Source organism: Streptomyces sp. NPDC018045 (assembly GCF_044327445.1).
Taxonomy (GTDB): domain Bacteria; phylum Actinomycetota; class Actinomycetes; order Streptomycetales; family Streptomycetaceae; genus Streptomyces.
Genome location: NZ_JBIRFL010000007.1, coordinates 1 through 57,141, shown reverse-complemented (window position 1 = coordinate 57,141; position 57,141 = coordinate 1). Strand labels below are relative to the sequence as shown.

Here is a 57,141-nt window from a genome sequence, read left to right as displayed (position 1 = left end):
ACGTACGACAGCGCCATGACCGCGGCCCGCGCCAGCTCGTCCCGGGCGGTCTGCTCGTCGGTGTCCAGCAGCGGCTTCAGGCCCCACACCGGGGCGAGCATGGCCAGCGCCGACTGCACGTCCACCCGGATGTCCCCCGAGTGGACCGGGATCGGGAACGGTTCGGCCGGCGGCAGCCCCGGGTTGAACGACCCGTCGACCAGCAGCCCCCACACGTTCCCGAAGGAGACCTTGCCGACCAGGTCCTCGATGTCGACACCGCGGTAGCGCAGCGCCCCGCCTTCCTTGTCCGGTTCGGCGATCTCCGTCTCGAACGCGACGACTCCTTCGAGTCCGGGTACGAAGTCGGACATCAGGCGGCTCCTCAAGATGGGGACGACATGCGGCTCATGACCAAGATGCCGTGCGTTCGAGATCTGTCAGGTCTGGTCGGGCGGTGCGTCGACGCGTCCGGAGTCCGGCACGGCGGCCGGGCGGCGGACGGCTCCGGTGGACCACCGGGGCCGCGGGCCGCCCGGGGCGTCGGACGGCCGGTCCGGGCCGCCGGTCCGGTTACGCGGCCGCCCCTGCGGCTCGCGGTCCGTACCGGTCACTCCCGTCATGCCCCGCGCGGGCGTTGGTCACCCGACCGGAACCCGTGGCTTCCCGCCCGGAGCACGTCACTTCGATCACGTCAGGGCGGACACGATATCCCGCGCCGACCGTGCGCCACAGTTGCTCGCGGCACGATTCTGGCCGGTCCGGTACGTACCGGGAAGCGTGAGATCCGGCACACCGGACCATTCGCTTACGGGAGGGTTACGGCACGCCGTCCAAGGGCAGACTTCCCTGCCACCCGGCTGCCCCAACAGGCCCTCATGCTGCAAGATGTGGCCGTGCACTCCGCCGACACACCCACCCCGGACCCGCTCGACCCCTCCGCCATGCGGGCGCAGTACCGCGCCGAGGGGCTCGCCGAGGCAGAACTCGCCCCCAGCCCGTACGACCAGTTCGCGCGCTGGTTCAAGGACGCGGCCACGAGCGGACTGCACGAGCCGAACGCGATGGTCGTCTCGACCGCCGACGCCGCGGGCCGCCCCAGCTCAAGGACCGTGCTCCTCAAGCGGTTCGACGAGCACGGCTTCGTCTTCTTCACCAACTACGGCAGCCGCAAAGGCCGCGACCTGGCGCAGAACCCGCACGTCTCGCTGCTCTTCCCCTGGCACCCGCTCGCCCGCCAGGTCATCGTGACCGGCACGGCCGCCCGCATCGGACGTGACGAGACCGCCGCGTACTTCCGCACCCGCCCGCACGGCTCCCAGCTCGGCGCCTGGGCCAGCGACCAGTCCACGCCGGTCGCCTCCCGCGCGGAGCTGGAACGCGCCTACGACGACCTGGCGGCCCGCTACCCCGAGGGCGAGCAGGTCCCGGCGCCGCCGCACTGGGGCGGCGTACGGGTCGTCGCTCAGGCCGTCGAGTTCTGGCAGGGCCGGGAGAACCGCCTGCACGACCGGCTCCGGTACGAGCGGGAGGCAGGGGGCGAGGACTGGGCCGTGGTGCGGCTGGCGCCCTGAGGCGCCGACGCGCCCAGGGGACGCGCCCCGAACGCAAACGACCCGCGGGCTGCTTCCCCCGCGCCTTCAGGCGCGAAGGGGCCGGTCGGACGAACCGGCAGCCCGCGGGTCGGGTGACTGCTTGGGATTGGCCGGCTGCGCAGTTGTCTCCTGCGCTGGTCCGGCGCTGCACACTGAGTGCGACGACGGGCCGCTAGCCCGCAGCCACCTCACGCGTCCGGTGCGAAATCATCTGCCGAACCACCTCCCTTCTCGTGTGCCTCACACCCTAGGAACCGGTCCGGCGGCCGCACAACCGAATTTCCCGCGGCAGCGATTTCCGCGAATGGGGTGTGGCCCGCGTCACGTTCCAGTTGAATGATCCGGCGTGCAGCACGTACGGCCGCGTTCGTAGGGGGTGCCAGTGGCTGCTTCGTCTTCGTCGTCCTCGTCGTCTTCGTCGTCCTCGTCGTCTTCGTCTTCGTCTTCGTCGTCGTCCTCGTCGCACCGCTTCGAGCCCGTACCGCCCGGGGGGCCGGGCCGGGGGGCCGACCGGGGCGGCCCGCCTCCCGACGACGCCCGCACGGACGAGTGCCTCGACCCGGACCCGCAGCCGGACAGCGACGACTCCGGCCTGCTCGCCGCCCTGCTGGACGGGATGGACGCCGCGCTGTGCGCCTTCGGCGCGGACGGCTCGGTCACGCACTGGAACCGCGAGGCGGAACGCATCCTCGGCTGGACGGCGGACGAGGCGGTCGGCCGGCCCGGACTGGCCGGCTGGGCGGTCCGCAAGGAGGACGCCGACGAGGTGGAGGCCCGCCTGCTGGCGGCGTCGCGGTCGCCGGGGCGTCAGGTCCACGAGTTCGCGCTGCTGACGAAGGACGGGCGCCGTGTCCTGGTGCGGACCCAGTCCTCCGCGGTGCTCGGGCCCGACGGCCGGGCCGCGGGCGTGTACTGCGCGTTCAGCGAGGTGCACACACAGATCGACCTGGAACGCTCCATCGCGCTGAGCGAGGCGCTCTTCGTGGACGCCTCCTGGGCCGTGGTGCTGGTCGACGCCGACCTGCGGCCCGCGGTCGTCAACGCGCACGCCGCACGCGCCCTGGGAAAGGGCCGCACGGCCGTGCTCGGGCGCCCGCTGGGCGACCTGCTGACCCAGGGCGTGGAGGAGCTGGAGAGCGCTCTGACGCACGTCCTCGCGGAAGGCACCCCGCCCGCCGCCGCCGAACTGTGGGTGACGCTCCGGTCCGACGAGGCCGAACAGACCCGCCGGTGCTGGCGCAGCGGTTTCGTACGGCTGGCCTCGCCGCTGGCGGAGGAGCCGGTACCGCTCGGCGTCGGCTGGCTCTTCCAGGACGTCACGGACGCCAAGCGCACGGAACAGGAAAGCGCCCTGCTCCGCTTCCGCGCCCAGCAACTGCACCGGGCCGGCCGGGCCGCGGGGGAGTGTGAGGACCCGCTGGAGGCGGCGGCGGTCCACCTGGACTTCGCCCTGGCGGGGTTCGCCGATCACGGGTTGGTGGATGTGGTGGGAGCCGGGGCCGACGGAGGCGGCGCGGAAGACGGCGCCACTGACGGCGGCGGTGCCGGGCCTGCCTCGGGGAGCGCGCCCACCCTCGTCCGGGCCATCGCGTCACCCACCGGCGCTCCCGGCCCCTCCGAGGCGGTGCCCCCGACCGGGATTCCGGTGGCCTACGGGCCGGGCCACCCGGCCGCGCAGGCGCTGGAACGGTGCGGCTCGGTGCGGGCCGGCGCGGGCCCGGCGATCGCGGAGGGCTGGGCCGCGGCCCGCAAGTGGCCGGACGGCACCGTGCACGGCCTGTGCGCGGTGCTGCGCAGCCGGGGCCGGACGCTGGGCGTGGTGACGTTCCTGCGCGGGCCCTCGCGGCGCCCCTTCGACCGGGCGGACGCGGCGTACGCGGAGGACATCGCCTCCCGGATCGCCGCGGCCCTCGACTTGGCGGGGCGCCCTGCGGCGTTCTGAGGGGGTGGGGGCTGAGGGGGCGCGGCGGGGTTCCGGGAGGGGCGGCGGGGCCTTTTGAGGGGGCGGCGGGGCTCCGGGAGGCGTCGGGGCTCCGAAAGGGGACAGTGGGGGCCCAGGGAGCGGCGGGCCCGCTACTGCCGGTAGTAGATCCGGTCCGCGTACTCCCGCATCACCCGGCCGTTCCAGTCGTGCCCGCCGTCCACGTTCCCGGAGCGCAGCAGCGGCGGGTCGATGCCCCGGTCGGCCAGCACCCCCGCGGCCGTCGCGACGACGGACTGCATGATCGCGCTGGTGACGACCGTCGAGGCCGGGGCGAACGGCGCCTCGATGCCCGGCAGCGTCAACTCCGCGTCGCCCACCGGGATCTTGCTGTCCAGGACGATGTCGCAGTGGTCCCGGAGGTACGTGCCGGAGACGTGCCGGGACTTGGTCTCCTGCGCGTACGCCACCGACGTCAGCCCGATGACCTTGAGGCCGAGCGCTCGCGCGTTCATCGCCATCTCCACCGGCAGCGAGTTGCGCCCGGAGAGGGAGATGACGATCAGTACGTCACCCTCCTCCAGGGGGCTGGTGTCCAGGACCGCCCCGGCCAGCCCGTCCACCCGCTCCAGCGCGCTGCCGAGCGTCGCGGGCCGAACGTCGACGCCGACGACACCCGGGACGGCCAGCAGGTTCATGACGGCGAGGCCGCCGGCCCGGTAGACGGTGTCCTGCGCGGGAAGGGAGGAGTGCCCGGCGCCGAAGGTGAAGACCCGGCCGCCGGCCTCGACGGTGTCGGCGATGAGCGTCCCGGCGGCGCCGATCCGCTCGTCCTCCTCGTCGCGCACCCGGCGCAGCAGGTCGATCGCGGCGTCGAAGTACTGCCCGGCCAACCGGTTGCTCTCGCCCATCGCCGCGGGGCCCCTCTCGTCGGTCCTCATCGGTCTTGTACGTTGGTCTTCGTACATTTGTCCAACGTTCTGTGCCCTCCCCGCCGGGGGCGTCCGTGATCCGGACGTGCCGGTCGCGGTCCTGGCGGGACAGCCGTGGCGCGGATCACGTTGCGGTCTGGACCAGTGCCCTGTCAATACGGTGCACCACACCGCGCGCGACCGGACGGACACCTTCCGGCCGCCCGGACGCCGTCCGGCCGCCGCCGCGCCGCAGGGCGGGTGCCGCCGTACCGGGGCATCGGGACGGTCCGGCCGGAGCGGACGCGGACCCGTTGTCAGTGGGATGCGTCAGAATTGAGGTCAGGGCCACCGCACGACACATCAAGGGGCACGCATGTCCGGACTGATCGACACCACGGAGATGTATCTCCGCACCATCCTTGAGCTGGAAGAGGAAGGTGTGGTCCCGATGCGCGCCCGGATCGCCGAGCGGCTCGAACAGAGCGGCCCGACGGTCAGCCAGACCGTGGCGCGCATGGAGCGGGACGGCCTGCTCACGGTCGCGGGCGACCGCCACCTGGAGCTGACCGAGGAGGGCCGCCGGCTGGCGACCCGCGTCATGCGCAAGCACCGGCTCGCCGAGTGTCTGCTCGTCGACGTCATCGGGCTGGAGTGGGAGCAGGTGCACGCCGAGGCGTGCCGCTGGGAGCACGTGATGAGCGAGGCGGTCGAGCGCCGCGTCGTGGAGCTGCTGCGGCATCCGACGGAGTCGCCGTACGGCAATCCGATCCCGGGCCTGGAGGAGCTGGGCGAGAAGGCCGAGGCCGACCCGTTCCTGGACGCCGGCATGGTGAGCCTGATGGACCTGGAGGCCGGCGCGGACGGCAAGACGGTCGTGGTGCGCCGGATCGGCGAGCCCATCCAGGCGGACGCCCAGCTCATGTACACCCTGCGGCGGGCCGGGGTGCAGCCGGGCGCGGTGGTCAGCGTGACCGAGTCGTCCTCGGGTGTCCTCATCGGCAGCAGCGGTGAGGCGGCGGAGCTGGAATCCGAGATCGCCGCCCACGTTTTCGTGGCCAAGCGCTGACCCGCCCGCGCCGCTCGCCGCCCGGCTGACCTGGCCCGACGGCCATCCCGGCGCAGTGCTCAACTGCTGTACCACCGGACGGAGTTGGCGGAACGCGAGCAAAGCGGCCGGTGGCGTGTCACGCTGGCGCTGAATGCGTGCGTGAAGGCTCGGTGCGCCCGTGAAGGCTTGCCGGGGGCCGTGCGGCGATGCCGTGCGTCCTCGGCGGGCCTGCGTCTACGCGACGCCGGCGGGCTCATGACGTGTGGCGCCTAGGACCTGGGGTGAGGCGGCCGGCGACGGGCAGGGCGTGAGCGCCTGCCGCCGTGGCCCCGGGTCGGGGAGGGGGCTCGGGTGAGGAGCGGTCCGTCGCGACCCCCGGCCCGGCCTGGGGTGACGTACTCGGCCCCCGAAGGTGCGCCGGGGCCGCCATGCGCAACGACGCGGGTACGCGCGACGAGGCGGGTCTGTGTGACGGGGCGGGTGCGCGCAACGACGCGGGCCTGTGTGGCGCCGCGGGTACGCGCAACGACGCGGGCGAGTGTGACAAGGCGGACGCGCACGACGGCTTCGACTTCGGGAAGTCGCGGGCGTGAACGCGGGAGGCGAATGCCGGGGCGGGCGCCGTGTCCGGCCGTAACGGGCTTCCGTGGCCGCTGCCGTGAGGTCCGCGCCAGGCGCACTCGCCGGCGCGGCGACCGTGGCCCCGTGAACGTCCAGGGCCCCGGCGCTGCGAGCAGCCGGGGCCCCGCCTCCCCACGTCCCCCCGCCAAGACCCGGAGCCCCGAGCTCTCAGGGTCTTTCCCCGTGGGCCCCCTTCCCGGTGGGGCCCGCCTCCCGCTACGTGTCTCCCCTCGGCGAGGACCGGCAATCCTTGGGTGTGGTCACCCGAACGAGGGTTATTGGGCGCGGAAACAGCTTATTCGAATAGGGGTTCGATAGTGTGGGGCTGTTCAAGGACCGAATGGGGGTGCCAAGGCCCGTGGTGCGGCGTATCGACGTGACGGGGGCCGGCGGCGTCCGGCTCGCCGCCTGGGAGTTCACCGACCCGCCGAAGGCCGGCCGGGGCGGGGAGCAAGGAGAGCGCGGCCCCGGCGTGCTGCTCCTGCACGGCCTCATGGGGCGCGCGTCGCACTGGGCCGAGACCGCCCGCTGGCTCGGCTCCCGCTGCCGTGCCGTCGGCCTGGACCAGCGCGGCCACGGCCGCAGCGAGAAGCCCCAGGACGGTCCGTACGACCGCGAGGCGTATGTCGCCGACGCCATCGCCGCCATCGAACAGCTCGGCCTGGCGCCCGCCGTCCTGATCGGCCACTCCATGGGCGCCCTGACGGCCTGGCAGGTGGCCGCCCGCCGGCCCGACCTCGTCAGCGCGCTGGTCGTCTGCGACATGCGGGCCTCCGCCCTGGGCGCGGCCTCGCAGCAGGAGTGGGCGGCCTGGTTCGCCTCCTGGCCGGTCCCGTTCGCCACCCTCGCGGACGTCCGCAAGTGGTTCGGCGAGGACGACCCGACCCTGGAACGGTCCAAACCGGCCCGCGGCGAGTTCTTCGCCGAGATCATGGCCGAGCGGGCCGACGGCTGGCGCCCGGTCTTCTCCCGCCACCAGATGCTCACCGCCCGCGAGACCTGGGTCCACGACGCGCACTGGGAGGACCTCGCCCTGGTCCAGTGCCCCACGCTCGTGGTGCGCGGCCTGGACGGCGAACTGGGCCGCGCGGAGGCCCAGGAGATGGTCCGCGTCCTGCCGCACGGCGTCTATGCCGAAATACCGGACGCCGGGCACTGGCTCCCCTGGGAAGCCCCCGAGGAGTGGCGGGCGGTACTGGGCCCCTTCCTCGAATCCGTCCTCCCCGCCTGACCACCGCTGCCGCTCCCGCCGCCACCGCCACTCCCGTCGCGCATGCCTGCCGAGGCCGCCGGGGCGTCGATAGTGTCGGTGACCATGCGCCTTCTTGTTCTTGGTGGTACGTCCTTCGTGGGCCGCGCGATCGTCGAGGATGCCCTGCGTACGGGGGCGGAGGTGACCCTGTTCGGCCGGGGCCGCACCAACCCGGATCTCTTCCCGCACCTGACCCGGCTCATCGGCGACCGCGCCACCGGCGACTACTCCGCGCTGCGGGCGGGCAGTTGGGACGCGGTCGCCGACGTCAGCGGCTACGTCCCGCGGCACGTCCGGCAGGCGATGGACGCCCTGGGCGACCGTGTCGGCCGGTATCTGTTCATCTCCAGCCACGCGGTCTACGAAAGCGCCGGCCTGGCCCCGGGCAGCGACGAGGACACCCCGCGCCGCGCCCCCGTACGCGACACCGAGGAGCTGAGCGAAGCCACGTACGGCCCGCTCAAAGTGGCTTGCGAGGACGACGTGCTCGCCCGGTACGGCACCCGGGCGACACTCGTACGGCCGGGCAAGGTGGCCGGACCGCACGACTCGATGGACACGTTCACGTACTGGGTGCGCCGTGCCGCGCGCGGCGGCCGGGTGGCGCTGCCGGCCGACCCCGCCCAACCGGTGCAGGTCGTCGACTCGCGCGACCTGGCCCGCCTGGTGGTGCGGCTGCTCACCGACGGCCGCCCCGGAGCCTTCCAGGCGGTGGGCCCGGCCGAGCCGACGACCCTCGGTGAACTGATCGAAACCTGCGCCCGAGCGGCGGGCACCGAGATCGAGATCGTGCCGGTCCCTCCCGAGGGCGCGCCGCGTAGGTTCCCGCTCGTACGGCCGGACCGGCCCACCCAGCAGCGGAGTGCGGCACGCGCCCGAGCGGCGGGCATGCCCGCGACGCCGCTGGCGGTGACGGCGGCCGACGTGCTGGCCTGGGACCGCGCCCGGGGAGAGCCCCCGCTCCCGTTCGGCTACACCCCCGAGGAAGAACTGGCCGCCCTGGCCGCCCGGATGACCGCGCCGGCACCGCCCACCCCCTGAGCGGAGGGGCGAGGCCACTCGTGTCGCCGCTGCTGTTTCCGCCGCCGCTCTTTTCCCTCCGCTTCTCCGCCTCGGCCCGGTTCCCGCGCGTCCGGTCGCTTCTTTACACCGGCACCGCTCCGAGGAAGGATGATCCGTTATGCCTACCAAAACTCTGCAGATTCCCACCGCCGATGGCCAGGCCGACGCATTCGCCGCCTTCCCCGACCGCGGCGGGCGGCACCCGGGAGTCCTGCTCTACCCGGACGCCTTCGGCGTGCGGCCCGAATTGGAGGGGAAGGCCCGCGAACTGGCCGAGCACGGGTACTACGTACTCGTCCCCAACATCTACTACCGGCACCGCCCGGCACCGGTGCTCGAACTTCCCGAGTACATCGGGGAAGAGGCCAGGCCCGCGGTCTTCGCCCAGGCGTTGCCCTTGGTCGAGGCGCACACCACCGAACGGGTCCTGCGCGACGCCGACGCCTACCTCACCTTCCTCACCGCCCAGCCCGAGGTCGGTGCCGGGCCGGTCGGCGTATTCGGCTACTGCCTGGGCGCCGTCCTGGCGATGCGCACCGCAGCGGCCCACCCCGACCAGGTGGCCGCCGTCGCCGGATTCCACCCCGGCCCCTTGGTCACCGACGAGCCCGACAGCGCGCACCGCTCCATACCCAAGATCACTGCCCAGGTCCATATCGGCCTCGCCGAAGGGGACATGACGCCCGAGGCCCTCGGCGAACTCAACCAGGCCCTGGACGCCGCCGGTGTCGGCTACACCACCGAGATCTACCCGGACACCGTCCACGGCTTCACCATGTCGGACACCGAAGCCTTCAGCCCCACAGCCCTCCAGCACCACTGGGACCGCCTGCTCCCCCTCCTCGACCGCACCCTGACCAAGGGCTGAGGCCCCGGCTCCCGCTCCGCCGGGCGGCATCGTTCCGGTTCACCCCGAGCGGTCCAGCTCGCGTTGGACGCGGGCGGCCAGGGAGGTGTCGGTCAGCAGGGAGCCGTAGCCGGTGGCTGACCACAGGCTGTGCTCGGGCGGCACGTCGAAGTACGGGACGGGCCGGCCCGCGGCCCGGTCGGTGAGCGTGTCCGGGGTCCGGCCGACCCGGAGGGCCCGTATGCAGGCCGCGCAGGCGCCCACCGGGAAGCGATCGCCGCGCTCGGGCCCGCGCCAAGGTATGCGCCGGAGCGCGGGCCCGTGCAGTGGGTGGAAGAAACACAGGGGGAGCGGGGCCGCTTCCCGGCCGAGGGCGGCATGGCCCTCGTGGAGGAGGGCGAACACGCCTGCCAGGTCGGGGACTCCGCGTGCGCTCTTCAGGAGGGCGTCGGCCGTGGCGCAGGCCGCGCGGGCCCGGGCAGCGGCGGCCGTCGCGGACCGCGCGAGCCCGGCCAGGCGTATGACTTCCTCGGCGGCACGCTGCCGCATCCCGGCCTCGTCGGCGCGGCGTACGGCGGCGAAGACCGCCCGGGGCATCGACAACGGCTGGCCGAGGTCCCGCAGTCGGGAGCGGCGCCGGAGCAGGAGGCCGACGGCCGCCATGAGCAGGAGCGGCCCGGCGACGAGGAGGAGAAAGCGGAGAAGGGAGGGAGACGAGGAGGTGGTGGCGGCAGCAGGGGCGGAGGGGAACGGCGAGGCCAGGGCCAGTGGCGCTGCGGTCAGCAGTGCGTGGGTGCCCGGCCGCGCGCTCTCGGTCAGCCACATGCTTCCCCATCCCCGTTCGCCGGCCTCGCCGACGGCCTTGTCGGACGGCGCCGTTGACGTCCGTGTCGTCCTGGCGATCAGTTCGTCGCCGTGTCACGACGGTACCGGCCGTGTCCCTGTCGCGGGGAAGCCTGTGGATAACCTTCGCCGGTGGTGAATGACCGTCTCAGGGGCAGCGCCGGGGCAAGCTCAAGAGCCGTCGGCACTGGATCCCGGCGCTCCGTGCGGCGTCGGCCATCGCCCCTCCGGCTGATGGCCGTTGGTGCCGGTACCGACTGATCTCCGGGCCGGGTCGGCGGACTTGTGACCCCGGCCGCTCGGACCCGTAAGGGCCGGATTTCCGTTCGTGGCATGATCGGCGCCATGGAGCACTTCATACGTCCCAACGGTTCACCGCCCGTCAACGGCTACAGCCACGCGGTCTCCTTCACCGGCGCGATGGTCGCCGTCTCGGGCCAGATCCCAGCGGATGGCGACGGCAACCTGATCGGTAAGGGTGACGCTGAGGCCCAGGTCCGGCAGGTCTACACGAATCTGGCCACCGCGTTGGAAGCGGCCGGCTCCGGCCTGGAACACATCGTCAAACTGACGGTTTACCTGACCGATCTGGCCGACCTGGACGCGTTCCGCAAGGTACGAGACGAATACCAGAACGCGGAACGCCCGCCCGCCTGCTCCTTGGTGAAGGTCGCCGGTCTGGTTCACCCGGACTTCCGGGTCGAGGTCGACGCCTTGGCCGTGGTACCGAGCGCCGGGTAACGGCTCGGTTCACGGTCTGGCCCGAGCTGCCCCGGCCCGCGAGCGCCGGTGCCGAGCCGGCCGGGCAGCCCTTGGACGCGCAGCTCGACTCCCGCGCCGAGGCATCGGGCCGGGGGCCCCGACGTGCCGCAGCCCGCGGAGCCCCCGGCCCTTCCCTCACCCCTTGCTGACCGCCCCCAGGATCTCCGGCAGTCGCCGCGCCACCCACGGCGCCGCCACCCGCATGCCCAGGAGCGCGATGCCGACCCCGTACGCCGCTCCCGCCGGCAGCAGCAGCCACAGCAGGCCGTGCAGGCCCGCCACGTGCAGCCACACCAGCAGCCCGATCACCGGTGCGGCCAGTACGCCGCTGACCAGCATGCCGCCGAACAGGCTGAACCAGGCGATGGCGCCCTGTCCGGGAGCGATGTTCTTGTTGCTCTCCGCGGGGATGGAGTACGGGAACAGGGCCGAGGCCATCGCGCCGGTCGCCACCAGGGAGCCGAGCAGGGCCAGGGACAGCCCGTAGACGTCGAAGAACGCGGACCACGGGCCGAGGAAGGCGGCCGCGCCGATCACGACCAGCGTCACGAAGGGCACACCGACCAGGGCCAGGCCCAGCCCTCGGGCGCGCAGTTCCAGGTAGGCGTCCCGGGGCGTGGAGATCGTCGAGGCGACCATCCAGAACGCCGAGGTGTCCTGCCCGAACTGGTTGTACATCTGCATGCCCAGCAGGGCCGGTGCCGAGAACGCCGTGTAGATGCTGCCGCCGCCCTGGAGGGCGGAGATGACCGGGACGAGCAGGCCCACGCCGAACGCCATGGCCCACGACATCTTGGACTTCGGGTCGCGCCACGCGTAGCGCATCATCCGCAGGATGACGGTGCCCGTACGGCTCTCCGGCAGCAGCCGCTGCAGACCGCCCTTCGAGGAGCGCTGCTTGCGCGCGCTGTCCTGTTCGACGGCCTGGAGGGTGGAGGAGTCGGGCGAGGTCATCACCGTGGTCAGGGTGCGTTGCCACCACCACAGCAGCAGGCCGAGCGCCACCGCGGCCAGTGCCAGGCCCAGTACGGCACGCCCGTACGAGCCCTCGCTCGCCGCGCGGACCGCGTCCACGGCCGAGGCGGGGGGCACCCAGCGCAGGATGTCGGAGGTGGACTCCAGGGCGGACAGCCCGGCGCCCGAGCCGAACAGTTTCTGGGCGCCGACGTTCACGCCCTGTGCGCCGATCGCGACGAACAGGCCGCTCAGGACGGCGAGGTCGCGGCCCCGGCGGCTGGTCAGCAGCCGTACGTTGGCGGTGGCCACGGCCCGCGCCAGCGCCACGCACACCAGGACGACCAGGACGACGGCGAGGACGCCGACGACCGCGGCGCCCGCGCTGTGCGCCATCATGATCGCCGAGCCGACGGCCAGCGCCAGGGTGAAGACCGGGCCGATGCCGACCAGCGACGTGGCCAGCAGCGCGCCGATGAGCGGCCGGGGCCGCAGCGGCAGCATGACCAGCCGGGTGGGGTCGAGGGTCTCGTCACCGGACGGGAAGAACAGCGGCATCGCCGCCCAGCCCAGCGCCAGCACCGCGGCGAGCAGGACGCCCAGCGCGCCCGCGTGGTCGACGTCGCGCAGGGCGATCAGGGCGAGCAGTACGCCCGCCGCGCACAGCAGGGACACCACCAGCGACGCCACGTAGGCGAAGGTCCGGCCGGACGACTGGCGCAGGCCGTTGCGCAGCAGGGACAGCTTGAGGCGGATGAGGACCGGGGTCAGCGACGCGCCCGAGGCCGCGCGCGGAGCGCCGGACGGCGCGCCGGCCGGCGCCGTGGAGGTGGCGGGGGTGGTCATCGGGCGCCCCCGCCGCCCAGCCAGTCCAGGTCCTGCCCGGCCGCGCGGCCGTTGGCGCCGACCAGTTCGAGGAAGGCGTCCTGTAGGGACGGCGCGTCGCCGCGTACCTCCGCGAGCGGGCCGTCCGCCCTGATGCGCCCGCCGGCCATCACCGCCACCCAGTCGCACAGCGACTCCACCAGCTCCATCACATGGCTGGAGAAGACGACGGTGGCTCCGGAGGAGGTGTAGCGCTCCAGTACGCCGCGGATGGTCTGCGCGGACACCGGGTCGACGCCCTCGAACGGCTCGTCCAGGAAGAGGACCTCGGGGTTGTGCAGCAGCGCCGCCGCCAGCCCGATCTTCTTGCGCATACCGGTCGAGTAGTCGACGACGAGCTTGTTCTGCGCGCCGGACAGGTCCAGCACCTCCAGCAACTGGTCGGCGCGCTTGTCGACCTCCGCGCCGGGCAGCCCCCGCAGCCGCCCGATGTAGGCCAGGAGTTCGCGTCCCGACAGCCGCTCGAACAGGCGCAGTCCCTCGGGCAGTACGCCGATACGGGACTTCACCGCGACCGGGTCGTGCCACACGTCGTGGCCGCCGATCGTCACCTGCCCGGCGTCCGGGCGCAGCAGACCGGTCACCATCGAGAGAGTGGTGGTCTTGCCCGCGCCGTTGGGGCCGACCAGGCCGATGAACCGGCCCGCCGGCAGCGTCAGGTCGATTCCCGCCACGGCGACCTGCTCGCCGTACTTCTTCCACAGCCCCTGGACGTGCACGGCGGGCGGTACCGTGCCGTCCGTCCGGACGGGCGGACCGTCCGGTGGGGCGACCGTTTTGGTCGGTCGGTCGATGTGTTCCGGTTCGTTGGCCACCGGGCCTGCCTTCCACGTCCCCGCGGGGGCCGGTCGTGCCCCCGTCCGTTCATCCCACGATACGGGCGGGTGTGCGACGGGGCCGGTGCGGCCGAACGGCCGGGCGCATGGTGCGGGGAGGGGGCGTGCGCGAGGCGGTGAGCGCCCGGCGCACACGCGTGGGGCACGGGGGCAGGGCGACGGCGCGGCGGGGCGCCCCGCACGGCTCCGCCGCCCCGCCCTCACCGTCCGCGTGCTGCCGCGGCCTCCCGCCCGCAGGCGTACGCCAGGGGGCTGATCAGTTCCTCCGCGTCCGGCAGCCACCGGTTGGCTGCGGTGGGCTCGCGCACCCACTGCACCGCCCCGTAGGCCCCCACGCGGGTCGGCGGCGCGGCGACGTAGTCGCCCTCGCCCCGCGCGACCAGGTCCAGCGACGCGGGCGGCCAGCCCAGGTGCCGTACCAGGTCGGGCACCTTGACCGAGGCGCCGGGCAGGACGAAGAAGAGCATCCGGCGGCCCGGGGTGCGGGTCACCGGCCCGAGCGGCAGGTCCATCCGCTCCATCCGGGCCAGGGCCAGGCAGCCCGCCGTCTCGGGCACGTCGAGCGCCTCGAACGTACGGCCCGTCGGCAGCAGGATCGAGGCGCGCGGATTCCTGCTCCACAGGCGGCGGGCGGCGGTCGCACTGCCCGTGGCGTGCCCGGCCCAGCCGGGGACCGTGGGGTGCGCGCCGGGCGCGGCGCAGTCGGCCGCGCCGCACGAGCAGCGCGGCACTTCGCCGTCGTCCTCCAGCCATGCGCCGGGCAAGACGTCCCAATGCCGCTCTTCCGCGTAACGCACCGCAGTTTCGATCAACAGCTCGCCACGCTGCTCGGGGACCTGAGAGGCTCCTGTGACTCCGATGGTGTCTTCCACGTGGTGGACAACTTTCCCTGTCACCAAGGGTTACGGCCGACACGTGCCCCGCCCCGGCGCATCGTTCCCGCACGTGGGGCGCATGGATGCATGTCCGGGGGCGCGTGCGGGGCGGCGCCGGGAGAACGGGTAGCCACCTGCGTGACGGGCGGAGAGGCCGCCCGGCGGCAGGCCGCGGCACAGCCGAGACGGACCCCGGAGCGAACGCCGGGCCCGTACGGCGCGGCGGCGCCGCGAGCAGGGCGCGGGTACCGCACGGCGTACCCCGGTTCGGCCGATTCCCCGGAACATGTCCCACCGAAGACCGGAACACCGTCCCACCGAAGACCGGAGCAGCAGGAGCCGAGCCCATGAGACAGCACTCAGGGGCCGGAGCGGCAGGGCGTGCCGGACACCGCAATCCGGCGGAGCGATCCGCCGGCCGGCCGGGCCGATCGCTGCGACCCGGGAATGTCAAGGCTTCGGCGGACATGACGCACATCCGAGATATCCCGGATATCCGGCATATGCACGGGGAATTGGTCCACGGGTACGGCGTTCGCTGGTGAACGCGCAGCAGTAATCAGGGGGTGCAGCATGGCCGCCAGGCCACTCGTCGCGCGGCAGCCGAACGAACGGCTGCAGGCGCTCATCCAGGAAGCCGCCTGTTCCAACGCCGGACTCGCCCGCCGCGTCAACATGTGCGGCGCCGAACACGGCCTCGACCTGCGCTACGACAAGACCTCCGTCGCCCGCTGGCTGCGCGGCCAGCAGCCGCGCGGCCGGGCCCCCGCCGTCATCGCGGAGGCCCTGGGCCGCAAACTCGGGCGTACGGTCACCATCGACGAGATCGGGATGGCCGACGGCAAGAACCTCGCGTCCGGTGTGGGCCTGCAGTTCTCGCCCACCGTCCTCGGCGCCATCGAACAGGTCTGTGAGCTGTGGCGCAGCGACGTCGGCCGGCGCGACTTCCTCAGCGGCTCCACCGTGGCCGCCTCCGCGCTGGTCGAACCGAGCCGGGACTGGCTCATCACCAGCGCCGACCCGCAGGTGGCGCGCAACGCCGGTGCGCGGGTGGGCATCTCGGACGTCGAAGCCGTACGGGCCATGACCACGGCCCTGGGCGAACTGGACCACCGCTACGGCAGCGGCCACGTCCGGCCGGTCGTCGTCCACTACCTCAACAGCGTCGTCTCCGGGTTGCTGGCCGGCTCGTACCGGGAATCGGTCGGCCGCGAACTGTTCGCGGCGGTCGCCCGGCTGACGGAGCTGGGCGGCTACATGGCCGTCGACACCGGCCAGCCCGGGCTGGCGCAGCGCTACTACATCCAGGCGCTGCGGCTGGCGCAGGCGGCCGGCGACCGCGGTTACGGGGGGTACGTGCTGGCCGCCAGCATGAGCCACCTCGCCGCCTCGCTCGGCAACCCCCGGGAGATCGCGCAGCTCGCGAAGGCCGCGCAGGAAGGCGCCCGCGGGCATGTCACGCCGCGCGCGGAGGCGATGTTCTTCGCGGCGGAGGCGCGTGGGCACGCCCTGATGGGCGACGCGCGGGCCTTCCAGGTCGTGGCGGGCCGGGCCGTGGGCGCCATGGAACGCGCCGCCGGCTCCTCCGGCACCGGCGACGACCCGGTGTGGATCTCGCACTTCGACGAGGCCTACCTGGCCGACGAACTCGCGCACTGCCACCGTGACCTGGGGCAGGCCGGGGCGGCGCGCCAGCGCGCGCAGGAAGCGGTGGACGGACACCCCGAAGGGCGGGCACGGCGCCGCGCCATCGGGCTGGTACTGCTGGCCAGCGCACAGGTCCAGCAGCGCGAGATCGAGCAGGCGTGCCACACGGGCACGCAGGCCGTCGAGTTGCTGAGCGGGCTGCGGTCGAACCGTGGCGCGGAGTACCTGGAGGACTTCCAGCTACGGCTGGAGCCGTACCGGGACGAGCCGGTGGTGCGGGAGTTCGGTGCCCGGCTGGAATTGCGGGCAGCCGCGTAGCGGATTCGCGGCCCGCGGCAGCCGGGGGAGGGCTGGTCGGCGCCCGGGCCGCCTCGTCCTTCTCCGCCGGGCGGGCCGCGCAGGGCCCGCCCGGCGGCCCCGCGCGGCGCCGGAAGGGCCCCAGGAGGGCCTGGAAGGCCCCTTGTGGGGCGTCTTGGGTGGGTGGTGACCAGGGGACATGGTCGAACGCGACTGCGACCCGGTAGCGTGAGCCGACGCTTCCGTAAGTCAGCAGATCGTAGGAGTCCCGGTGACGCAGAGCGGACAGGGCAACGACCCGCACAATCCTGTGGGCGAGCCCGCGCGAGAGGGCGTCGTGCTGCCCGCTCACGGTGATCCGTGGGCCCCCGGCCACCAGGCCGCCCCGCCCGCGGGCCGGCCCTGGGGGCAGCCCTGGGGCCCTGAGCAGCAGCAGGGACCGGGCGGGCAACCGGCCCAGGGACAGCCGACGTCGGGGCAGCAGATTCCGGGGCAGCAGGTTCCGGGCCAGCAGGTTCCGGGGCAACCGGGACAGAGCCAGCAGATTCCGGGGCAGCCGATTCCGGAGCCGGGCCATCCGGTCCAGGGACAGCCGGTCCAGGGCCAGGCGTTCCCGGGGCAGTCGTACGGTGGGCAGCCTTACGGTCAGCAGCCGCCGCAGGGCCATCAGCAAGCCGCCGGGCAGCACGCCCCGGGCCACCAGCAGCCGTTCGGGCAGGACCAGCAGCCGTACGGACAGCAGCAACCGCCCTATGGCGCTCAGCCACCGTCTCACGGTGCTCAGCAACCCCCCTACGGCGCTCAGCAGCAGCCGTACGGCCAGGAGCCCTTCGCCCAGCAGCCGCCCGCCCAGCCGTTGCCCGCGGCGCCTCCGGCTCCTCTCGTACCTCCGACGGCGCCTCCCGCCCAGCAGCCGCAGCCGCCGCTCCAGCAGCACCAGCCCCCTGCGGCCACGCCCCTGCCTCCGCAGACGCAGCCTTCGCAGACGCAGCCTTCGCAAGCACAGCCTCCGCAGCCTCCGCAGGGCCCGTCCCCGGACATGGAAGCGACCGCGCTGATCTCCCCGTTCGACCCGCAGTCCGCCGGATTCGAGCCGCAGCCGGGCGGGTTCGCCCCGCGGTCCGGCGGCCCGGCCGCACCGCCGCCCGCCGGTGGCCGGCCGGAAGGTGGGCAGCCGGGAAGCCTCCCCGGAGCGCAGCAGGCGCCGCACGGCCAGCTCGTGCCCGCGACGCCGCAGGCCGGTGCGCCGATGCCGCCCGCCGCGGGCGACCCGGAGTCGACGGCCCTGCTGCGCCCCGTCGGCGGACGGCGGGGCCGGACGGGTGGCGGCACTCAGGGCGGGCAGCCCGGTCCGATGCCCGGTGCCGCGCCGCTGCCGCCGGAGGCCGGCGGCCCCGCGGGCGCACGCCCCGAATCGCCCGGCGAGTCCACCCGTACGCTGCGCGCGGTCAAGCCGAACGGTCCCCGGCCCGGCGCGGGCGGCCCCGGCCAGTCCGCACAGCCGGGTGCCGACTCCGAGGCCACCCAGCTCATCCCGCCGATAGGCGCCGGCACCCCCGCGCCGCCCGGCGCGCCCTTCGGCGTACGGCCCGGCGCGCCCGGTGACGCGGCCGGTGACCGTGCGACACCGGCCGAGTTCGAGGGCCTGTTCCGTTCCGGCCCCGGTGGTGTCGCTCCGTCCGGCGCACCGGACGGCGTCCCGGACGCCACCGCGCAGTTGCCCCGCTTCGACGAGCCGGGACAGCCGCCCCAGGGCCCGTACGGTCAGCAGCCTCCCGGCGGGCAGCAATACGGGCAGTACGACCGGTACGCGTCACAGGGGGATCACGAACAGGACGGCGGCGGCCGGCGGCGGCGCTTCGCGCCCGCCGTGATCATCGGTGTTGCCGTGGTCGCCCTGGCGGGCGCCGGGCTCGGTGTCGGCTATGCGCTGAGCGGAGGCGGTGACGACGGTTCCGCCAAGAAGGAGCAGGAGTCCGGCGGCGCCTCCGGAGCGGCGAAGGACGACAAGGGCGCCGGGGGCGCCAAGGGGGCCGGGCAGCGGCCGCCGTCCGCCGATCCGGTGGCCGCGCAGGCCAAGGACCTCGACGCGCTCCTGGCGGACAGCAACAACAGCCGGTCCGCCGTGATCGGCGCGGTCAAGAGCATCAAGTCGTGCGCCAACCTCGACGCCGCGGCCAAGGACCTCCGGGATGCCGCGAAGCAGCGCAACGACCTGGTGAGCCGGTTGGCCAAGCTCCCTGTCGACAAGCTGCCCGGCAGTGGTGAGCTGACCGCTGCGCTCAACGAGGCGTGGAAGTCCTCCGCCTCGGCCGACAACCACTACGCGGCCTGGGCCGGCCAGGTCAAGGGCAAGAACGGCTGCCACAAGGGCAAGGCCAAGGGCGGCAAGGAGCCCGCGCAGGGCAACGCGGACAGCGGGCGGGCCACCAAGGCCAAGCAGCGGGCGGCGAAGCTGTGGAACCCGATCGCCCAGAAGTACGGCCTGACCGAGCACCGCCCGGAACAGCTCTGACGCCCGGGGCGGGCACCTGGGAGCGGGTCCCGGCCCGGAGACGGTCCCGAGAGCGCACCGGTCCGACGCGAGGGTTCCGGGAGCGGATCAGACCCGACGCGCGAAGCCCCGGGAAGCGGTCGGCACCCGGCCGGGCGCCGACCGTGGCGTCACAGCTTCCCCGACTTCCGCTCCAGGAACAGCAGCCACGCCAGATACACGCCGCCGCCCACGCCCGTGATCACGCCCACCGGCAGGATGCCCGTACCGGACACCCGCTGGGCCGACCAGTCGGCGACGGTGACCAGGACGGCACCCATCCAGGCGGCGGGCAGGACGTTGGGGCCCGGGGAGCGGGTGAGGCGGCGGGCCAGTTGGGGCGCGGCGAGCGCGACGAAGGGGATCGGGCCGGCGGCCGCGACGGCGAGCGCCGTCAGGCCGGTGCCGGTGGCGAGGAGGGCGAGGCGGCTGCGTTCGGGCGCCACGCCGAGGGCCGCCGCCGTGTCGTCGCCCATCTCCAGCAGGGTCAGCCGGCGAGCCAGCGCCAGGACGGCGGGTGCCAGGGCGGCGACACCGAGCGCGGCCACGCTCACATCGGACCAGCCGCGGCCGTTCAGACTGCCGATCATCCAGGTGGCCGCTTCGGCGGCCTTGCCGATGTCGGCCCGTACGTACAGGTAACTGGTGAGCGAGCCCAGGACCGCCGACCCGCCGATGCCGACGAGCACCAGCCGGTAACCGTGCACACCGCGCCGCCAGGCCAGCAGGTAGACGGCGGCGGCGGTGGCCAGTCCGCCGAGCACCGCGCCGACGGCGATCTGCGCGGTGCCCGCTTCCAGGAGGACGACGGATACCAGCGCACCGGCCGACGCCCCGCTGCCGAAGCCGATGACGTCGGGGCTGCCCAGGGGGTTGCGGGCCAGCGACTGGAAGACCGCGCCGCTCATGCCCATCGCGAATCCGGCGAGCAGCCCGTCCAGCACCCTGGGCAGCCGCAGGCCGGTCACGACGAAGTCGGCGCCGGGCGGGCCGTCCCCCGAGAGGGTGGCGACGACTTCGGCGGGGCTGAGGCGGTAACTGCCCGTGCCCAGGGACAGGACGGCCACCAGGGCGCCGGTCAGCGCCAGTGCCGCGCAGACCAGCAGGGCACGTCGGCCCAGGCGCAGGGACAGTCCGCCGCGGCTGCGCAGCACGGTGGGGCGGGGCGCAGCGCGGCGCGCGGTGGGGGTGCGCACGGCGCTCACAACTGGGCCACCTTCCGCCGGCGGACGAGGTGGATGAACAGCAGGCCGCCGCAGAACGCGGTGACCACCCCGACCTCGATCTCGGCCGGCGGGACCAGCACCCGGCCGACGATGTCGGACCCCAGCAGCAGGACCGGCGCGAAGACGGCGCAGTAGGGGAACAGCCACCGGTTGTCGGGGCCGCAGAAGGCCCGTACCGCGTGCGGAATCATCAGGCCGATGAAACCGATCGGCCCGCACACGGCGGTCGCGGCGCCGGACAGCAGGGTGATGGCGGCGATGGACAGGACCCGGGTGCGGCCCAGCCGGGCGCCCAGGGAGCGGGCGGTGTCCTCGCCCAGTGCCACCGCGTTCAGCGGGCGGGCCAGCGTCAGCGCGAGGACCGCGCCCGCCAGCAGGAACGGCAGCGCGGCCGGCAGCAGGTCGCCGCGGCGGCCCGCGAGGGTGCCGACCGACCAGTGCCGCATGGTCTCCAGCGCTCCCAGGTCCGACAGTTGCAGCCCGTTGACGTAGCCGAAGAGGGCGGCGTTGACGGCGGTGCCCGCCAGGGCCAGGCGTACCGGGGTGGCCGCTCGGCTGCCGCCGAGCGCGTTGACCAGGACGGCCGCCACGCCGGCGCCGGCCAGCGCGAACCACAGGTAGCCGGTGAAGGAGGTGACGCCCAGCACGCTGATCGCGGTGACGACGGCGGCCGAGGCGCCCGCGTTGACGCCGAGGAGGCCGGGGTCGGCCAGCGGGTTGCGGGTGAGGGCCTGCATCACGGCGCCGGCCAGCCCGAGGGCGGCGCCCGCCGCGACGCCCAGCACGGTACGCGGCAGGCGCAGTTCCCGCACGATCCGGTCGTCGGCGGTGCCGGTCCACCCGAACAGGGCGTGCCACACCTGGTCGAGGGGGATGGCCTTGGCGCCCACGGCGATGCTCGCCAGCACCACGGCGGCCAGCAGCACCGCGCCCAGCAGCAGCCCGCCGGCCCGCAGCACGCGGCGCCCGGCGGGCGGAGCGGCCGGTGCTTCCGGACCGGATGGGGCGGGTGGGCCGGTGCGCGCCGCGGTCGCGGTCGCCGTCACGCGGCGCTGCCTTCCCGGACGGCTGCCCGATGGCGTACGCACTCCTCGTACGAGGGAAGCAGGCCCTGCCGCTCCGCCTCCTCCAGGGTGGGCGCCGCGGCGTCCTTCGCGGACAGCAGCGGGGTGACACCGGCGGGCCAGCCGATGCCCAGGGCCGGGTCCAGCGGGTGGACGCCGTGCTCACGGCGGGGCTGGTAGCCGGTGGAGCACAGGTAGACCACGGTGGCGTCGTCGGTCAGGGCCATGAAGGCGTGGCCGAGCCCCTCGGAGAGGTACACCGCGCTCAGCCCGTCCTCGTCCAGCGGTACGGCTTCCCACGCGCGGTAGGTGGGGGAGCCGGTCCGCAGGTCCACCACCACGTCCAGCACGGCGCCGCGTACGCAGGTGACGTATTTGGCCTGGCCGGGCGGCACGTCGCTGAAGTGCACGCCGCGCAGTACGCCGCGTCGGGAGACGGAGCAGTTGGCCTGCGCCAGGGCCGGGGTGCGACCGGTGGCGCCGGTGAACTCCGGCTGGGTGAACCACTCGTGGAAGGAGCCTCGGTCGTCCCGGTGGACGAGCGGTTCGCGGACCCAGGCTCCTTCGATGCTCAGCGGGCGCATGAGACCGCTCCTTCCAGGGTCGCGGTGACCGCGGCGAACTCGGCGGTGAGCGCCTCGCGCCAGTGCCGGGGCGCGGGCAGGCCGGCGGCGGCCCAGCGGTCGTGGCCCAGCACGCTCCAGGCGGGGCGGCGGGCGGGCCGGTTCAGGGTGGTGCTGTCGGTGGGCCGGACGCGGTCCGGGTCGGCGCCCGCCAGCCGGAAGACGTCGCGGGCCAGGCCGTACCAGGTGGTCCGTCCGCCGGTGGTGGCGTGGAAGACGCCGGGGCGGGCGGGGCCGCGACCCAGGGCGAGCAGCCGTCCGGCCACGTCGCGGGCGGGGGTGGGCTGGCCCGTCTGGTCGTCGACGACGTGCACGGTGGTGCCGCGCGCGGCGTGTTCGGCCATGGTCCGCACGAAGTTGCGGCCGTGGGCGCCGTACAGCCAGGCGGTGCGGACGACGGTGCCGGTGTGCGGCAGTTCGGCCAGCACGGCCTGTTCGCCGGCCAGTTTGCTGCGCCCGTAGGCGGTCCGCGGCCCGGTCGGCGCGTCTTCCGGGTACGCGGTGGCGGCGTCGCCCGCGAAGACGTAGTCGGTGGACACGTGCAGCAGCCGGGCGCCGCCGCGGGCGCAGGCGCGGGCCAGGCCGCGTACGGCGTCGGCGTTGACGCGGTGTGCCTGTTCCTCGTGGGCCTCGGCGGCGTCCACGTCCGTGTAGGCGGCGCAGTTGACCACGACGGCCGGCCGGACGCGGCGCAGCGCGGACTCCACGGCGCGGGCGTCGGTGAGGTCCAGGGACCGGCGGTCCATGGGGAGCGCGCACTCGCCCTCGGCGGCCAGCAGGCGGCACACCTCGCGGCCGAGCATCCCGCTCGCGCCGGTGATCAGCCAGCGGTTCACCGGGCCGCACCGCCCAGGGCCGGCGCGGCGGTGGCGCCGCCGGCCGGGGGCGCAGACCGGTCGGGGTGGTCGCGGTACCAGGCGACGGTCTCGGCGAGCCCGTCCTCGAAGGAGCGCCGGGGAACGTAGCCGAGTTCGGTACGGATCTTCGTCCAGTCCACGGAGTAGCGCCGGTCGTGGCCCTTGCGGTCGGTGACGTGGTCGACCCGGTCCCAGCCGGCGCCGCAGGCGGCGAGGAGGCGTCCGGTGAGGTCCCGGTTGCTGAGTTCGGTACCGCCGCCGATGTTGTAGATCTCGCCGGGCCGGCCGCCCTCCAGGACCAGGCGCAGGGCGTGGCAGTGGTCGTCGACGTGCAGCCAGTCGCGTACGTGGAGTCCGTCGCCGTACAGCGGGACGCGCCCGCCGGCCAGCAGCCGGCCGACGAACAGCGGGATGACCTTCTCGGGGTGCTGGTAGGGGCCGTAGTTGTTGGAGCAGCGGGTCACCGACACGTCGAGGCCGTGGGTGCGGTGGTGGGCCAGGGCGAGGAGGTCGGAGCCGGCCTTGGTGGCGGAGTAGGGCGAGTTGGGGGCCGGCGGCTGGTCCTCGGTCCAGGAGCCGTCCGCGATCGAGCCGTACACCTCGTCGGTGGAGACGTGGACGAAGCGGGCGACGCGGTGGCGTACCGCGGACTCCAGCAGGACCTGGGTGCCCAGGACGTTGGTGGACGCGAAGTCGGCGCCGTCCGCGATGGAGCGGTCGACGTGCGACTCGGCGGCGAAGTGCACCACCGCGTCGTGCTCCGCCAGCAGGTCGTCCACCAGCGGCCGGTCGCGGATGTCGCCGTGTACGAAGGTGAACCGGGGATCACCGGCCACGGGCCGGAGGTTGGCGCGGTGCCCGGCGTAGGTCAGGGCGTCCAGGACGGTGATGACGTGCGGCCCGCCGCCGGGGCCCTCGGGGGCGAGCAGGGTGCGGACGAAGTGGGAGCCGATGAAGCCGGCCCCGCCGGTGACGAGGATTCTCAAGGCGTCAGTCCAAGGAGAATAGGGCGGAAACAGGGGGTGCGGGCGTGCGGTGGGGCGCCCCGCGCACGGCCTCCGGAGGTCAGGGCGCGATCTGCACCTGACTGTGGTCCCCGAGCACCAGGCGGTGCGCGCGGGGCGCGCGGGCGGCGCCGCTCATGCGGACCATGCGGCCGATGAGCGAGCCCTCGATCCGCCCGGCGTTCTCGATGCGGGAGTCGCCCAGCACGATGGAGAACTCCACCTCGCTGCCGCTGATCACGCAGCCGTCGGCGACGGACGTGGAGGGGCCGATGTAGGAGTCCCGGACGACACTGCCCGCGCCGATGACCGCGGGCCCCACGATCCGGGACCGGACGACACGGGCCCCGGCCTCGATGCGGACCCGGCCGACGAGTTCGCTGGCGCCGTCCACGTCGCCGAGGACGGCGGGCGGCATTCCCTCCAGCACGGTGCGGTTGACCTCCAGCATGTCGGTGGCGTTGCCGGTGTCCTTCCAGTAGCCGGAGATGACGGTGGACTGCACGGTACGCCCGGCGTCGACCAGCCACTGGAGGGCGTCGGTGATCTCCAGCTCGCCGCGCGCCGAGGGCGTGATGGCCCGTACGGCGTCGTGCACGCCGGGGGTGAAGAGGTAGACGCCGACCAGCGCCAGGTCGCTGCGCGGGGCGCTCGGCTTCTCCTCCAGGCGCAGGACGCGCCCCTCGGGGCTGAGTTCGGCGACGCCGAAGGCGGTGGGGTCGGGGACCTTGGTGAGCAGGATGCGGGCGTCGGGGCGGGACTGCCGGAACTCGTCGACGAGTTCGGTGATCCCGCCGACCACGAAGTTGTCGCCGAGGTACATCACGAAGTCGTCGTCGCCGAGCCAGTCGCGGGCGATCAGGACGGCGTGCGCCAGGCCCAGGGGCTGCTCCTGCGGGAGGTAGGTGACGCGCGCCCCGAAGCGGGAGCCGTCGCCCACGGCCGCCCGGATCTCCGCCGCGGTGTCCCCGACGATGATGCCGATGTCGGTGACGCCCGCGGCGACCAGGGACTCGATGCCGTAGAAGAGCACCGGCTTGTTGGCGACGGGGACGAGCTGCTTGGCGGCGGTGTGGGTGATGGGCCGCAGTCTGCTGCCGGTGCCTCCGGAGAGGACAAGTGCCTTCATGAGCGGGTCATCCTTGGGTGAGGGGGGCGGGCTCGGCAGCGGCGGCCGAGTGGTGGTGCCACAGCCGGGCGTACGGGCCGTCGGCGGCGAGGAGCTGCTGGTGGGTGCCTGCTTCGGCGATCCGCCCGGCGTCCAGGACGACGATCCGGTCGGCCCGCGCGGCGGTGGCCGGCCGGTGCGCGACCAGGACGGTGGTGCGGCCGGTGGCCAGGCGGTCCCCGGCGTCGAGCACCGTGCGCTCGGTGACCGGGTCGAGGGCGGCGGTGGCCTCGTCGAGCAGCAGCAGGCCGGGGTCGACGAGGTGGGCGCGGGCCAGCGCGACGAGCTGGCGCTGGCCGGCGGACAGGCGCTGTCCGCGTTCGCCGACGGGCTGGCGGAAGCCGTACGGCTGGGCGGTCACCGCGGGCAGCGCGCCCACCGCCCGCACGGCCGCCTCGACCTCCTGGTCGGTGGCCCCGGGCCGGCCGTAGCGGACGTTGTCGGCGATGTCGCCGGTGAACAGGTGGGCTTCCTGGGGGACGACGCCGAGCAGCCGTCGGTAGGCGGGCGGGTCGTAGGTACGGATGTCCACGCCGTCCACCAGCACCTGTCCCTCGGTGGCGTCGTGGAAGCGGGCGAGCAGCTTGACCACGGTGGACTTGCCGGCCCCGGTCGCGCCGACGAGCGCGACCGTCTCGCCGGGTTCGATGCGCAGGCTGACCCGGTCCAGGGACGGCCGCTCGGCGCCCGGGTAGCGGAGGGTGACGTCACGCAGCTCGATCGGCCCGGACAGCCGGTCCGGTACGGGCGCGGGGCCGGCGGGAGCCCGTACGGAGGGTGTGACGCGCAGCAGCTCCATGGTGCGGCGCAGGCCGACGGACGCCTGCTGGTAGCTGTCGAAGGCGAGCGAGAGCTGCTGGACGGGCGCGAAGAACATGCCGAGGAACAGGGTGAAGGCGACCAGCACACCGGCGCTGAGGCTGCCGTCCGCGACCCGGTACGCACCGGACAGCAGGACGGTGGCCTTGGCGAGTTCGGCGGTGAGGTTGACGCACGGGAAGTACACGGCGGCATAGCGCTGGGCGCGCAGCCGGGCGGCGCGGTAGCTCTCGGACAGTTGGCCGAACGCCTCGGCCGTCGTGCCCTCGCGGCCCTGGGACTGGGCGACGCGCAGCCCCGAGACGTTCTCCTGGAGGCTGGAATTGACCTCGCCGACGCGTTTGCGTGCGTCCGTGTACGCCGCGGAGGACAGCCGCCAGAAGACGGCGGTGGCCACGGCGATCAGCGGGACGAGGGCGAGTGCCGTCAGGGCCAGCGGCAGGTCGACGGCGAGCATCGCCACCACGGCGCCGCACAGGGTGGCCAGGGCGGCGACGGAGGCCAGCAGGTGGGTCTGGAGGAAGGCGGACAGCGCGTCGATGTCGTTGACCATGGCGGTCATGATCTGGCCGCCGCGTTCGCGCTCGTAGAAGTCCAGCCCCAGCCGCTGGAGGTGGGCGAACGTCTTCACCCGCAGCCCGTACAGCACCCGTTCCCCGGCCCGCCGGGTGATGCGCGCCTGAAGGGTGAGCACGCCCCAGCCGGCGGCGACGACGAGCAGCGCGGTCAGGGCGGTGGCGGCGAGCGCGCCGCCGTCGCCCGCGCCGACCCCCGCGTCCAGGCCGTGCCGGACGAGGAGGGGCAGCGCGAGGGAGGCGAGCGAGTCGGCGGCGACGAGCAGCAGGCCGAGCAGCAGCGCGGCGCGTACGGGGGCGAGCAGCCGCCGGAAGCGGGCGTCGGGGTCGGGGGCGCGCAGCCGGGCTTCGTCCAGGCGGGGGTTCTCGGTGGTGTCCTCCGCCGGGTCCGGGTCGGCGGGGGGCTCCGGCCAGAGGCCCGGGGTGACGCCCCGGCCGGTGGTGTGCGGATCGGCGGTGACACGGACGTCGAGGGAGTCGCCGGGCCCGGCCAGGAGTTCGCGGAACAGCGGGCAGCGTGCCGCCAGTTCCGCGTGGGTGCCGGTGTCCACCACGCGGCCCTGGTCCAGGACGGCGATGCGGTCGGCGAGCCGGAGGGTGGAGCGGCGGTGCGCGATCAGCAGGGTCGTCCGGTCGCCGGTGACGGCGCGCAGCGTGCGGTGGATGGCGGCCTCGGTGCCGGCGTCCACGGCGGATGTCGCGTCGTCCAGGACGAGGACGCGCGGGTCGGCCAGCAGGGCGCGGGCCAGCACCAGGCGCTGCCGCTGCCCGCCGGAGAGCGTCAGTCCGCGCTCGCCGACCTCGGTGGCGTACCCGTCGGGCAGCGCGGTGATGAACGCGTGCGCCTCGGCGGCCTCGGCGGCCGCCCTGACCTGCTCGTCGGTGGCGTCCGGACGGCCGTAGGCGATGTTGTCGCGGACGGAGCAGGAGAACAGGAAGGGTTCTTCGAAGACCACGCCGATGGTGGCGCGGAGGTCGCGCAGGGACAGTTCGCGGACGTCGGGGGCGGCGCCGGGCGGACCGACGTGCACGGAGCCGGCCTGCGGGTCGTAGAAGCGGGGGAGCAGCAGGGAGACGGTGGACTTGCCGGAGCCCGACGGGCCGACGAGGGCCAGGGTCTCACCGGGCCGTACGGTCAGCGAGGCGCCGTCGAGGACCGGGGCGCTGGGCGCGTATCCGAAGCGTACGCCGCGCAGTTCCAGTCCGACGGGGCCGGCGGGCAGGGCGGCCGGGTCGGCCGGTTCGGTGATGTCGGGGCGGGCGTCGATGAGTTCGCCGACCCGTTCGGCGGCGGCGCGGGCCTGCTGGGCGGTGACCAGGAAGCTCGCGAACAGCCGGGCGGGCCCGGCCAGCAGGGCCAGGTAGGCGGCGAAGGCGAGGAAGGTGCCGGGGCCGATGGTGCCGCGCAGCGCCAGCCAGCCGCCGAGGGCGAGCACCCCGACCTGGCCGAGCGCGGGCAGCGCCGCGAGGGTGGCGGTGGCGCCGGCCTGGATGCGGGCCACCCGCATCCGCCGCCCGAACAGGCCGCGGGCGGTACGGGCCAGCCGGTCGACCTCGCGGTCCTCCTGGCCGAAGCCCTTGACCACCCGTACGCCGGTGACGGCCTCCTCGACCTGTTCGGCGACGCGGGCGGCGCCGGCCTGCGCCGCGCGGGTGGCGGGGACGAGCCGGGCGCGACTGCGGGCGGCGGCCCACGCGGTGGCGGGCACCACGGTCAGCGCGACCAGGGCGAGCGGGGCGCACAGCCAGAGCATCGCGCCGACGGCGACGAGGAAGAGGGCCGAGGTGCCGAGCGGGATGGGCAGCATCCCGAGCATGATCTGCACCTGCGTCAGGTCGCTGTTGGCGCGGGAGACGACCTGGCCGGTGCGCAGGGCGTCCTGTTTGACGCCGTCCAGGCGCTGGAGGGAGTCGAACACCTGGGTGCGCAGGCGGTGCTGGACGCCGAGGGCGAGCTTTCCGGCGGCGTAGCGGCGGGTGAATTCGGCGCCGAACTGGAGCAGCGCCAGGCCCGCCATCGTGGCGGCGAGCCAGCCGATGCGGTCGGTGTGCCCGGCCACGGCGTCGTCGACGCCGAGCCGGGCGAGCAGCGGGCCGACCGCCTCAAGTCCCGTGCCGAACACGGAACTCACGGCGACCGCGAGGAGGAGTCGGGGGTGGTGCCGGCACGCGGCGCCGAGCCTGCGTATCCAGCCGGGGGACGTTGTTGACCTGCTGAGCACGTGGTTAGCTTAGGCTTACCTAAGTGATGGTTCGCCACTCTTGGTGTGTGACCTGGCGCACATGCGCCTCCGGGTCGCCCGTTCCCCGCCGCCCGCAACACCACCCGTGCCCCGGCGCCGATCTGACGTTCCGTCGGGCGCCCGCCGGGCAAGAAAGCAGGTAGTCGATGCGTGTCCTGTTCGCCGGGCCCCCCTTCTTCGGGCTGCTCTACCCGATGGTTCCGCTGGCCCAGGCGTTCCGCGCCGCGGGCCACGACGTCCTCGTCGCCACCTGCGGACGCGCCGTCGGCCACACCGTCGCGGCCGGGCTGCCGGCCGTCGACTGCGCGCCCGGCATCGACCCCGACGCCCTGTACACCGCCATGGAGAAGGGCCGCCGGGGCAAACCGCCGGCCCCCGGCGAGCGGCGAACCGCCCCCAAGGGCAAGGGATTCTCCTTCTTCAGCGAGGAGATGGCGGACACCATGGCCGACGTCGCCCGCCACTGGCGGCCCGACCTCGTCGTGCACACCCCCAACGGCGTCGTCGGCCAGCTCGTCGCCGCCGCGCTCGGCATCCCCTCCGTCCTGCACGCGGTCGGTTTCGGCCACACCGGCCGGCACGTCGCGATGATGAACGACGCGCTCGCCGACGGATACGCCCGCCACGGCCTCGACGGGCCGGCGCCGGTCGCCGCCTGGCTCGACGTCACCCCGCCCACCATGAGCGTCACCGCCGAACCGCACCGCCGCCACCTGCGCTACGTCCCGTACAACGGCGGCGGCGCGCTGCCCCGCTGGCTCTTCGAGGAGCGCAAGCGGCCCCGGATCGCGGTCACCCTCGGCACCGTCCGCCCGGTCGTGGACGGCGTCTCACCCGTCGCATGGGTCGTCGACGCCGCCCGCGTGACCGACGCCGAGTTCGTGCTCGCGCTCGGCGGTGCCGACCTGTCGGCGCTCGGCCCGCTCCCCGACAACGTCCGCCCCGTGGCGTGGACGCCCCTGGGCGCGCTGCTCGCGGGCAGCGACGCCACCATCCACCACGGCGGCGCCGGCACCACCCTGACCGCCCTGGACGCCGGCCTGCCGCAGCTCGTCCTCGGCGAGGGCGCCGACCGGCCGGCCAACGCGGCGGCGGTCCGGGCGCGCGGTTGCGGCCTGGTGCCGGAAAGCCCGGCCGCCCTCGCGGGCCCCGGCCGCCCCGGGCGCGAACTGGTCCGGCGCCTCCTGGAGGACGAAGCGCTGGCCACGGCCGCCCGGGAGACGGCCGAGGAGATGGCCGTGCTGCCCAGCCCCGCCGACGCCGTACCCCGGCTCGTCGAACTGGCCCTCTCCCAGGGAGCGAACAGATGACCCGCCCGGCCGCCCCCGCCGCCCGGACGGCCCCCGCCGGGCCGCCCCGCATCCCCCGGCCCCACCCGGCCGAGACCACGCACAGCCCACGGATGGCGCACCTGGCCGCCGAACTGGCCGCGGCCGGGCCGGCCGCCGCGCGCGCCGCGGTGCTGGCCCGGTTCTGGACCGAGGCGGCGGCCCGCGGCACCCCGCTCGTCGAACCGCTCGACGGTGACCCCGGGCACCGCGCCGTCACCTTCCTGTGGCGCGGCGGCCCCGCCACCCGGCAGGTACTGCTGATGGTCAACCGGCTGATGGACCGCGCCGACCTGCCCGCGAGCCTGATGCGCCACCTGCCCGGTACGGACGTGTGGCACCTGACCTACCGCCTGCGCGGCGACCACCGCGGCTCGTACCGCATCGCCCCCGACACCGGGGGCCGGCCGCCCGGCGACCTCGCCGGGCTGGCCGCCACCGGCGTCCGCGACCCCCTCAACCCCCGTACCATCGCCACCCGCTGGCACGGCCCGCCCGGCTCCGTCTTCGAACTGCCCCACGCCCCGCCCCGCCCCTGGCCCCACCCCGCGCGCCCCGGCACCCCGCGCGGCACGGTACGGCGTCACCAGGTGACCGGCGCCGCGCTCGGCGCGGAACGCGAGGTCTGGGTGTACGAGCCGCCGGCACCCGCCGGCTCCGGACCGGGCCGCACCGGGCCCACCGACACCCTCGTCCTGCTCGACGGCGACATGTGGTTCGGCCAGCTCCACCTGGAGGACGTGCTGGACGGGCTCGTCACGGACGGCGCGATCCCGCCGCTGACCGTGCTCGCCCCGCACGCCGTCGACAACGCCACCCGTGCCCGCGAGTTCGGTGGCCACCCCGCGTACGTCTCCTTCCTCGCCGGGGAACTCCTGCCCTGGGCCGCCGGGAGGCTGCCGCTCACCACGGACCCGGCGCGCACGGTCGTCGCGGGGCAGAGCCTGGGCGGCCTCACCGCCCTGTACGCCGGGTACGCCGCCCCGGACCGGTTCGGCAACGTCCTGGCCCAGTCCCCCTCCTTGTGGTGGCAGCCCCCGGGCGAGCCCGCCGGGGAGACCGCCTGGATCACCCGCCGCTACGCCGAGGGCGCGCCGCGCGGGCTGCGGCTGCACCTGGACGTCGGGCTGCACGAGTGGGGCATGCTCGAACAGACCCGTGACCTGCGCCGGACGCTCCGCGCCGGCGGCCACACCGTCACCGGCTCCGACTTCAACGGCGGTCACGACTACGCCTGCTGGACCGTCGCCCTGGCACAGGGACTCATCGCCCTCCTCGGCCCCGGCCCACCCCTCGCTCACCGGGGCGCCGGCGTTCCCCCGGCCACCGGCACCCCCTGACCCCGCACCCCTCCTGCTCTTCCGCCGCACCACACACACAAGGAGCCATTCCCATGCGTATCCGCCGACCCGCCGCCCTGCTCGGCCTCGCCCTGGCGGGCGCCCTGACCCTCGCCGGCTGCGGGGACGGTGACTCCGGCGGCCCGGACGGCGCCGGTGGCAAGGCCGGCGGTTCCGGCACCCGTACCGTCACCGACGCCAACGGCAAGAAGGTGGCGGTGCCCGCCGCGCCCAAGAAGGTGGTCACGCTCAGCGAGCCCACCCTCGACGCCGCGCTGGCCCTCGGCGTCCACCCGATCGGCGCCACCAGCGGGCGCGGTCAGTCCGGCGTGGCCGGCTACCTCGCGCCGAAGGCCGGGTCCGCCGAGATCGTCGCCAATGTCGCCGAGCCCGACCTGGACAAGCTCGCCGCCCTGCGGCCGGACCTGATCCTGCTCGACGAGACGGTGGGCGCCAAGCGTGTCCAGGACAAGCTCGGCCGGATCGCTCCCACCGTGCTCACCGCCAAGCTCAACGCCCCCTGGCGGGACGCCTTCACCGCGACCGCCGACGCGCTCGGCAAGAAGGCCGACGGGCAGAAGTGGCTCGCCTCCTTCGACGCCCGCCGCACGGCCGTGAAGAACGGGCTCGGGTCCGACGCCGGGGCCGTCACCAGCGTCATCCGCTGGCAGAACGGCGCGCCTTCGGTGGTCGGCAAGGGCAAGGGGCACGTCGGCGACACCCTCGCCGCGCTCGGCCTGAAGCGGCCGCGGGGCCAGCAGGGCGAGAGCGCCGGCCACAGCGAACCGGTGAGCCTGGAGCGGCTGGAAACGATCGACGGCGACTGGCTGTTCCTCGGCGCGCTCGGCGACAAGGCGGCGGGGGAGAAGAGCCTGAAGGAGGCCACCGCCGTACCGAACTTCGGCAAGCTCAAGGCCGTCGAGAAGCACCACGTCGTGGTGGTCGACGGGTCCGCGTGGAACAGCTCGGGCGGCCCGCTCGCCGCGGAAGCCGTGCTCACGGACGTCGAGCGGGCCCTGACGAAGAAGGGCTGAGCACGGCCGGCACGGGGGCGGGCCGTACGGGCGGCCGGCACGGGGCGCGACGCGGCACGACGGCACCCCGGTGGTCCGCCCGCTCCCGACCCTCCCGCTCTGGGACCGCGCGCTCTTGGCCCGCCCGCTCCTGGCGCGTCCGCTCCTGGCCCGTCCGCTCCGGGGCCTCCCGCCCCTCGGTCGTCCGCTGCCGCACCGCCCGTCCCTGAACCGCCCGCCCTCAGGATTCCGCCCGCGGCTTCTCCAGCGTCCCGGCGACGTTCACGAAGCCCTCCTTCGCCGCCACCAACTGCCCCTCCCGTACCACCTGATAGGTCACCAGCCCGTTGACCGTGCGCGGGAAGCCCTGCACCGCGAGCATGTCGTCGGCGCGCCAGCGCAGTTCCGGCGTCAGCCCGCCGGTGTCCACGGCCCGTGCGCCGTGGTCCAGCGCCTGCCGCACGGTGTGGGCCGTGATGTCCTCGGCACCGTCCTCGCCGAGCTGCTCGACGACCGCGCGCAGCACCGTGTAGGCGATCCACGTCGTCTGCACGCCCGGATCGGCCGGGTCGATGCGGTTGTCGCCGAAGGCGTGGTCGTTGATGACCTTGCGCATCGGGTTCCAGCGCGGATCGCTCGCGACCGGGTACCAGCCCGTCAGGTACGCCCCCTCCAGCGGCCCGGACCGGCCGCCCGTACGGTCCACCAGCGCCTGCCCGGCGCTGCCCAGCACCGAAGCGATCCGTACCTTCGAGCCCTCGGGCTGGAGGCGGCGGAAGGAGTCGAAGAACGTGTCGGTGCGCTCGCCGAGGGCGGCCGTCACACAGCCGCCCGCCCCCTTCGTGCCGCCCGCCGCGCCCGGTCCGGCGCCGACGCCGTCCAGGGCGCGCCGGGCCGCGTCCGCGTAGTCGGTGCCGTCCTCGGGCGCGCGGACGTCCCGCGCGGCGCCGCGGCTGCCGTCGGCCAGGCCCGCGCCGAGCAGGGCGGGCATCTGGTCGCCCTGGATGGTGTCCGGGCGCACCAGTGAGACCCGCTCGCAGACGCTCGCGAGCTGGCGCCCGTTGCCCGCCAGGAGGGCGGCCTGCCCGCCGTTGACCGGGTACGACAGCGGGCTGGCGAACTCCTCGTCGGAGACGCCGTAACCGCCGAGGTAGGGAATGCCGTTCCGCTCCAGCGGCGAGATGAACGAGCGGCCGAACTGGCTGTACGAGCCGACGACCGCGACCGCCCCGGCGTCCACCGCCCGCTGCGCGCAGTGCGCGGCGGCCACCGAGTCGTTGTGCTCGTTGCAGGTGACGACCTTCAGCGGATGGCCGTCGATGCCGCCCCGGGAGTTGACCCAGCGGGCGTACGCCTGCGCCATGGCGGGCATCCCCGGCATGTTGGTCGCCTTGGTGCCCACCGGCGCCCACGTCATCACCGTGAGCGGCTCCTTCTCCCCGGAGCCTCCCGGGACGCCGGGGAGGGAGCCGCAGGCCGAGAGCAGTGACGCCAGGACCGCCGTGCAGGCCGTGGCAGCCGTGACGGCTGCGCCGGCGCGGGGGAAGGGGCGGGGGGAGGAGGGGCGTCGCCGTCCGGTCATGTGCACGGAGCATTCCGCTTCGGCCGGAACGGGTGAGTGACGTCGGGGCAACGCGTGGTGGCAGTGGGGTGAATTCCGGGGGGCCGCCGGTGATCATCGGCCGAGAACGTACGATCGAATACTGTGCAAGGTTCGGAGAAGTCTTCCCGTCGCGGCCGTCGCTCGACCACCATGGGCGCCATGCCGCTGACCGACATGCCGTGGTGGCGCTGGCGCAGCAATGTGCGCTCCGCGCTGCACATGCTTTCCGACCCCGTCTTCCAGCGGGAGACCTGGCTGGCCGGCCTCCCGGGGTACGGGGACGTCACCGACGCCGTCTACCGGCTCGTCGAGGACACCTGGCTGGACAACTGGTCCGCCGAGAAGTACGTCGGCACGATCTTCCGCGATTCCCAGGAGGCGTCCCTGGTCGACGTGGCCGTCCTGCGGGTGCTGCGCATCATGCACCAGGTCGGCCCGGACGCCCCGGTGACCGCCTACCTGGAGCACCACGGCTGGCCGGAGGCGGTGCGGGCCGCGCGCGACGCGCACGTACGGATGGCGACGGCGGACGGTGAGGACCCGGACGCGGCGCCGCACTCCCTCGAAGTTCTGGCGATCATGACGCGGAGCACCGGCGCCCCGGCCTGAGGAAGCGGCCCGGCCGCCGCGGGACGGAGCACGGCCGGGAATGTGCGACCCTATGAGGTCATGAGCGACTCGCAGCCCCGTACCCCCGACCAGTACGTCCTCACCCTCTCCTGCCCGGACAAGCAGGGCATCGTGCACGCGGTGTCCAGCTACCTGTTCATGACCGGTTGCAACATCGAGGACAGCCAGCAGTTCGGGGACCACGACACCGGGCTCTTCTTCATGCGGGTCCACTTCAGCGCGGACGCCACGGTCAGCGTGGAGAAGCTGCGCGCCAGCTTCGCCGCGGTCGGCGACTCCTTCCAGATGGACTGGCAGATCCACCGCGCCGACGAGAAGATGCGCGTCGTCCTGATGGTGTCCAAGTTCGGGCACTGCCTCAACGACCTGCTCTTCCGCTCCCGGATCGGCGCGCTGCCGGTCGAGATCGCGGCCGTCGTCTCCAACCACACCGACTTCGCCGAGCTGGTCGGCTCCTACGGCGTCCCCTTCCACCACATCCCGGTGACCAAGGACACCAAGGCCGCCGCCGAGGCGCGGCTGCTGGAGCTGGTGCGGGAGGAGAACGTCGAGCTGGTCGTGCTCGCCCGCTACATGCAGGTGCTCTCCGACGACCTGTGCAAGGCACTGTCCGGGCGCATCATCAACATCCACCACTCCTTCCTGCCGAGCTTCAAGGGCGCCAAGCCCTATCACCAGGCGCACGCCCGCGGCGTCAAGCTCATCGGGGCCACCGCGCACTACGTGACGGCGGACCTCGACGAGGGCCCGATCATCGAGCAGGAGGTCGAGCGCGTCGGCCACGACGTCACGCCGGACCAGCTCGTGGCCGTCGGCCGGGACGTGGAGTGCCAGGCCCTGGCGCGCGCCGTGAAGTGGCACAGCGAGCGCCGCGTCCTGCTCAACGGCTCGCGCACGGTCGTCTTCGCGTAACGGCGCGAACGCCCCCGGACGGCCCGCCGAGGGCCGTCCGGTGGTCCGTCGACGGGGCTGTCCCGGCGCCTGGCGTCCGGCGGGCCCAGAGCCTCACAGCCGCGAGAGCGAGGCGGTGGCGAACAGCACGTCGCGGATCGCCTCCGGCTCGCCGTGCTGCCCGGCGGCCGTCTCCTCCGGCGGTACGTGCCCGGCCGCGAGCTGGCAGAACTCCAGGCTGTCCAGCGCGATGTGCGCGACCGTGCGGTCCGGTGTGCCGACGGCGCCCGGCGAGTCCAGGGATATGTACCAGTGGCCGCCGCCGCGCCCCTCGACCTCCAGATGCAGCGTACGGCCGGGCGCGCCCGCCTCGACCAGCCGCTGCGGCGGCGGCGCCAGCCCGGCCCGGCGCCGGGCGGCCAGCGCGCGGGGCAGCAGCCGGGCCGCCAGGTCGACCATGAGGTGCAGGTGCCCGGAGGCCGGGGCCTCGTACGGATAGTCCACCGCCTCGGCGATGTCGCCCGCGTGCACCCAGCACTCGAAGGCCCGGTCCAGGAAGGCGTCGCGCAGCGGCAGCCGGTCGCCCCCGTACGGCACGGTCAGTTCGGCGACGCCGTGGCCGGCGAAGGACACCGTCCGGATCAGGGTGTGGCTCTGGTCGCGCCACGGCGCGCGGGTGACGTGCGGGGCACGGCCGTCCGCCATCGCCTGCCAGCAGGCTTCCGTACGGTCACCGGGCCCGGCCGGTCCGTGCGGGGCGGCGGCGCCCAGCGGGTCGCCGAGACCGAGCGCGGCGGCGACCAGGCCGTCCACGGCCATCAGATGCCCGATGACCCCGGCGACGGTCGTGCGCCGCTCGGTGAGCCGCTCGCCCTCGAACCAGCGCAGCCGCACCGGCGCCCGCCACTCCGCCTCGCCCATGTCGCTGAGCAGCGCGTCCAGCTTGGCCGTCTCGGCGTCGTACGGGGCCGCCCACTCCGGAACGGGGATACGGGCCGGACGCCGGCCCAGGCAGCCCTCCAGCACGCGCGAGCGCAGCAGCGGGTCGAGGTCCAGCGGATCGGCGGGGTGCAGCAGGCCGACCGCGTCGCGCAGGCGCAGCGCCTCGTCCGCGCACGGTGCGCAGTCCGTGAGGTGCTCCTCGACGGCGGCCGTCTCCTCGGCGGAGCAGGCGGCCAGGGCCCACGCGCCCAGCAGGGACTTCAGCACCCGGTGCGGGGGCGGCGCGGGCGCGGGCGCGGCCGACGTGCGGGCATCGGCGGTCCCGCCCGTGGCGTCCGCGGGCGCCGTCTCCGGTCCGGGGCCCGGGTGCTTCGGTACGGGAGCGTCGGGTGTCGAGGGTGCCGGTACGGGAGCGTCCGCTGCCGGGGGCTCCGATGCGGGTGTGCCCGGCGCCGGTTCTGACGCGGGCGGGCCCGATGCCGGTGGTTCCGCCGGTGGCGGGGGCGCGTCGGGCAGCGGCCCGTTGTCCTCCGCCGCGGTGCGCGGGGACGGTATGCGGGGCCGGCCGCCGGAGCGGGGCGCGCCGCCCGGACCCGGGTCCTGCGGGCCGCCCGGGTCGTGCGGCTCGCGCCCGTCGCGCGGGCCGGCCCGGTCGTGCGCGTCACCCGGGTCGTACGGGTCGTGGTCGTGCGGGTCGTGCGGGTCCCACTCCTCCGGGCCGTTCACAGGTGCCGTCCGTATCCGGGGCCGCTCGGTCGGGGCGCCGTCCGGTCCGGCGGCAGGGCCTGGTGGTTGTGCGCGGTGGAGAGCAACTGCAGGCCCAGGCGCAGCCGCCGCCGGGCCTCGTCCTCGGTGACGCCGAGGTCGGCGGCGGTCTGGCGGTAGTCGCGGCGCTGGAAGTAGGCCAGCTCCAGGGCGGCGCGGAGCGGGGCGGGCATGGACGTGACGATGTAGTCGGCGCGGGCGGCGGTGGACGCCTCGCGGATCTGGCGCTCCAGCTCGGCGGGCTCGGGGGCGTCCTGGCCGCGGTCCAGGGCCGAGGCGGCCTCGGCCTGGCGCAGCCGGTGCACGGACTGGCGGTGGGCGAGCTGGGCCACCCAGGAGCGCAGCGAACCCTGCTTGGGGTCGTAGGAGTCGGGGTTCTCCCAGATGTAGCCGAACACTTCACGGGTGATGCGGTCGGCGGCCGTCTCACTGCCGAGGACCCGGCGGGCAAGGCTGTGCACCAGCGAAGCGAACCGGTCGTACAGCTCGCCGAGCGCGGCCGCCTCGCCGCGCGCCAGCCGCTGCTGCATCCGCCTGTCCCAGCGCGGCGGTGCGTCATGTCCCATCCGGCCCCCATCCCTCGCCGCCGCCGTGCCCCGGCCGCCCCCGCGCTCCACCGTGCCATCGAATGTAGTGGTCCGGTCCGACATCGATGCCCCTTTGCGGCAAATCCGCTGTGCCGGTGGCCTACGGATGGTATGGACACGGTCACTTTTGGCGGTAATGCCCGTTCATGGCGGATCGAAGCGCAACTGTTCGCTTCCGTATCTGCCGATGTGTTATCCGTGTGTGACCGGTTCCCGGGGAAAGTTCCCCGCTCACTGGGCATAGCCTTGGTAGGGAACGGCCCGTTGCGCAAAGAATTCTGAAGAGTTTCAGGGGAGAACGGCCGGGCAGTCGAGGCGGGAAGGGCGCATTCCGGTTGGTGCCGGGGGTGGCCCGTCCGCAAGCGAGCGAAAGGCTTCGAGCGCGTGTCGTTGAAGGTGACAGAAGGCGAGCAGGGTCGCTGGGCCGTATTGCAGGTCTCCGGCGAGATGGACCTGGTCACGTCGCCGGCGGTGCGCCAGCACGTGCACGACGCGGTGGCGGAGGGCCGCCGCAGCGTGGTGCTGGACCTCTCCGAGGTCCGGTTCTGCGACTCCAGCGGCGTCGGCGTGCTGATCGCCGCCCGCCGGCTGATGCGGTCCTGCCAGGGGCGGCTGCGGCTGATCCTGCCCGCCCAGGGCGCGGTGGACGGCTCGCACGTCAACCGGGTGCTCGCGGCGCTCGGTGTGCGCCGGCTCTTCGAGGTCTACCCCGACCTGAGCACGGCCGTCGACGAGGCGGCCGCCCCGCTCTCCGCGTAGCCCCGCGGAAATCCGCACGGACCCGCCGGGTGGGCGGACAGCCGTACGGGGACACCCTGCACACCCTCGAAATCGCTTTACGTGATCAGTAAATTACGCAGCGTTTCGGATCGTCGATCGAAGCCCGCACCTTTCGCCTCGAAACATTTCAGCCCCCAAACGCGATGTGACCGCCCCTCACCCGCACCTCCCTCTGACCTCTCACCCCGCGTCGCGCGGGAATTCCGCCCGGACGAGAAATCCGCCGTCCGCCGTGTGCCCGGCCTCCAGCAGTCCGCCCAGGCTCTGGGCGCGCTCGCGCAGGCCGACCAGCCCATGGCCGCCGCCCGGGAGCGCCGGGGTGGGCGCCGCGGCGTCCGGCGGCCCGTTGCGCACCTCGACCCGCAGGGCCCGCGGAGGTTTCGGCCCGGCGCCCCCGCCCCCGCCGCTGTCGCCGCCTCCGCCGCTGTCGCCGTCTCCGCCGCAGCCTCCAGCACCGTCTCCGCCTTCGGCCCCCGCGTCCCCCACCGCCGCGACCCGCACCCGTACCCGAGCGCCCGGCGCGTGCTTGCGTACGTTGGTCAGCGCCTCCTGGACGGTCCGGAAGACGGCCCGTTCCACGGCCTTCGCCCCGGCCGCCCCGGCCGGCACCTCGTGCTCGTAGTCGACGTCCAGGGCGCTCATCTCGATCAGCCGCGGCAGTTCGGCCAGGTCCGGCTGGAGCGCCAGGTCCCGCGCGCCCGCGCTGCCGCCGCCGGCCGCCCGCAGGATGCCGACCATGTGCCGCAGCTCCTCCAGGGTCCGCACGGACAGTTCGCGGATCGTCCGGGCCGACTCCCGCGCGGCCTCCTCCTCGGTGCTCACCTGCACCGCACCGGCCTGGAGGCTGATCAGGCTGACCTGGTGCGCGACCACGTCGTGCATCTCGCGGGCCAGCCGCGCCCGCTCGGTGGCCAGCACCCGGTCCGCGATCAGCCGGTTCTCGCGGCGCAGGCTGCGGGTCAGGTCGTCGACCCGGGCGGCGAGTTCGCGGCGGGTGCGCACCAGCAGGCCCAGCGCGATGGGCGCGGCCGAGGTCACCGTCGCGTCGATCAGCACCTGGATGTTCTCGCGGTACGCGCCCGGGTCCAGGTCGGAGAGCGGGTACGGGAAGAAGTGCGCGGCGATCAGCAGCCCGGCGCAGACGCCGGGCCGGGCGCGGCCGGGCCGGAGCGCGGCGAGGGTGTAGAGGGCGATCATCGGCGCGAACCAGATGTAGCCGATGTACAGGCCGGGGAGGGTGACCAGGAAGACGGCGAGCGGCAGCCGGCGCCGCAGCAGCAGCGCGGCGGCGGCGACCAGCGAGACGCCCGACTCCAGGCCCAGGTCCAGCCCGTTGACGAGGAAGGCGTCCACCATGGACAGGAGCACCGGCACGGCGAGGGACACGGCCCGGCGTATGCCACCGGGGAGGCCGCCGAACGCGCTCACCGAGGGCCGCCCGAGACGAGGCCCGCGCGGTCCGCGAGAATCGCCGCCTGGACGCGGTTGAGGCCGCCCAGCTTGCCCAGCAGCGTCCGTACATGGTCCTTGACGGTGCTCGGCGCCAGCCCCATCCGCGCCGCGATCTGCGCGTTGCCCAGACCCTCGCCCAGCAGGGCCAGCACCTCCGACTCCCGTGGCGTCAGCGCCCGTACGGCACGGGCCGCAGCGGCCTGGTCCTCGGCGGTGAGGAAGCCGCCGATCACGGCCCGGGTGACGCCCGGGTCCAGCACACTGCCGCCCTCGGCCAGGGTCCGCACGGCGCGGACGAGCTGCTCGGGGTCGGAGTCCTTGAGCAGGAAACCGGCCGCGCCCTCGCGCAGCGCCGCGGACAGGTACTCCTGCGCGTCGAACGTCGTCAGCATGGCCACGGCGGGCGGTTCGGGGGCGGCGCGCAGCCGGCGCAGCACGGTCAGCCCGTCCACGTCCGGCATCCGGATGTCGAGCAGTACGACGTCCGCCGCGCCGGCCAGCACGGTGTCCACGGCCTCGGCGCCGCCGCAGTCCGCGACCATCTCGATGTCCGGGGCGGTGCCCAGGATCATCCGCAGCCCGGATCTGACCAGCCGCTCGTCGTCCACCACCGCGACACGGATCACCGGCCGCCCCTCTCTGCATCGCGTCCTCGGGCCTGCCCGCCGCGTGGCGTGGCCGACCCCCGCCGGACGGCGGGGGTCGGTGCACGACCTGCGGAGGATGCCGTGAGGTGGCGCCCGCGGGCAGAGTGCCTTTCATGCTGCACCACGGAGGCGGCCACAAGCCGTCCAGGCGGTGCAGCTCACAGTGAGAGTGTGTCCGGCCCCCGGCCGGGCGACCGGACACAGCCTCCGACGGCCGCCGCGACCCCCACACGCGGCGGCCGTCGCCGGTGGACCCGCCGACCCGCTTCCGGGCCCGTCACCGGCAGGCCCGCCGACCCGCTTCCGGGCCCGTCACCGGCAGGCCCGCCGACCCGCTTCCGGGCCCGTCACCGGCAGGTCCTTCGGCCCGCCTCCGTGCCCGCCACCGGCCGGGGCCACCCATCTCCGTACCTGCCGACCGGCCGGGGCCGCACGACTCCACACCTGCTGACCAGCCAGAACCACCCGGCTCCGGGCCCGCCGCCCGGCCGGGCCCGCCCGCCTCCACCCCCGCCGCCCGGTCGAGTCCCACCCGTCTCCGGACAACTTCTGCCCCGCCCGTTGCCTCCGGTCACTGCCGCCTCTAGGTTGTCCGCGATCCGCGCCACGCCTGCCCGTTGGGCGTTCCGCGGGCCACCACCCCCTCGGAGCACGGCCTCCCCGGGGCACGGCTCGGCATCGCTTCGGAGGCTTCTTCGTGCACAGACCCCGGCGTACCCCCACACCGCCCGGCACGTCCATACCCGCCCGGGCGACTCGTCGCAGCCGTACGGGAATCCGCGTGGCCGCCGCCGCGGCCGGCCTCGCGCTCGTCGGCGGCGCAGCGGTCGCCGCCCCCACCGCCGCGGCCTCTGCCGCCACTTCGGCTTCCCCCGCCCACTCCGCGGCCCCGGCCTCGGCGCCGCCGCCCGGGGCCGCCCGTACTCAGCAGGTCGAGTACTTCACCGGTCCGCAGGGGCACCCCCGGCACACCACCGTCCCGGTCGCCACCCCCGAGCGCCTGGCCCGCGCCCACCGCGCCCGCTCCGCCGCAGAGCTGGCCGCCGACGGCACCGTGACCTCGGTCATCCGCAACGGCCCCACCGCGAAGAAGGTCGACGTCGTCATCGTCGGCGACGGCTACACCCTCGCCCAGCAGAAGGACTTCCACGCCGACGCGAAGGCGAAGTGGGCGCAGATCGCCGCCGTCGAGCCGTACGCCGCGAACCGCTCGCTGTTCAACGTCTGGACCGTGGACGCCGTCTCCAATCAGTCCGGCGTCTCCGGCGACCCGTCCAAGGGCGTGGTCAAGGACACCGCCCTGGACGCCCGCTTCTGGTGTGACGACATCGAACGCCTGCTGTGCGTGGACACCGGCAAGGTCGAGTCGTACGCCTCCAAGGCCCCGGATGCCGACCTCGTGCTCGTCCTCGGCAATTCCGCCAAGTACGGCGGCGCGGGCTACAACGACGTCACCTCGCCCGTCGGGTACGACGGCATCGCCACCGCCTCCTCCGACCACCGCGACTCCGCGCAGGTGGCGGTCCACGAGACGGGCCACTCCCTCGGGAAGCTGGCCGACGAGTACGTGTACGACACCAACGGCACGTACAGCGGCCCGGAGCCGGCCGCGCCCAACATCACCAGGATGAGCGCCGCGCAGATGAAGGCGCAGAAGGCGAAGTGGTACCGCTACCTCGGCCAGAACTCGCCGGACGGCGGCAAGGTCGGCGCCTACGAGGGCGGCGGCTACTACCCGCGCGGCCTCAACCGGCCCACCGAGAACTCGATCATGCGCACGCTGGGCCGCGAGTTCAACCTGCCCGGCCGTCAGGCCATGATCGATGGCTTCCACCGCCATACGGGCCGCTCCGCTGCCCCTGGTAGGAGCCGTACGCACTGAACGAGCGGCCGGTCGCCAGGACCACCACCGAGGTCGTGGCGGCCAGTTCGTACGCCGTCATCGCCAGCGACAACGCGCTCTCGCCCGTGACGAACGGGCCGCCGAAGAACCCGGTGACGGTCAGCAGCACCACCGTCCGCACGGTCAGGTACAGCTCGACCGCGGCGAACACCAGGAGCGCGCCGCGCACATCGCGGTTGCTGCGGACGGCGAGCACGCCGAGCACCAGCAGGGCGGTCACCGAGGAGAGCGTGGTGAACTCGCCGGACTGGGAGAGCCGGACGGCTCCGTTCACGGAGCCGTCCACCGCCCGGCGCAGATAGGACCCGAGGTCGACATGTTCCTCGGCCATGCCCCACGCCGTCCAGGCGAGCCGGGTCCCGCCCATGACCAGGAACAGCACCCCGCAGATACGGGAGAGCCGGCGCCGCCACCAGGAGTCCGTGTCGGCGCACGACCGTTGCGCCGGCCCGGGCCGCTCCCCGCCCTCCGCGGACTGCCCGGCCGCCCCCGCCCGTTCCGTGGCCCGGAGCAGCGACACGACCACCACCAGGGCGGCCAGCAGCCCCAGGGCCCGCGTCGCCAGCACCCAGCCGCCGAGCGGCTCCAGGGCGTACGACCGGCGGTATCCGGCGTGGCACAGGCCGACGGCCTCGCGCGCGGACTGGGCCAGGATCACCCAGCCCAGCAGCAGCGCGCCCGTACGCGCCACCCGCCGCAGGGCCAGCGCGCCGGCCGCGACCGCCAGCAGCGCGACGACCAGGGCCCATTCGCCCGGCCCGAGCGTCCACATGAAGAAGGAGGCGCGCGGGTCGAAGAGCCCTTCGAAGAAGTCCCAGACGCTGCCGTCGCCCTGGACGATCCCGTACACCGTCCAGGCGGTCAGCGCGCCGCCGTAGAGCCCGAGGGCGGCGCCCGCCGTGCGGTACGCGCGCTCGTGCCCGGCCGCCGCCCGGCCGGGGTCGGGGCCGGGCCGGACGTCCACCGCACCGCCGTCCTGTATCACCATGTCCGACCCCCGATCCGCCACGCCGTGCTCACCCGCGCCGGCCCGTGCGCTGCCGACTGCCCACTTGTCGCCGCCCTGTTCCCACTGCCGTGTGCTGCTGCCGCCTCACTGTGTCAAGGACGGCGGCGGAGGCGGCGGAGGTTCCCTCGCGTGTGTCGTGGGGCACTGCCGTACGCGGGGTCACCGTGCCCCACCGCGCACCGTCCGGCCGGGCTTCCCACTCTCTGCCCCCGGGCGCGCGCCGCAATCGTGTGCAACCGACCCGTGCGCCTCTCGTGCATCCCGCGTCTCCCCGACATCGGCCGCCGGCGCCGGGCCGTTGGGGCAAGATGACCCCATGGGGAGCTTGCGGGGTGAGGGCCGGCTCATCGCCGGCCGCTACCGCCTGGGCGAACGGCTGGGCCGCGGCGGCATGGGTACGGTCTGGCGCGCCACCGACGAGTTGCTGCGCCGCCAGGTGGCGGTCAAGGAACTGCACCTGGACGACGGCCCGGCCGGCGCGGACCCCGGGGCGCAGCGGGCGCGCGCGATGCGCGAGGCCCGGACCGTCGCGCAGATCAAGCACCCGAACGTGATCGTCCTGCACGACGTCGTCGAGCAGGACGCCCGCCCCTGGATCGTCATGGAGCTGATCGTCGGCCCCTCCCTCGCCGACCGGCTGGCCGGCGGCGGGCCGCTCGCGCCCCGCGAGGTGGCGCGCATCGGACTGGCCCTGCTCGGCGCGCTGCGCGTGGCCCACGCGCGCGGTGTCCTGCACCGCGACATCAAGCCCGCCAACGTCCTGCTGGAGGAGGGCTCCGGCCGGATCGTCCTCACCGACTTCGGAGTGGCCCAGGTCCCCGGCAGCCCGACGCTGACCGAGGCGGGCGGCTTCGTCGGCTCACCGGAGTACACCGCGCCCGAGCGGATGGCCGGCCGGCACGCCGGGCCGGCGGCGGACCTGTGGTCGGTCGGTGTGCTGCTGTGCGCGGCGCTCAGCGGGCGGACGCCGTTCCACCGCGACTCGCTGGGCGGCGTGCTGAACGCGGTCGTGCACGACGAGATCGAACTGCCGGAGCCGGCCCGGCCGCTGCTGGCCGTGGTCCGCGGCCTGCTGGAGCGGGACCCGGACCGGCGGCTGGACATCGCGGGCACGGAACGGCTGTTGCGCGGCTACCTCCAGTCGGGCCGGGCCCCCGGGACGCCGCCGCCCGCGCCCGCCGCCCCCGAACGTCCGGTGCCCGCGCCGGAGCCGGGCCGGCCGCCCGGTGTCCCGATACCGGACGCCCTGGCGGACCGGGCGCTGGCCGCGGCGGCCCGCCCGCACACCGGCCGCGCGCGCACCGCGCTCCTCACGGGCCTGGCCGTGTGCCTGCTCGCGGGGGCGGGCGTGGGCCTCGCGGCGCTGGTCCTCAGGGACGGGGACGGGCCCGCGGACGGGAAGGACGGCGGGCCCCGGACCACGCAGTCGCGGCCGTCGCAGGAACGTTCGGGCACGCCGGGTACGGCCACCACCGCCCCCGGCCCCGACAGCACCGCCCCACCGGGCTACTTCATGGCGCGCGACCCCCTCGGCTTCGCTCTCGCCGTCCCCGACGGCTTCGCCCGCTCCTACGAGGCGCCGCGCGTCTTCTACCACTCCGCGGGCCGGCGCCACCGGATCGGCATACACCTCCGCAAGCAGACCTCCGCCGGGCCGCTGGACGCGATGCGCCGCGCCGACGCGGAAGGCCCCGACCGCTACCCCGGCTACCGCGACGGCACGGTCTCGCGCGCCACGCACCGCGGCCGGCCCGCCGCCCTGTGGGAGTTCACCTGGGACGGCGGTCCGCAGGACGGCGGCCCCCGGCACACCTTCGACCTGAGCTGGGAGGAGGGCGGCAGGACGTACGACGTGTGGGTCTCGGCGCCGCTCGCCGAACGCGAGTGGGCGAAACGGCACTTCACGACCGCCCTGCGCACCTTTCACCCGGTGGAGCCCGGCCCGGGCGGCTGATCCCGTGCCGTGCGCAGGGGGTGCCGGGAAGAGTGTCCTGAGGCGGTGCCGCCTGCCGGGTCGGGGAAGGAGCCGTTCCCGGCCCGGGCGCCGACGGTGACCGTGCCTGCCGAGGGCGCGGCCCGCGAGGACGGCGACGCGCTGTCCGCGTACGGGCGGAGCGTTCGAAGAGCCAGGAAATCCTCGGGGGCGGGGCCGTCGCGGCCCTGGCCGCCATGGTGCCCCGCGCCCGTAAGCCCCAGCACAGCGGCCTTGTGGCCAGTGAATACTGGCGCGATTGTGCCCACCGCGTGAAAACTCATTACCGGTGGGTACCCAAAGCGTCCGGCGCGGCATACGCTCGCCCGCATGACGGACTCGCAGGACACCGGAACCCGCCCCTCCGTACCCGTCGGCGCCGCGCCCGCCGCCGACCGGAACGCCCCCGCCGGCGGCAACCCCGTCGCCCGCGCCGTCGCCGGCACCCGTACCGCCGCCGACGTGGTCACCCCGCACCTGGTCACCCGCCTCACCCGCGGCGTGACCGGCAGCGGCCGGACCGCCAACCACACGCCGTTCACCGGCGAGAAGCTGGCGGACCTGCCCGAGTCCACCCCCGAGGACGTCGCCACCGCCTTCGAACGCGCCCGCACCGCCCAGCGTGCCTGGGCCGACGTGCCCGTACGGCAGCGCGCCGCCGTCCTGCTGCGCTTCCACGACCTGGTGCTCCGCCGCCAGGCCGAGGTGCTGGACCTGATCCAGTTGGAGACCGGCAAGGCCCGGCTGCACGCCCACGAGGAGATCCAGGCCGTCGCCGTCGCCGCCCGCCACTACGGCCGCAAGGCCCCCGCGTACCTGCGGCCCCGGGGCCACACCGGCGTCGTACCGACCCTCACCAAGGTCACCGAACTGCGCCAGCCGCGCGGCGTCGTGGGGCAGATCGCGCCGTGGAACTACCCCTTCGAGCTGTCCGTCGGCGACGCGCTGCCCGCCTTCGCCGCGGGCAACGCCGTCGTCATGAAGCCCGACACCGAGACCGCGCTGACCGCCCTGTGGGCCCGTGAGCAGCTCATCGAGGCCGGGCTGCCCCCGGAGGTCTGGCAGGTCGTCCTCGGTGCCGGCCCGGTCGTCGGCCCGGAGGTCGTCAGGCGCGCCGACTACGTCTCCTTCACCGGCTCCACCCGCACCGGCCGCGAGGTCGCCCGGGGCGCCGCCGACCGCCTGGTCGGCGTCTCCCTCGAACTCGGCGGCAAGAACGCCATGCTGGTGCTGCGCGACGCCGACGTGGACCGGGCCGCGGCGGGCGCCGTACGCGGCTGCTTCTCCTCGGCGGGTCAGCTCTGCATCTCCATAGAGCGGCTGTACGTCCACGAGTCCATAGCCGACGCCTTCGTGGAGCGCTTCGCCGCCCGCACCAAGGCGATGCGCCTGGGCAACGCCCTCGCCTACGGCGCCGACATGGGGTCGCTGGTCGGCGAGCGACAGTTGGAGACCGTCACCCGGCACGTGGACGAGGCCGTCGCCAAGGGCGCCAAGCTCGTCGCCGGCGGCCGCCCCCGCCCCGACATCGGCCCGCTGTTCTACGAGCCCACCATCCTCGACGGCGTCGAGCCCCCGATGGCCGTGTGCGAGGAGGAGACCTTCGGACCCGTCGTGTCCCTCTACCGCTTCCGCGACGAGGACGAGGCGGTGGCCCGCGCCAACGCCACCCCGTACGGCCTGAACTCCAGCGTCTGGACCAGGGACGGCCGCCGCGGCCGCGCCGTCGCCGCCCGGCTGCGCACCGGCACCGTCAACGTCAACGAGGCGTATGCCGCCGGATACGGCAGCGTCCAGTCCCCGATGGGCGGCATGGGCGACTCCGGACTCGGCCGCCGCCACGGCTCCGAGGGCATCCTCAAGTACACCGAGGCGCAGACCGTCGCCCACCAGCGCCTCATGCCGCTCGCCCCGTCGTTCGGCATGGACGACGAGAAGTACGCGGCGTTCATGACCCGCAGCCTGCGCGCGATGAAGGCGTTCCGCCTCCGCTGAGGCGCCCGGACCCCGCCGAGACGCCCCGCCCCGCCGAGACACGGGCCCCGCGCCCGCCCGAGACCGAGGGAGTGCCAGTGCCCCAGGACCACCCTGCCCAGAAACAGCGCGACACGTCCGTGGCCGGGTACGACTACGACGTGCTCGTCATCGGCTCGGGCTTCGGCGGCTCCGTCTCCGCGCTCCGCCTGACCGAGAAGGGCTACCGCGTCGGCGTCCTGGAGGCCGGGCGCCGCTTCACCCGCGCCACGCTGCCCAAGAACTCCTGGGACCTGAGGAACTACCTGTGGGCGCCCGCCCTCGGCTGCTACGGCATCCAGCGCGTGCACCTGCTCGGCAACGTCATGGTCCTGGCGGGCGCCGGCGTCGGCGGCGGCTCCCTCAACTACGCCAACACCCTCTACGTACCGCCCCGGCAGTTCTTCGACGACCGGCAGTGGGGCCACATCACCGACTGGCGGGACGAGCTGAAGCCGTACTACGACCAGGCCCGGCGGATGCTCGGCGTACGGCTCAACCCGACCATGACCCCCTCGGACGTCCACCTCAAGGCCACCGCCGAGAAGATGGGCGTCGGTGACACCTTCCACATGGCGCCGGTGGGAGTCTTCTTCGGCGACGGCGAGGACACCGACGGCACGGCGCGGGCCGCCCCCGGCACCGAGGTCCCGGACCCGTACTTCGGCGGCGCGGGCCCCGCCCGCACGGCGTGCACCGAATGCGGCGAGTGCATGACCGGCTGCCGGCACGGCGCCAAGAACACCCTCACCGAGAACTACCTCCACCTCGCGGAGCGGGCCGGTGCCGTCATCCACCCGATGACCTCCGTCGTCACCCTCACCGAGGACTCCCGCGGCGGCCACGCCGTCGGCACCCTGCCCACCGACGACAAGCGCAAGGGCCAGGGCCGCACCTTCACCGCCCGCCGGGTGGTCGTCGCCGCCGGCACGTACGGCACCCAGACGCTCCTGCACCGGATGAAGGACAGCGGCCTGCTGCCCCGGATCTCCGGCAGGCTCGGCGAACTGACCCGCACCAACTCCGAGGCGCTGGTCGGCGCGCAGACCGACGACCGCCGCTACCGCACGGCGCACGGCGAGCCGAAGGCCGACTTCACGCGCGGCGTCGCGATCACCTCGTCCATCCACCCCGACGCGGACACCCACATCGAGCCGGTGCGTTACGGCAAGGGGTCCAACGCGATGGGCAGCCTGTCCGTCCTCCAGGTCCCGGTCGCCACCCACGCGCCCCGCGCCCTGGCCTGGGCGGCGAACTGCGCCCGCCACCCGCTCCTGCTGCTGCGCTCGCTGTCGAACCGCCGCTGGTCGGAGCGGACCATCATCGGCCTGGTCATGCAGTCCCTGGACAACTCGCTGACCACGTACCGCAAGCCGGGCGGCCTCGGCAAGGGACTGCTCACCGCGCGCCAGGGCCACGGCGCGCCCAACCCCCAGCAGATCCCCGCGGCCACCGAGGCGGCCACGCTGCTCGCGCAGGAGATCAACGGCTTCGCGGGCAGCAACGTCGGCGAGCTGATGGGCACCCCGCTGACCGCGCACTTCCTGGGCGGCTGCCCGATCGGCGAGGACGCGGACCACGGCGTGATCGACCCGTACCACCGCCTGTACGGGCACCCCGGCATCTCGGTGGTCGACGGCTCGGCAATCTCCGCCAACCTCGGCGTCAACCCGTCGCTGACCATCACCGCCCAGGCCGAACGCGCCATGTCCTTCTGGCCGAACAACGGTGAGGAGGACACCCGCCCCGCGCCGGGCCGCCCCTACCGGCGGCTGTCCGCGGTGGCGCCGCGGCGCCCGGCCGTGCCGGAGGAAGCGTTCGCCGCCCTGCGCCTGCCGCTGCTGCCCGTCCCGGCCGTCCCGCCGAAGGCGCGGACCACGGCGCGGCCGGAGAGCTGAGAGCCGTACGGACGCACCTTCCCGGTACGGATCGCGCCCCCGGTACGGCCCGTACGCCCCGGGTACGGCCCGTACCCGGTGCGCCCGCCCTCCGGCTCGGGCCGCGTCGGCACCCCTGCGGCGGCGTACGGCGGACACCGCGCCCGCGCCGCGGACGACCGCCGCCGCTCCCGAGTGCGCGATGACCGGCAGCCCGGAGGACGTGCCGGTCTCGGCCCGCTTCCCGGTGACCGGCAGGTGCGCCTGCTGCTCGGTCCCGCCGCGCGGCGCCGGGCGGTTGGGGCGCGTGCCGGGCCGTCACCGGGCGTCCGGTACGTGGCCGGGCTTGCTGCGGCCCGCGGGCAGGAGGGTGAACGGATGGTCCACGGCGTCCGAGTAGCCGCAGGTGAGGTCCGCGTTCAGGTACCAGCCCACGCTCACCGCGCCGCCGTGGCCGGCGGGCGTCCTGGCGTCGGCCTTCAGCCGTAGCTCGGCCTCCGCGTACTCCCCGGGGCCCAGGCCGTCCGCACCGGCGACCGAGGCGAAGTAGCCGTCGCCCTCCTCGGGACCCGCGACCGGCCTCCACCGGCCCGCCGCCGCGTCGAACCATTCGAGGGTCAGGTGCCCGGAGATGTCCTCGGTGGTCTCGTTCTCCAGGGCATAGATCTGCGCAGCCGCCTGTACGGACAGGAGGTGCCCGGCGGTGACGTTGGTGGCGCGGTAGGTGAAGCCCACCCACCCGGACCCGGCGACGATCGTGCCGGGCAGTCCGCGGAGTTCGGCTTTGACCGCCCGTTCGCTGGACCAGTCCTGGCATTCCGGGCCGGGCGTCGACGTCGGCGTCGCCGACGGGGTGGCGGTGGCGGACGCGGTGGCCGTCGGAGCCGGTTCGGGTGTCCCGGTGGCGTACGCGGCGGGTGCCGCCGACAGGGCGGCGGGGAGCATGGCGGCCGTCGCGGTGACGGCGGCCAGGGCACGGCGGAGCTTCATCGTGAAGACCTCTCGGGGACGAAGTGCCGTGCTGACGGCACCAGTTCGGTACGGGCCGTCGCGGTGGGGCGCGGGATGGCCGGGCGATTGCAGTCACTGACCGTGCAGTTACTGACCGGCCCTGACCGGAAAAGGTTGCACGGCTGCGGGCACGGCGCGGGAAACCGGCCGTGGCGCAGGGTCGGCCGGCCTCGGCGGAGCATCGCCCGGCCATAGCGAAGGGCCCCGGGTCGCCGCCCGCGAGGGGGGTGCGGGCGGCCGCGGGGCCCTTGGCTTTCGGCGCCGGCGTCAGGGCAGCGTCGGCGCCGAGGGGGCGGCGCCTGGGGGGGGAATGGGCGCCGCTGGCTCTCAAGTTGTCCGGGGGCGGGCACCCCCGCGGGTGCGGCGTCCGCTGCTCCGACGCCGGTGGCTCCGGCGCTCGTACGCCGTGCGGCGGTCCGGACCGCCGACGGTGCCGCCACCCACTCGGGGCACGGCGTGCCGCGTTCACTGCCCCGCATCGGGCACGGTGTGCCGCTCTTGTGCATCGTGCTGGACGCGCCACATTCGGCGCAACCGTTTCGACCGGATGCGGTCGGCCCCAGGCGTCCCCGGAACCGACCGCCCCATCGGATGTGACCGGGCTGCTGTCCCCTGCTGACCGGTCACAACACCGCAGCGAGGTCCCACGACGCGGACCGCTCCAAGTCGGTCGGCGTCTCATCGCTCCGGCGGATCCGCCCACGGGCGGCGTCTACGCGTAGTCCTGCTGACCGCACCTGGCTGGCGTGGCACCCGGAACAACGAAGTGCGGCGGGGGCCGGTCACGGCGCCGTACGGGTGAGTCGGCCACGGCCCCGAATCAGTCGCGAACCCGGCGCCCGATCCGGCCGCGGTCCCGGCCGTGCTCCCAGATCCGGCCCCGGCTTCGGCCCCGGCCCGACTCCGGCTCAGTCCCGACTCCGCCTGCGGCTCCGGCTCAGTTCCGACCCCGACCCCGGCCCCGTTCTCAGACCCGCCCCCGGCACAGCTCCAGCAGCGTCATGGCGAGGGCGGTGCCGGGCCGACCGAGCTGCCCCCGGTAGTGCTCCAGCACCTCCATCTCGCGCGACAGGTTCACCCGGCGCCCGCCGGAGCCGATGCGCTCGCGCTGGATCACGGCCGAGACGGCCATGCGCTCCTGGACGAGGCCGATGATCCGGCCGTCGAGATCGTCGATCCGTTCCCGGGCGTCCGTGATCACACCCGCCGCCGCCTCGGTGCGCGCACCGGTGTCGGGCTTGACCGCGTGCCGTGTCGCGGGCGCCGTCGTGGCCTTGGCCACAGGGATCGTCGCCGGGTCCGTAACCGCCTGGATACCGCTCATGTCCGTCACTCACTCCTGGAGATCATGACCCCCGCAGCCGCCGTCCGCACCGCTCCGGCCCCGCCACTCCCACCAAACACAGAGCGCCCCGGGCCTTGTCGGCCCGGGGCGCCTGGGAAGTCGCTCGTCAGTTGATCAAGCAGCACGACCATGGCAGCCGGACGGGCCGGTGCCATAGGTAAAGACGAAGGTGGGCTGCTTGTACATGGCGCTCAGTATGAGCCCGTTAGAATCGAAAGTCCAACCCCTTGCACCACCACCGCCGGAAGGCCGCCGAAGTGCCATCAGCGTCACCTGCTGCCGCCCCCGACGTCGTCCTGGTAGTCGACTTCGGCGCGCAGTACGCCCAGCTCATCGCCCGCCGCGTACGCGAGGCCCGGGTCTACAGCGAGATCGTGCCGTCCACCATGCCGGTGGCCGACATGCTCGCCAAGAACCCCAAGGCGATCATTCTCTCCGGCGGCCCGTCGTCGGTCTACGCCGAGGACGCGCCCAGCCTGGACCGCTCCCTGTTCGAGGCCGGCGTCCCGGTCTTCGGCATGTGCTACGGCTTCCAGCTCATGGCCACCACCCTCGGCGGCACGGTCGACAACACCGGCGCCCGTGAGTACGGCCGTACCGATCTGCACGTCTCCAAGAACGCCTCGACCCTCTTCGAGGGCACCCCGGCCGAGCAGCCCGTGTGGATGTCGCACGGCGACGCCTGCTCCGCCGCGCCCGAGGGCTTCACCGTCACGGCCTCCACCGACATGGTCCCGGTCGCCGCCTTCGAGAACGACGAGAAGAAGCTGTACGGCGTGCAGTACCACCCCGAGGTGATGCACTCCACCCACGGCCAGCAGGTTCTGGAGCACTTCCTCTACCGGGGAGCGGGCATCGAGCCGGTGTGGACCACCACCAACGTCGTCGACGAGCAGGTCGCCGCCATCCGCGAGCAGGTCGGCAGCGCGCGGGCGATCTGCGGGCTGTCCGGCGGCGTGGACTCCGCGGTGGCCGCCGCCCTCGTCCAGAAGGCCATCGGCGACCAGCTCACCTGCGTGTACGTCGACCACGGCCTGATGCGCAAGGGCGAGACCGAACAGGTCGAGAAGGACTTCGTGGCCGCCACCGGCGTCCAGCTCAAGGTCGTCGACGCCTCCGAGCGCTTCCTGAAGGCGCTGGCCGGCGTCTCCGACCCGGAGCAGAAGCGGAAGATCATCGGCCGCGAGTTCATCCGGGTCTTCGAGCAGGCTCAGGCGGAGATCGTCGCCGAGTCCGGCGCGGCCGGCGAGCCCGTGAAGTTCCTGGTCCAGGGCACGCTCTACCCGGACATCGTGGAGTCCGGCGGCGGCACCGGCACCGCGAACATCAAGTCGCACCACAACGTCGGCGGCCTCCCCGAGGACCTGGAGTTCGAGCTCATCGAGCCGCTCCGCCAGCTCTTCAAGGACGAGGTCCGCGCGGTCGGCGCCGAGCTGGGCCTGCCGGACGAGATCGTCCAGCGCCAGCCCTTCCCCGGCCCCGGCCTGGGCATCCGCATCGTCGGTGAGGTCACGCGCGAGCGCCTCGACCTCCTCCGCGCGGCCGACGCCATCGCCCGCGAGGAACTGACCGCGGCCGGCCTGGACCGTGAGATCTGGCAGTGCCCGGTGGTCCTCCTCGCCGACGTCCGCTCCGTCGGCGTCCAGGGCGACGGCCGCTCCTACGGCCACCCGATCGTGCTGCGTCCGGTCTCCTCCGAGGACGCGATGACCGCGGACTGGACCCGTATGCCGTACGACGTCCTGGCCCGCATCTCCACCCGCATCACCAACGAGGTCGCCGACGTCAACCGTGTCGTCCTCGACGTCACCAGCAAGCCCCCGGGCACCATCGAGTGGGAGTGACCCCCTCGTAGGTCCCCCGCCCAGGTCACACCGCAACCGTCGCTCATCAGTCTGGGCGGCGGTTGCGGCGTTCTGGATGGGTACGCTGGCCGTACGGTCCGGAATCCCGTCCATGGGAGGACTCATGACCGCTGAGATCGCGTGCCACTGGCCCGTGCCTCCGCCGGACGGTTACACCGTGGACGACCTGCTGACCCTGCCCGACCTCCCGCCGCATACGGAGTTGCTCGACGGGAGTTTGGTTTTTGTGGGCCCACAAAGGTTTTTTCCGCAGCGTCGTGATCGATGCGTGGGTCAGCGGGCTGCGACGCACGGCGCCACCGCACCTGACCGTCGCGCGCGAGATGACGGTGCTGATCGACGAGCGCAACGGTCCCGAGCCCGACATCACGGTGGTGCGGGCCGCGGCGGTGCGTCACTCGGACCAGACGCGTTTCCAGGTGCGGGACGTCCTGCTCGCCGTCGAAGTCCTTTCTCCCGAATCCGAGGCACGGGACCGCGACACCAAGCCGCACAAATACGCGAACGCGGGTATTCCGCACTTCTGGCGGGTCGAACAGGCGGGGCCCGGTGGCTACCCCGTCGTGCAGGTCTTCGAGCTGGACGGGAAAACCCACACCTACCGCTCCGTGGACCTCTTCCGGGAGCAGGTGAAACTGAGCGCTCCCTTCGACATCGACATCGACCTCACCGAGATCGACCTCACCGAGATCGCCCTCCCGTGAGCGTTGACGCGTGCTGGTGAGACTCCCATGATGAGTTCCGTATAACGGTGACAAGAGCCCGCGATGCGGAAACCAAGGGGAGTGTCGCGTAATGAGCACGATCGGTTTCATCGGCCTCGGCATCATGGGCAGCCCGATGGCGGTCAACCTCGCCAAGGCCGGGCATGCCGTGACCGGCTGGAACCGCAGCCCCGGGCGGGCCGGGGCGCTGGTGGCGGCCGGTGGTGCGGAAGCGGCGACCATCGCGGACGCCGTGCGCGACGCCGATGTCGTCATCACCATGGTTCCGGCGTCGCCGCAGGTGGAGGCGGTCGCGTACGGGCCGGACGGCATCCTGGAGAACGCCCGCCCCGGCGCCCTGCTGATCGACATGTCGTCCATCACCCCGCAGACCTCCGTGGCGCTGGCCGCTGCCGGGGCCGAGAAGGGCATCCGGGTACTGGACGCCCCGGTGTCCGGTGGTGAGGCGGGTGCCGTCGAAGGCGTCCTGTCGATCATGGTGGGCGGGGAGCCGGCGGACTTCGAGGCCGCCGGGCCCGTCTTCGAGGCGCTGGGCACGACCGTCGTACGCTGCGGCCCGCACGGCGCCGGGCAGACCGTCAAGGCCGCCAACCAGTTGATCGTCGCGGTCAACCTCCAGGCGTGCGCCGAGGCGGTCGTCTTCCTGGAGAAGTCGGGGGTGGACCTCGCCGCCGCCCTCGATGTCCTCAACGGCGGCCTGGCGGGCTCCACCGTGCTCACCCGCAAGAAGGCGAACCTCCTCGCCCAGGACTTCGCGCCGGGCTTCAAGCTGGAGCTGCACCACAAGGACATGGGCATCGTCACCGACGCCGCCCGCGCCGTCGGCGCCACGATCCCGGTCGGCGCCGCCGCGGCCCAACTGGTCGCCTCGGCCGTGGCGCGCGGCGACGGCGGCCTGGACCACTCGGCCCTGCTCCGAGGTGTGCAGCAGCTCAGCGGGTACGAGATCGCGGACGCCAAGTCCGAGTAGCGGGGGCGGGTCCGTACGGCCGCGCACGGGGGTTCCCGGGCCCGCCGTCTGCTCAGCGCGCGCCCGGCGCCCGCGCCCCGTAGCGGAGGCCGTCGACGAGGAGGGCGACCATGCGCTGGGTGTGCCCGGTGCCGTCCTCGTCGGCGGGCGTGGTCAGGTTGGCCACGGCGCGCAGCAGGTTCTCCGGGTCCAGCTCCAGGTCGGAGCGGATGGCGCCCGCGCGCGCCGCCGTGTCGAGAAGGGTGCTGAGGACGGGCACGAAGCGCTGCCGGAAATAGCCGGGCAGGCTGTCGTAGGCCGGATCCCCTGAGTGCAGCGCGCTGCTGAGGCCGCGCTTCGTGGCGATGAAGCCCGCGAACCGCTGGAGCCAGCGGGCGAGCGCGTCGGCCGGTTCGTACTCGGCCATGAGGGCGGGGGCGGCCTCGGCGCAGGCGTCGACCTCACGCCGGAAGACCGCGGCGATCAGGTCCGTGCGCTGCGGGAAGTGGCGGTAGAGGGTGCCGGCTCCGACGCCCGCCTTGGCGGTGATCTGCCGTACGGGGGCGTCGACTCCCGAGGTGGCGAAGACCTCCGCGGCCGCCGTGAGCAGGGCGTCGGTGCTGCGCTGTGCGTCGGCGCGCACGCGCTTGCCGGGGCGTCCGGCCGCGGCGCCCGCGCCGGTCTCCTGCCGCGTGCCCTCGCTCACGTTCCTCCTCCACCCATGGAACGCCGTTCCGTTTACGTCGCTGCCAGCGTAGCGCGCGGCGCCGGGCCCCCGGCCACGGTCGGCCTCCGCTCACCGGTCGGGTACCGGTCGCGATCAGCTCCGCCCTACCCTGCCGGGCACCGGCCACGGCCGGCTCCAGCCCCCCGCCGGGCACCGGCCACGGTCGGGGCTTCCACCCACCACCGGGCACCGGCCCACGGGCGCCTCGCGACCGCCTCACCGGAGCCAGAAGCGGGTCCGCTCCAGCCATACGTCGAGCAGGTGCCGGTCGCCGATGGTCTCCACGCCCCCGGCGACGGCGGGCCGCCCGTACAGGAAGAGCACCAGGTCGGTGATGGTGCCGCGGACGGCGACCGCGGCCTTCTCATGGGTGGGGCGCCAGACGGGGGCCTCGCCGGTGAGGTCGACGAACCATTCCGCCGCCGTGTCCGTGGCGTGGAAGTGGAGGGTGCGGCCGGGGCCGAGCAGGGTGGGTGAGCCGGGCTGCTCCTCGGCGATCTCCTCGACCGCGTGGAAGCCCATCCACTCGTCGAGGGCGTCGCGCGCCACGTCCGCGTCCAGGACGTACTCCCGGCCGGCCGCCAGCGCGGCGTCGGCCCGGTGGAGAGCTGTCTCGTGTGTCATCCGGCGGGCCCAGAACACGGGCGTCCCGCCGGGTGCCACGGTCCACACCGGTACGTCGGGACCGGCGGCCCGCAGGGTGTCCGAGAGCCGGGTGGCGCCCTCGGCGAGCAGGGCGTCCAGCGCGGCCGGGTCCTCGCCGGTAAGCCGCGGCGTCTCGTTGACCAGGTCGTCGGCGACGGGCTCCGTCGACCGGGTGCCGACGATCGTCTCGACCCAGCGGTGCGCGCCGTTGACGTGCCGGATCAACTGGCCGAGGTTCCAGCCGGGGCAGGACGGCACCGTGGCCGTCGGGTCCGAGCCCTTGACGGTGGAACGCAGCAGGTCGGCCTGGTGGACGATCTCGGCGCAGTAGCGGTCGTAACCCAGGGGAGTACCGGTCGTGGCAGCCATGGGGGCACCGTAGTGGCCGCCTCGCCGCTTCCGTAGCGAATTTCCCCGGCGGCGCGGGAGGTACGGGCCTGCGTGGGAGGTACGGGCCCGGGTGTGATCGCCCGGGAACCGAAAGCGGCCGTTCCGGACAGGTTCCCTTTCGGGCACCCGGCCACGGAACAGCCGCTCAGGGGGCGTTGGTCAGCCGATGGGGTTGACGAAGGTGGCGGGGTGGGTGGCGCCCATCTGGTCGACGAGCGGGCCCCAGGGCCACTTCAGGGTCAGGGAGGTGGTCTCGTTGGGCGGCGTGACGGCGACGGTGGC

Annotated in this window: 45 protein-coding genes and 2 pseudogenes (1 of these 47 only partly in view); 23 read left to right on the top strand and 24 right to left on the bottom strand. The window is 74.2% G+C overall.

Going from position 1 to position 57,141, the window contains the following annotated elements:
* Nucleotides 1-353, bottom strand: partial view of a citrate synthase 2 gene (locus tag ACH4EB_RS18490; protein ID WP_398348589.1) — the beginning only. Its footprint begins 745 nt before the window's first position; 353 of the gene's 1,098 nt are visible here — the first part of the coding sequence; its start codon is at nt 351-353; the stop codon falls past the left edge of the window.
* A gap of 504 nt (nt 354-857) precedes the next feature.
* Here ACH4EB_RS18490 and pdxH point away from each other — a divergent pair.
* Together pdxH and ACH4EB_RS18480 are read left to right on the top strand one after the other, a co-directional pair.
* A complete protein-coding gene (pdxH, locus tag ACH4EB_RS18485) occupies nt 858-1,553 on the top strand; it encodes a pyridoxamine 5'-phosphate oxidase (protein WP_398348588.1) in 696 nt (231 codons plus the stop codon).
* Nucleotides 1,554-2,166: 613 nt separating this feature from the next.
* The gene (locus ACH4EB_RS18480) at nt 2,167-3,516 is read left to right on the top strand and encodes a PAS domain-containing protein (RefSeq protein WP_398348863.1); all 1,350 of its coding nucleotides are present in this window, start codon (nt 2,167-2,169) and stop codon (nt 3,514-3,516) included.
* A 131-nt stretch (nt 3,517-3,647) separates the two neighbouring features.
* Here ACH4EB_RS18480 and ACH4EB_RS18475 read toward each other — a convergent pair whose 3' ends face one another.
* Entirely contained in the window at nt 3,648-4,406 is a 759-nt protein-coding gene (locus ACH4EB_RS18475) for an SIS domain-containing protein (protein WP_398348587.1), read from the bottom strand.
* Nucleotides 4,407-4,782: 376 nt separating this feature from the next.
* Between ACH4EB_RS18475 and ACH4EB_RS18470 the strand changes: the two genes are divergently transcribed.
* From ACH4EB_RS18470 to ACH4EB_RS18450, 5 genes are all read left to right on the top strand, one after another.
* Entirely contained in the window at nt 4,783-5,475 is a 693-nt protein-coding gene (locus ACH4EB_RS18470; RefSeq protein WP_073759242.1) for a metal-dependent transcriptional regulator, read from the top strand.
* A 410-nt stretch (nt 5,476-5,885) separates the two neighbouring features.
* Complete coding sequence (locus ACH4EB_RS18465; protein WP_398348586.1) at nt 5,886-6,050, top strand: hypothetical protein; 165 nt, start codon at nt 5,886-5,888, stop codon at nt 6,048-6,050.
* Between the two features lie 386 nt (nt 6,051-6,436).
* Entirely contained in the window at nt 6,437-7,309 is an 873-nt protein-coding gene (locus ACH4EB_RS18460) for an alpha/beta fold hydrolase (RefSeq protein ID WP_398348862.1), read from the top strand.
* An 84-nt stretch (nt 7,310-7,393) separates the two neighbouring features.
* A complete protein-coding gene (locus ACH4EB_RS18455) occupies nt 7,394-8,371 on the top strand; it encodes an NAD-dependent epimerase/dehydratase family protein (RefSeq protein WP_398348585.1) in 978 nt (325 codons plus the stop codon).
* 139 nt (nt 8,372-8,510) lie between these two features.
* On the top strand, nt 8,511-9,260 hold the full coding sequence (locus ACH4EB_RS18450; protein WP_398348584.1) for a dienelactone hydrolase family protein: 750 nt from the start codon (nt 8,511-8,513) through the stop codon (nt 9,258-9,260).
* Between the two features lie 39 nt (nt 9,261-9,299).
* Here the strand turns inward: ACH4EB_RS18450 and ACH4EB_RS18445 are convergent, their stop codons facing one another.
* Complete coding sequence (locus ACH4EB_RS18445; RefSeq protein WP_398348583.1) at nt 9,300-10,064, bottom strand: hypothetical protein; 765 nt, start codon at nt 10,062-10,064, stop codon at nt 9,300-9,302.
* A 351-nt stretch (nt 10,065-10,415) separates the two neighbouring features.
* On the opposite strand from ACH4EB_RS18445, the gene ACH4EB_RS18440 reads away from it, so the two are divergent.
* A complete protein-coding gene (locus ACH4EB_RS18440) occupies nt 10,416-10,823 on the top strand; it encodes a RidA family protein (RefSeq protein WP_398348582.1) in 408 nt (135 codons plus the stop codon).
* Between the two features lie 156 nt (nt 10,824-10,979).
* On the opposite strand, the gene ACH4EB_RS18435 is transcribed toward ACH4EB_RS18440, so the two are convergent.
* The 3 genes from ACH4EB_RS18435 to ACH4EB_RS18425 form a co-directional block, all read right to left on the bottom strand.
* On the bottom strand, nt 10,980-12,644 hold the full coding sequence (locus ACH4EB_RS18435) for a transporter (RefSeq protein ID WP_398348581.1): 1,665 nt from the start codon (nt 12,642-12,644) through the stop codon (nt 10,980-10,982).
* Nucleotides 12,641-13,498, bottom strand: a complete 858-nt coding sequence (locus ACH4EB_RS18430; RefSeq protein ID WP_398348580.1) for an ABC transporter ATP-binding protein — start codon at nt 13,496-13,498, stop codon at nt 12,641-12,643. The genes ACH4EB_RS18435 and ACH4EB_RS18430 overlap by 4 nt, the downstream gene beginning before the upstream one ends.
* A gap of 221 nt (nt 13,499-13,719) precedes the next feature.
* A complete protein-coding gene (locus ACH4EB_RS18425; RefSeq protein ID WP_398348579.1) occupies nt 13,720-14,391 on the bottom strand; it encodes a bifunctional DNA primase/polymerase in 672 nt (223 codons plus the stop codon).
* Between the two features lie 576 nt (nt 14,392-14,967).
* Here ACH4EB_RS18425 and ACH4EB_RS18420 point away from each other — a divergent pair.
* Both ACH4EB_RS18420 and ACH4EB_RS18415 read left to right on the top strand, forming a co-directional pair.
* The gene (locus ACH4EB_RS18420; protein ID WP_398348578.1) at nt 14,968-16,359 is read left to right on the top strand and encodes a transcriptional regulator; all 1,392 of its coding nucleotides are present in this window, start codon (nt 14,968-14,970) and stop codon (nt 16,357-16,359) included.
* 1,018 nt (nt 16,360-17,377) lie between these two features.
* Nucleotides 17,378-18,853, top strand: coding sequence for a hypothetical protein (locus tag ACH4EB_RS18415; RefSeq protein WP_398348577.1), 1,476 nt, complete (start codon nt 17,378-17,380; stop codon nt 18,851-18,853).
* A 149-nt stretch (nt 18,854-19,002) separates the two neighbouring features.
* Here ACH4EB_RS18415 and ACH4EB_RS18410 read toward each other — a convergent pair whose 3' ends face one another.
* The 7 genes from ACH4EB_RS18410 to ACH4EB_RS18380 form a co-directional block, all read right to left on the bottom strand.
* Nucleotides 19,003-20,076: a FecCD family ABC transporter permease gene (locus ACH4EB_RS18410; RefSeq protein WP_398348576.1), complete on the bottom strand. Its 1,074-nt coding sequence runs from the start codon at nt 20,074-20,076 to the stop codon at nt 19,003-19,005.
* Complete coding sequence (locus ACH4EB_RS18405; RefSeq protein ID WP_398348575.1) at nt 20,073-21,143, bottom strand: FecCD family ABC transporter permease; 1,071 nt, start codon at nt 21,141-21,143, stop codon at nt 20,073-20,075. The genes ACH4EB_RS18410 and ACH4EB_RS18405 overlap by 4 nt, the downstream gene beginning before the upstream one ends.
* Nucleotides 21,140-21,745, bottom strand: coding sequence for a dTDP-4-dehydrorhamnose 3,5-epimerase family protein (locus ACH4EB_RS18400; RefSeq protein WP_398348574.1), 606 nt, complete (start codon nt 21,743-21,745; stop codon nt 21,140-21,142). The genes ACH4EB_RS18405 and ACH4EB_RS18400 overlap by 4 nt, the downstream gene beginning before the upstream one ends.
* Nucleotides 21,733-22,620 carry a dTDP-4-dehydrorhamnose reductase gene (gene rfbD / locus ACH4EB_RS18395; RefSeq protein ID WP_398348573.1) on the bottom strand — a complete coding sequence of 296 codons (888 nt, stop codon included), beginning with the start codon at nt 22,618-22,620 and terminating at the stop codon, nt 21,733-21,735. Before rfbD ends, ACH4EB_RS18400 begins: the two co-directional genes overlap by 13 nt.
* Nucleotides 22,617-23,627 (bottom strand): dTDP-glucose 4,6-dehydratase, encoded by a 1,011-nt coding sequence (rfbB, locus tag ACH4EB_RS18390; protein WP_398348572.1) that lies wholly within the window; start codon nt 23,625-23,627, stop codon nt 22,617-22,619. The genes rfbD and rfbB overlap by 4 nt, the downstream gene beginning before the upstream one ends.
* A gap of 79 nt (nt 23,628-23,706) precedes the next feature.
* Nucleotides 23,707-24,774, bottom strand: coding sequence for a glucose-1-phosphate thymidylyltransferase (locus ACH4EB_RS18385; protein WP_398348571.1), 1,068 nt, complete (start codon nt 24,772-24,774; stop codon nt 23,707-23,709).
* Between the two features lie 7 nt (nt 24,775-24,781).
* Nucleotides 24,782-28,429 carry an ABC transporter ATP-binding protein gene (locus ACH4EB_RS18380; RefSeq protein ID WP_398348570.1) on the bottom strand — a complete coding sequence of 1,216 codons (3,648 nt, stop codon included), beginning with the start codon at nt 28,427-28,429 and terminating at the stop codon, nt 24,782-24,784.
* A gap of 167 nt (nt 28,430-28,596) precedes the next feature.
* Between ACH4EB_RS18380 and ACH4EB_RS18375 the strand changes: the two genes are divergently transcribed.
* From ACH4EB_RS18375 to ACH4EB_RS18365, 3 genes are read left to right on the top strand one after another with little or no spacing between them, the layout of a single operon-like run.
* The gene (locus tag ACH4EB_RS18375) at nt 28,597-29,760 is read left to right on the top strand and encodes a nucleotide disphospho-sugar-binding domain-containing protein (protein WP_398348569.1); all 1,164 of its coding nucleotides are present in this window, start codon (nt 28,597-28,599) and stop codon (nt 29,758-29,760) included.
* Nucleotides 29,757-31,118, top strand: a complete 1,362-nt coding sequence (fes, locus tag ACH4EB_RS18370) for an enterochelin esterase (protein WP_398348568.1) — start codon at nt 29,757-29,759, stop codon at nt 31,116-31,118. The genes ACH4EB_RS18375 and fes overlap by 4 nt, the downstream gene beginning before the upstream one ends.
* Nucleotides 31,119-31,171: 53 nt before the next feature.
* Entirely contained in the window at nt 31,172-32,152 is a 981-nt protein-coding gene (locus ACH4EB_RS18365) for an ABC transporter substrate-binding protein (RefSeq protein ID WP_398348567.1), read from the top strand.
* A gap of 220 nt (nt 32,153-32,372) precedes the next feature.
* Here the strand turns inward: ACH4EB_RS18365 and ACH4EB_RS18360 are convergent, their stop codons facing one another.
* Nucleotides 32,373-33,713: an ABC transporter substrate-binding protein gene (locus ACH4EB_RS18360; protein WP_398348566.1), complete on the bottom strand. Its 1,341-nt coding sequence runs from the start codon at nt 33,711-33,713 to the stop codon at nt 32,373-32,375.
* A 171-nt stretch (nt 33,714-33,884) separates the two neighbouring features.
* Here ACH4EB_RS18360 and ACH4EB_RS18355 point away from each other — a divergent pair, with 171 nt between their 5' ends.
* Together ACH4EB_RS18355 and purU are read left to right on the top strand one after the other, a co-directional pair.
* Nucleotides 33,885-34,343 (top strand): hypothetical protein, encoded by a 459-nt coding sequence (locus tag ACH4EB_RS18355; protein WP_398348861.1) that lies wholly within the window; start codon nt 33,885-33,887, stop codon nt 34,341-34,343.
* A gap of 60 nt (nt 34,344-34,403) precedes the next feature.
* A complete protein-coding gene (gene purU / locus ACH4EB_RS18350; RefSeq protein ID WP_398348565.1) occupies nt 34,404-35,276 on the top strand; it encodes a formyltetrahydrofolate deformylase in 873 nt (290 codons plus the stop codon).
* 93 nt (nt 35,277-35,369) lie between these two features.
* On the opposite strand, the gene ACH4EB_RS18345 is transcribed toward purU, so the two are convergent.
* Both ACH4EB_RS18345 and ACH4EB_RS18340 read right to left on the bottom strand, forming a co-directional pair.
* Complete coding sequence (locus tag ACH4EB_RS18345) at nt 35,370-36,923, bottom strand: zf-HC2 domain-containing protein (RefSeq protein WP_398348564.1); 1,554 nt, start codon at nt 36,921-36,923, stop codon at nt 35,370-35,372.
* Nucleotides 36,920-37,528: a sigma-70 family RNA polymerase sigma factor gene (locus tag ACH4EB_RS18340; RefSeq protein ID WP_398348563.1), complete on the bottom strand. Its 609-nt coding sequence runs from the start codon at nt 37,526-37,528 to the stop codon at nt 36,920-36,922. Before ACH4EB_RS18340 ends, ACH4EB_RS18345 begins: the two co-directional genes overlap by 4 nt.
* A gap of 405 nt (nt 37,529-37,933) precedes the next feature.
* Between ACH4EB_RS18340 and ACH4EB_RS18335 the strand changes: the two genes are divergently transcribed.
* Nucleotides 37,934-38,308: an STAS domain-containing protein gene (locus ACH4EB_RS18335; RefSeq protein WP_398348562.1), complete on the top strand. Its 375-nt coding sequence runs from the start codon at nt 37,934-37,936 to the stop codon at nt 38,306-38,308.
* Between the two features lie 201 nt (nt 38,309-38,509).
* Here the strand turns inward: ACH4EB_RS18335 and ACH4EB_RS18330 are convergent, their stop codons facing one another.
* Together ACH4EB_RS18330 and ACH4EB_RS18325 are read right to left on the bottom strand one after the other, a co-directional pair.
* A complete protein-coding gene (locus tag ACH4EB_RS18330; protein WP_398348561.1) occupies nt 38,510-39,715 on the bottom strand; it encodes a sensor histidine kinase in 1,206 nt (401 codons plus the stop codon).
* A gap of 38 nt (nt 39,716-39,753) precedes the next feature.
* Nucleotides 39,754-40,407 carry a response regulator gene (locus tag ACH4EB_RS18325; RefSeq protein WP_398348560.1) on the bottom strand — a complete coding sequence of 218 codons (654 nt, stop codon included), beginning with the start codon at nt 40,405-40,407 and terminating at the stop codon, nt 39,754-39,756.
* 802 nt (nt 40,408-41,209) lie between these two features.
* Here ACH4EB_RS18325 and ACH4EB_RS18320 point away from each other — a divergent pair.
* Nucleotides 41,210-42,310: a M64 family metallopeptidase gene (locus ACH4EB_RS18320; RefSeq protein ID WP_398348559.1), complete on the top strand. Its 1,101-nt coding sequence runs from the start codon at nt 41,210-41,212 to the stop codon at nt 42,308-42,310.
* On the opposite strand, the gene ACH4EB_RS18315 is transcribed toward ACH4EB_RS18320, so the two are convergent.
* A complete protein-coding gene (locus ACH4EB_RS18315; protein WP_398348558.1) occupies nt 42,222-43,319 on the bottom strand; it encodes a hypothetical protein in 1,098 nt (365 codons plus the stop codon). The two genes, ACH4EB_RS18320 and ACH4EB_RS18315, sit on opposite strands and share 89 nt — an antisense overlap.
* A gap of 337 nt (nt 43,320-43,656) precedes the next feature.
* Between ACH4EB_RS18315 and ACH4EB_RS18310 the strand changes: the two genes are divergently transcribed.
* From ACH4EB_RS18310 to ACH4EB_RS18300, 3 genes are all read left to right on the top strand, one after another.
* Nucleotides 43,657-45,294 carry a serine/threonine-protein kinase gene (locus ACH4EB_RS18310; protein WP_398348557.1) on the top strand — a complete coding sequence of 546 codons (1,638 nt, stop codon included), beginning with the start codon at nt 43,657-43,659 and terminating at the stop codon, nt 45,292-45,294.
* 348 nt (nt 45,295-45,642) lie between these two features.
* Nucleotides 45,643-47,307 (top strand): succinic semialdehyde dehydrogenase, encoded by a 1,665-nt coding sequence (locus ACH4EB_RS18305; protein WP_398348556.1) that lies wholly within the window; start codon nt 45,643-45,645, stop codon nt 47,305-47,307.
* Between the two features lie 77 nt (nt 47,308-47,384).
* Nucleotides 47,385-49,223 carry a GMC family oxidoreductase N-terminal domain-containing protein gene (locus ACH4EB_RS18300; RefSeq protein ID WP_398348555.1) on the top strand — a complete coding sequence of 613 codons (1,839 nt, stop codon included), beginning with the start codon at nt 47,385-47,387 and terminating at the stop codon, nt 49,221-49,223.
* Nucleotides 49,224-49,520: 297 nt separating this feature from the next.
* Here ACH4EB_RS18300 and ACH4EB_RS18295 read toward each other — a convergent pair whose 3' ends face one another.
* Both ACH4EB_RS18295 and ACH4EB_RS18290 read right to left on the bottom strand, forming a co-directional pair.
* A complete protein-coding gene (locus tag ACH4EB_RS18295; RefSeq protein WP_398348554.1) occupies nt 49,521-50,192 on the bottom strand; it encodes a hypothetical protein in 672 nt (223 codons plus the stop codon).
* 988 nt (nt 50,193-51,180) lie between these two features.
* Nucleotides 51,181-51,537: a chorismate mutase gene (locus ACH4EB_RS18290; protein WP_398348553.1), complete on the bottom strand. Its 357-nt coding sequence runs from the start codon at nt 51,535-51,537 to the stop codon at nt 51,181-51,183.
* A 278-nt stretch (nt 51,538-51,815) separates the two neighbouring features.
* Here ACH4EB_RS18290 and guaA point away from each other — a divergent pair, with 278 nt between their 5' ends.
* From guaA to ACH4EB_RS18275, 3 genes and pseudogenes are all read left to right on the top strand, one after another.
* Nucleotides 51,816-53,402: a glutamine-hydrolyzing GMP synthase gene (gene guaA, locus ACH4EB_RS18285; protein ID WP_398348552.1), complete on the top strand. Its 1,587-nt coding sequence runs from the start codon at nt 51,816-51,818 to the stop codon at nt 53,400-53,402.
* Nucleotides 53,403-53,514: 112 nt separating this feature from the next.
* Nucleotides 53,515-54,127: pseudogene (locus tag ACH4EB_RS18280) on the top strand (Uma2 family endonuclease).
* A 91-nt stretch (nt 54,128-54,218) separates the two neighbouring features.
* The gene (locus ACH4EB_RS18275) at nt 54,219-55,118 is read left to right on the top strand and encodes a 2-hydroxy-3-oxopropionate reductase (RefSeq protein WP_398348551.1); all 900 of its coding nucleotides are present in this window, start codon (nt 54,219-54,221) and stop codon (nt 55,116-55,118) included.
* Nucleotides 55,119-55,170: 52 nt separating this feature from the next.
* On the opposite strand, the gene ACH4EB_RS18270 is transcribed toward ACH4EB_RS18275, so the two are convergent.
* The 3 genes and pseudogenes from ACH4EB_RS18270 to ACH4EB_RS18260 all read right to left on the bottom strand — a co-directional run.
* Nucleotides 55,171-55,803 (bottom strand): TetR/AcrR family transcriptional regulator, encoded by a 633-nt coding sequence (locus ACH4EB_RS18270; protein WP_398348550.1) that lies wholly within the window; start codon nt 55,801-55,803, stop codon nt 55,171-55,173.
* A gap of 237 nt (nt 55,804-56,040) precedes the next feature.
* The gene (locus ACH4EB_RS18265; RefSeq protein ID WP_398348549.1) at nt 56,041-56,838 is read right to left on the bottom strand and encodes a maleylpyruvate isomerase family mycothiol-dependent enzyme; all 798 of its coding nucleotides are present in this window, start codon (nt 56,836-56,838) and stop codon (nt 56,041-56,043) included.
* Nucleotides 56,839-57,018: 180 nt separating this feature from the next.
* Nucleotides 57,019-57,141 (bottom strand): annotated as a pseudogene (locus ACH4EB_RS18260) (DUF4232 domain-containing protein); the annotation flags it as partial.

What these genes read in the sequence shown, in the direction of transcription:
- pdxH (WP_398348588.1), top strand. Translation starts at nt 858, where the DNA reads ATGCTGCAAGATGTGGCCGTGCACTCCGCCGACACACCCACCCCGGAC.
- ACH4EB_RS18475 (WP_398348587.1), bottom strand. Translation starts at nt 4,406, where the DNA reads ATGGGCGAGAGCAACCGGTTGGCCGGGCAGTACTTCGACGCCGCGATC.
- ACH4EB_RS18470 (WP_073759242.1), top strand. Translation starts at nt 4,783, where the DNA reads ATGTCCGGACTGATCGACACCACGGAGATGTATCTCCGCACCATCCTT.
- ACH4EB_RS18465 (WP_398348586.1), top strand. Translation starts at nt 5,886, where the DNA reads ATGCGCAACGACGCGGGTACGCGCGACGAGGCGGGTCTGTGTGACGGG.
- ACH4EB_RS18455 (WP_398348585.1), top strand. Translation starts at nt 7,394, where the DNA reads ATGCGCCTTCTTGTTCTTGGTGGTACGTCCTTCGTGGGCCGCGCGATC.
- ACH4EB_RS18450 (WP_398348584.1), top strand. Translation starts at nt 8,511, where the DNA reads ATGCCTACCAAAACTCTGCAGATTCCCACCGCCGATGGCCAGGCCGAC.
- ACH4EB_RS18445 (WP_398348583.1), bottom strand. Translation starts at nt 10,064, where the DNA reads ATGTGGCTGACCGAGAGCGCGCGGCCGGGCACCCACGCACTGCTGACC.
- ACH4EB_RS18440 (WP_398348582.1), top strand. Translation starts at nt 10,416, where the DNA reads ATGATCGGCGCCATGGAGCACTTCATACGTCCCAACGGTTCACCGCCC.
- ACH4EB_RS18435 (WP_398348581.1), bottom strand. Translation starts at nt 12,644, where the DNA reads ATGACCACCCCCGCCACCTCCACGGCGCCGGCCGGCGCGCCGTCCGGC.
- ACH4EB_RS18420 (WP_398348578.1), top strand. Translation starts at nt 14,968, where the DNA reads ATGGCCGCCAGGCCACTCGTCGCGCGGCAGCCGAACGAACGGCTGCAG.
- ACH4EB_RS18415 (WP_398348577.1), top strand. Translation starts at nt 17,378, where the DNA reads ATGGAAGCGACCGCGCTGATCTCCCCGTTCGACCCGCAGTCCGCCGGA.
- ACH4EB_RS18400 (WP_398348574.1), bottom strand. Translation starts at nt 21,745, where the DNA reads ATGCGCCCGCTGAGCATCGAAGGAGCCTGGGTCCGCGAACCGCTCGTC.
- ACH4EB_RS18385 (WP_398348571.1), bottom strand. Translation starts at nt 24,774, where the DNA reads ATGAAGGCACTTGTCCTCTCCGGAGGCACCGGCAGCAGACTGCGGCCC.
- ACH4EB_RS18375 (WP_398348569.1), top strand. Translation starts at nt 28,597, where the DNA reads ATGCGTGTCCTGTTCGCCGGGCCCCCCTTCTTCGGGCTGCTCTACCCG.
- fes (WP_398348568.1), top strand. Translation starts at nt 29,757, where the DNA reads ATGACCCGCCCGGCCGCCCCCGCCGCCCGGACGGCCCCCGCCGGGCCG.
- ACH4EB_RS18365 (WP_398348567.1), top strand. Translation starts at nt 31,172, where the DNA reads ATGCGTATCCGCCGACCCGCCGCCCTGCTCGGCCTCGCCCTGGCGGGC.
- ACH4EB_RS18360 (WP_398348566.1), bottom strand. Translation starts at nt 33,713, where the DNA reads ATGACCGGACGGCGACGCCCCTCCTCCCCCCGCCCCTTCCCCCGCGCC.
- ACH4EB_RS18355 (WP_398348861.1), top strand. Translation starts at nt 33,885, where the DNA reads ATGGGCGCCATGCCGCTGACCGACATGCCGTGGTGGCGCTGGCGCAGC.
- purU (WP_398348565.1), top strand. Translation starts at nt 34,404, where the DNA reads ATGAGCGACTCGCAGCCCCGTACCCCCGACCAGTACGTCCTCACCCTC.
- ACH4EB_RS18340 (WP_398348563.1), bottom strand. Translation starts at nt 37,528, where the DNA reads ATGGGACATGACGCACCGCCGCGCTGGGACAGGCGGATGCAGCAGCGG.
- ACH4EB_RS18315 (WP_398348558.1), bottom strand. Translation starts at nt 43,319, where the DNA reads ATGGTGATACAGGACGGCGGTGCGGTGGACGTCCGGCCCGGCCCCGAC.
- ACH4EB_RS18310 (WP_398348557.1), top strand. Translation starts at nt 43,657, where the DNA reads ATGGGGAGCTTGCGGGGTGAGGGCCGGCTCATCGCCGGCCGCTACCGC.
- ACH4EB_RS18305 (WP_398348556.1), top strand. Translation starts at nt 45,643, where the DNA reads ATGACGGACTCGCAGGACACCGGAACCCGCCCCTCCGTACCCGTCGGC.
- ACH4EB_RS18295 (WP_398348554.1), bottom strand. Translation starts at nt 50,192, where the DNA reads ATGAAGCTCCGCCGTGCCCTGGCCGCCGTCACCGCGACGGCCGCCATG.
- ACH4EB_RS18290 (WP_398348553.1), bottom strand. Translation starts at nt 51,537, where the DNA reads ATGAGCGGTATCCAGGCGGTTACGGACCCGGCGACGATCCCTGTGGCC.
- ACH4EB_RS18275 (WP_398348551.1), top strand. Translation starts at nt 54,219, where the DNA reads ATGAGCACGATCGGTTTCATCGGCCTCGGCATCATGGGCAGCCCGATG.
- ACH4EB_RS18265 (WP_398348549.1), bottom strand. Translation starts at nt 56,838, where the DNA reads ATGGCTGCCACGACCGGTACTCCCCTGGGTTACGACCGCTACTGCGCC.